54 protein-coding genes and 1 other RNA gene (2 of these 55 only partly in view) are annotated in these 56393 nt (G+C 58.9%); 37 read left to right on the top strand and 18 right to left on the bottom strand.

The window, feature by feature from the left end; genetic code table 11:
- The 3 genes from AC3ISI_RS27925 to AC3ISI_RS27915 form a co-directional block, all read left to right on the top strand.
- Positions 1-304: the end of a CDP-6-deoxy-delta-3,4-glucoseen reductase gene (locus tag AC3ISI_RS27925; RefSeq protein ID WP_489334698.1), read on the top strand. 665 nt of this gene lie to the left of the window's left edge; only the last 304 of its 969 coding nucleotides appear in the window; its start codon lies off the left edge, out of view; its stop codon occupies positions 302-304.
- Between the two features lie 232 nt (positions 305-536).
- Complete coding sequence (locus AC3ISI_RS27920) at positions 537-1208, top strand: gamma-glutamylcyclotransferase (RefSeq protein WP_489334697.1); 672 nt, start codon at positions 537-539, stop codon at positions 1206-1208.
- Positions 1209-1350: 142 nt separating this feature from the next.
- Positions 1351-1980, top strand: coding sequence for a flagellar basal body-associated protein FliL (locus AC3ISI_RS27915; protein ID WP_489337800.1), 630 nt, complete (start codon positions 1351-1353; stop codon positions 1978-1980).
- Between the two features lie 17 nt (positions 1981-1997).
- On the opposite strand, the gene AC3ISI_RS27910 is transcribed toward AC3ISI_RS27915, so the two are convergent.
- Positions 1998-2975 (bottom strand): NADPH:quinone oxidoreductase family protein, encoded by a 978-nt coding sequence (locus AC3ISI_RS27910; protein WP_489334696.1) that lies wholly within the window; start codon positions 2973-2975, stop codon positions 1998-2000.
- A gap of 150 nt (positions 2976-3125) precedes the next feature.
- Here AC3ISI_RS27910 and AC3ISI_RS27905 point away from each other — a divergent pair, with 150 nt between their 5' ends.
- Positions 3126-3533: a flagellar basal body-associated protein FliL gene (locus tag AC3ISI_RS27905; RefSeq protein ID WP_123434831.1), complete on the top strand. Its 408-nt coding sequence runs from the start codon at positions 3126-3128 to the stop codon at positions 3531-3533.
- A gap of 111 nt (positions 3534-3644) precedes the next feature.
- Here the strand turns inward: AC3ISI_RS27905 and AC3ISI_RS27900 are convergent, their stop codons facing one another.
- Positions 3645-4094 carry an EVE domain-containing protein gene (locus tag AC3ISI_RS27900; protein ID WP_489334695.1) on the bottom strand — a complete coding sequence of 150 codons (450 nt, stop codon included), beginning with the start codon at positions 4092-4094 and terminating at the stop codon, positions 3645-3647.
- A gap of 199 nt (positions 4095-4293) precedes the next feature.
- Here AC3ISI_RS27900 and AC3ISI_RS27895 point away from each other — a divergent pair, with 199 nt between their 5' ends.
- The gene (locus tag AC3ISI_RS27895; protein ID WP_489334694.1) at positions 4294-4446 is read left to right on the top strand and encodes a hypothetical protein; all 153 of its coding nucleotides are present in this window, start codon (positions 4294-4296) and stop codon (positions 4444-4446) included.
- 35 nt (positions 4447-4481) lie between these two features.
- On the opposite strand, the gene AC3ISI_RS27890 is transcribed toward AC3ISI_RS27895, so the two are convergent.
- From AC3ISI_RS27890 to AC3ISI_RS27875, 4 genes are all read right to left on the bottom strand, one after another.
- A complete protein-coding gene (locus AC3ISI_RS27890) occupies positions 4482-5087 on the bottom strand; it encodes a 5-formyltetrahydrofolate cyclo-ligase (RefSeq protein ID WP_489334693.1) in 606 nt (201 codons plus the stop codon).
- Between the two features lie 86 nt (positions 5088-5173).
- A non-coding RNA gene (ssrS, locus tag AC3ISI_RS27885) (6S RNA) lies at positions 5174-5352 on the bottom strand.
- 30 nt (positions 5353-5382) lie between these two features.
- Positions 5383-5700, bottom strand: coding sequence for a cell division protein ZapA (locus AC3ISI_RS27880; protein WP_007942435.1), 318 nt, complete (start codon positions 5698-5700; stop codon positions 5383-5385).
- Positions 5697-5906 (bottom strand): TIGR02449 family protein, encoded by a 210-nt coding sequence (locus tag AC3ISI_RS27875; protein ID WP_007942437.1) that lies wholly within the window; start codon positions 5904-5906, stop codon positions 5697-5699. Before AC3ISI_RS27875 ends, AC3ISI_RS27880 begins: the two co-directional genes overlap by 4 nt.
- A gap of 126 nt (positions 5907-6032) precedes the next feature.
- On the opposite strand from AC3ISI_RS27875, the gene AC3ISI_RS27870 reads away from it, so the two are divergent.
- From AC3ISI_RS27870 to gcvH, 9 genes are all read left to right on the top strand, one after another.
- Entirely contained in the window at positions 6033-6593 is a 561-nt protein-coding gene (locus tag AC3ISI_RS27870) for a YecA/YgfB family protein (protein WP_489334692.1), read from the top strand.
- 27 nt (positions 6594-6620) lie between these two features.
- A complete protein-coding gene (pepP, locus tag AC3ISI_RS27865; protein ID WP_489334691.1) occupies positions 6621-7955 on the top strand; it encodes a Xaa-Pro aminopeptidase in 1335 nt (444 codons plus the stop codon).
- Positions 7952-9139 (top strand): 2-octaprenyl-6-methoxyphenyl hydroxylase, encoded by a 1188-nt coding sequence (ubiH, locus tag AC3ISI_RS27860; protein ID WP_489334690.1) that lies wholly within the window; start codon positions 7952-7954, stop codon positions 9137-9139. Before pepP ends, ubiH begins: the two co-directional genes overlap by 4 nt.
- Entirely contained in the window at positions 9132-9617 is a 486-nt protein-coding gene (locus tag AC3ISI_RS27855) for a DUF4442 domain-containing protein (RefSeq protein ID WP_489334689.1), read from the top strand. Before ubiH ends, AC3ISI_RS27855 begins: the two co-directional genes overlap by 8 nt.
- 9 nt (positions 9618-9626) lie before the next feature.
- Positions 9627-10844 carry a 2-octaprenyl-3-methyl-6-methoxy-1,4-benzoquinol hydroxylase gene (locus AC3ISI_RS27850; RefSeq protein ID WP_489337799.1) on the top strand — a complete coding sequence of 406 codons (1218 nt, stop codon included), beginning with the start codon at positions 9627-9629 and terminating at the stop codon, positions 10842-10844.
- A gap of 231 nt (positions 10845-11075) precedes the next feature.
- On the top strand, positions 11076-12077 hold the full coding sequence (locus tag AC3ISI_RS27845; RefSeq protein WP_489334688.1) for an extracellular solute-binding protein: 1002 nt from the start codon (positions 11076-11078) through the stop codon (positions 12075-12077).
- A gap of 122 nt (positions 12078-12199) precedes the next feature.
- Positions 12200-13816, top strand: a complete 1617-nt coding sequence (locus tag AC3ISI_RS27840) for an ABC transporter permease (protein ID WP_489334687.1) — start codon at positions 12200-12202, stop codon at positions 13814-13816.
- Between the two features lie 156 nt (positions 13817-13972).
- Complete coding sequence (gcvT, locus tag AC3ISI_RS27835) at positions 13973-15055, top strand: glycine cleavage system aminomethyltransferase GcvT (protein ID WP_489334686.1); 1083 nt, start codon at positions 13973-13975, stop codon at positions 15053-15055.
- A 50-nt stretch (positions 15056-15105) separates the two neighbouring features.
- Complete coding sequence (gene gcvH / locus AC3ISI_RS27830; protein ID WP_452628583.1) at positions 15106-15489, top strand: glycine cleavage system protein GcvH; 384 nt, start codon at positions 15106-15108, stop codon at positions 15487-15489.
- 115 nt (positions 15490-15604) lie between these two features.
- On the opposite strand, the gene AC3ISI_RS27825 is transcribed toward gcvH, so the two are convergent.
- Complete coding sequence (locus AC3ISI_RS27825) at positions 15605-16744, bottom strand: DegT/DnrJ/EryC1/StrS family aminotransferase (RefSeq protein WP_489334685.1); 1140 nt, start codon at positions 16742-16744, stop codon at positions 15605-15607.
- Positions 16745-16897: 153 nt separating this feature from the next.
- On the opposite strand from AC3ISI_RS27825, the gene gcvP reads away from it, so the two are divergent.
- Positions 16898-19771: an aminomethyl-transferring glycine dehydrogenase gene (gene gcvP, locus AC3ISI_RS27820; RefSeq protein WP_489334684.1), complete on the top strand. Its 2874-nt coding sequence runs from the start codon at positions 16898-16900 to the stop codon at positions 19769-19771.
- Between the two features lie 152 nt (positions 19772-19923).
- Here gcvP and AC3ISI_RS27815 read toward each other — a convergent pair whose 3' ends face one another.
- The 3 genes from AC3ISI_RS27815 to AC3ISI_RS27805 all read right to left on the bottom strand — a co-directional run bounded on the left by AC3ISI_RS27815 (position 19924) and on the right by AC3ISI_RS27805 (position 22526).
- Positions 19924-20241 (bottom strand): DUF2388 domain-containing protein, encoded by a 318-nt coding sequence (locus AC3ISI_RS27815; protein ID WP_489334683.1) that lies wholly within the window; start codon positions 20239-20241, stop codon positions 19924-19926.
- A 72-nt stretch (positions 20242-20313) separates the two neighbouring features.
- On the bottom strand, positions 20314-22098 hold the full coding sequence (tfpB, locus tag AC3ISI_RS27810) for a type IV pilus assembly ATPase TfpB (RefSeq protein ID WP_489334682.1): 1785 nt from the start codon (positions 22096-22098) through the stop codon (positions 20314-20316).
- Between the two features lie 89 nt (positions 22099-22187).
- Positions 22188-22526, bottom strand: a complete 339-nt coding sequence (locus tag AC3ISI_RS27805; RefSeq protein WP_489334681.1) for a hypothetical protein — start codon at positions 22524-22526, stop codon at positions 22188-22190.
- 126 nt (positions 22527-22652) lie between these two features.
- Between AC3ISI_RS27805 and AC3ISI_RS27800 the strand changes: the two genes are divergently transcribed.
- Positions 22653-23117 carry an Lrp/AsnC family transcriptional regulator gene (locus AC3ISI_RS27800; protein ID WP_007942454.1) on the top strand — a complete coding sequence of 155 codons (465 nt, stop codon included), beginning with the start codon at positions 22653-22655 and terminating at the stop codon, positions 23115-23117.
- 98 nt (positions 23118-23215) lie between these two features.
- On the opposite strand, the gene AC3ISI_RS27795 is transcribed toward AC3ISI_RS27800, so the two are convergent.
- Positions 23216-24583, bottom strand: coding sequence for a CYTH domain-containing protein (locus AC3ISI_RS27795; RefSeq protein WP_489334680.1), 1368 nt, complete (start codon positions 24581-24583; stop codon positions 23216-23218).
- A 156-nt stretch (positions 24584-24739) separates the two neighbouring features.
- Here AC3ISI_RS27795 and argE point away from each other — a divergent pair, with 156 nt between their 5' ends.
- Complete coding sequence (argE, locus tag AC3ISI_RS27790) at positions 24740-25903, top strand: acetylornithine deacetylase (protein ID WP_489334679.1); 1164 nt, start codon at positions 24740-24742, stop codon at positions 25901-25903.
- A gap of 254 nt (positions 25904-26157) precedes the next feature.
- Complete coding sequence (gene argA, locus AC3ISI_RS27785; RefSeq protein WP_489334678.1) at positions 26158-27456, top strand: amino-acid N-acetyltransferase; 1299 nt, start codon at positions 26158-26160, stop codon at positions 27454-27456.
- A 125-nt stretch (positions 27457-27581) separates the two neighbouring features.
- On the opposite strand, the gene tauA is transcribed toward argA, so the two are convergent.
- A complete protein-coding gene (gene tauA / locus AC3ISI_RS27780) occupies positions 27582-28571 on the bottom strand; it encodes a taurine ABC transporter substrate-binding protein (RefSeq protein ID WP_489334677.1) in 990 nt (329 codons plus the stop codon).
- A 362-nt stretch (positions 28572-28933) separates the two neighbouring features.
- On the opposite strand from tauA, the gene AC3ISI_RS27775 reads away from it, so the two are divergent.
- From AC3ISI_RS27775 to AC3ISI_RS27735, 9 genes are all read left to right on the top strand, one after another.
- Positions 28934-30274, top strand: coding sequence for an OprD family outer membrane porin (locus tag AC3ISI_RS27775; RefSeq protein WP_489334676.1), 1341 nt, complete (start codon positions 28934-28936; stop codon positions 30272-30274).
- 409 nt (positions 30275-30683) lie between these two features.
- Complete coding sequence (locus AC3ISI_RS27770) at positions 30684-32024, top strand: OprD family porin (RefSeq protein WP_489334675.1); 1341 nt, start codon at positions 30684-30686, stop codon at positions 32022-32024.
- Positions 32025-32315: 291 nt separating this feature from the next.
- A complete protein-coding gene (locus AC3ISI_RS27765; RefSeq protein WP_489334674.1) occupies positions 32316-32954 on the top strand; it encodes a peroxiredoxin in 639 nt (212 codons plus the stop codon).
- A gap of 323 nt (positions 32955-33277) precedes the next feature.
- Positions 33278-33871 (top strand): NADPH-dependent FMN reductase, encoded by a 594-nt coding sequence (gene ssuE, locus AC3ISI_RS27760; protein ID WP_489334673.1) that lies wholly within the window; start codon positions 33278-33280, stop codon positions 33869-33871.
- Positions 33872-34002: 131 nt separating this feature from the next.
- Entirely contained in the window at positions 34003-34968 is a 966-nt protein-coding gene (locus AC3ISI_RS27755) for a sulfonate ABC transporter substrate-binding protein (RefSeq protein WP_489334672.1), read from the top strand.
- A 26-nt stretch (positions 34969-34994) separates the two neighbouring features.
- On the top strand, positions 34995-36143 hold the full coding sequence (gene ssuD, locus AC3ISI_RS27750) for an FMNH2-dependent alkanesulfonate monooxygenase (RefSeq protein ID WP_489334671.1): 1149 nt from the start codon (positions 34995-34997) through the stop codon (positions 36141-36143).
- An 8-nt stretch (positions 36144-36151) separates the two neighbouring features.
- The gene (gene ssuC / locus AC3ISI_RS27745; RefSeq protein WP_489334670.1) at positions 36152-36934 is read left to right on the top strand and encodes an aliphatic sulfonate ABC transporter permease SsuC; all 783 of its coding nucleotides are present in this window, start codon (positions 36152-36154) and stop codon (positions 36932-36934) included.
- On the top strand, positions 36931-37737 hold the full coding sequence (ssuB, locus tag AC3ISI_RS27740) for an aliphatic sulfonates ABC transporter ATP-binding protein (RefSeq protein WP_489334669.1): 807 nt from the start codon (positions 36931-36933) through the stop codon (positions 37735-37737). Before ssuC ends, ssuB begins: the two co-directional genes overlap by 4 nt.
- Positions 37738-37768: 31 nt before the next feature.
- Entirely contained in the window at positions 37769-37984 is a 216-nt protein-coding gene (locus AC3ISI_RS27735; RefSeq protein ID WP_007942473.1) for a TOBE domain-containing protein, read from the top strand.
- 166 nt (positions 37985-38150) lie between these two features.
- Here AC3ISI_RS27735 and AC3ISI_RS27730 read toward each other — a convergent pair whose 3' ends face one another.
- The 3 genes from AC3ISI_RS27730 to AC3ISI_RS27720 form a co-directional block, all read right to left on the bottom strand.
- The gene (locus tag AC3ISI_RS27730; protein ID WP_489334668.1) at positions 38151-38789 is read right to left on the bottom strand and encodes a TetR/AcrR family transcriptional regulator; all 639 of its coding nucleotides are present in this window, start codon (positions 38787-38789) and stop codon (positions 38151-38153) included.
- Positions 38790-38881: 92 nt separating this feature from the next.
- Positions 38882-39634 (bottom strand): carbonic anhydrase, encoded by a 753-nt coding sequence (locus tag AC3ISI_RS27725; protein ID WP_489334667.1) that lies wholly within the window; start codon positions 39632-39634, stop codon positions 38882-38884.
- A 191-nt stretch (positions 39635-39825) separates the two neighbouring features.
- Positions 39826-41202 carry a glutamine synthetase family protein gene (locus AC3ISI_RS27720; RefSeq protein WP_007897683.1) on the bottom strand — a complete coding sequence of 459 codons (1377 nt, stop codon included), beginning with the start codon at positions 41200-41202 and terminating at the stop codon, positions 39826-39828.
- Between the two features lie 278 nt (positions 41203-41480).
- Between AC3ISI_RS27720 and AC3ISI_RS27715 the strand changes: the two genes are divergently transcribed.
- The 8 genes from AC3ISI_RS27715 (at position 41481) to AC3ISI_RS27680 (ending at position 50297) form a co-directional block, all read left to right on the top strand.
- Complete coding sequence (locus tag AC3ISI_RS27715) at positions 41481-41831, top strand: gamma-glutamyl-gamma-aminobutyrate hydrolase family protein (protein ID WP_489334666.1); 351 nt, start codon at positions 41481-41483, stop codon at positions 41829-41831.
- A 40-nt stretch (positions 41832-41871) separates the two neighbouring features.
- Entirely contained in the window at positions 41872-43230 is a 1359-nt protein-coding gene (locus AC3ISI_RS27710; protein WP_027926485.1) for a glutamine synthetase family protein, read from the top strand.
- A 58-nt stretch (positions 43231-43288) separates the two neighbouring features.
- Complete coding sequence (locus tag AC3ISI_RS27705; protein ID WP_489334665.1) at positions 43289-44653, top strand: aspartate aminotransferase family protein; 1365 nt, start codon at positions 43289-43291, stop codon at positions 44651-44653.
- A 183-nt stretch (positions 44654-44836) separates the two neighbouring features.
- Positions 44837-45934 carry a polyamine ABC transporter substrate-binding protein gene (locus AC3ISI_RS27700; RefSeq protein ID WP_489337798.1) on the top strand — a complete coding sequence of 366 codons (1098 nt, stop codon included), beginning with the start codon at positions 44837-44839 and terminating at the stop codon, positions 45932-45934.
- Between the two features lie 245 nt (positions 45935-46179).
- Positions 46180-47277, top strand: a complete 1098-nt coding sequence (locus AC3ISI_RS27695; RefSeq protein WP_489334664.1) for a polyamine ABC transporter substrate-binding protein — start codon at positions 46180-46182, stop codon at positions 47275-47277.
- Positions 47278-47350: 73 nt separating this feature from the next.
- Positions 47351-48493 carry an ABC transporter ATP-binding protein gene (locus AC3ISI_RS27690; RefSeq protein ID WP_046032293.1) on the top strand — a complete coding sequence of 381 codons (1143 nt, stop codon included), beginning with the start codon at positions 47351-47353 and terminating at the stop codon, positions 48491-48493.
- Between the two features lie 35 nt (positions 48494-48528).
- On the top strand, positions 48529-49410 hold the full coding sequence (locus tag AC3ISI_RS27685) for an ABC transporter permease subunit (protein ID WP_489337797.1): 882 nt from the start codon (positions 48529-48531) through the stop codon (positions 49408-49410).
- Positions 49407-50297: an ABC transporter permease subunit gene (locus AC3ISI_RS27680; RefSeq protein ID WP_489334663.1), complete on the top strand. Its 891-nt coding sequence runs from the start codon at positions 49407-49409 to the stop codon at positions 50295-50297. Before AC3ISI_RS27685 ends, AC3ISI_RS27680 begins: the two co-directional genes overlap by 4 nt.
- 124 nt (positions 50298-50421) lie before the next feature.
- Here the strand turns inward: AC3ISI_RS27680 and AC3ISI_RS27675 are convergent, their stop codons facing one another.
- The gene (locus tag AC3ISI_RS27675; RefSeq protein WP_489334662.1) at positions 50422-51063 is read right to left on the bottom strand and encodes an HD domain-containing protein; all 642 of its coding nucleotides are present in this window, start codon (positions 51061-51063) and stop codon (positions 50422-50424) included.
- A 264-nt stretch (positions 51064-51327) separates the two neighbouring features.
- On the opposite strand from AC3ISI_RS27675, the gene AC3ISI_RS27670 reads away from it, so the two are divergent.
- The gene (locus tag AC3ISI_RS27670) at positions 51328-52293 is read left to right on the top strand and encodes a GlxA family transcriptional regulator (RefSeq protein ID WP_489334661.1); all 966 of its coding nucleotides are present in this window, start codon (positions 51328-51330) and stop codon (positions 52291-52293) included.
- A gap of 119 nt (positions 52294-52412) precedes the next feature.
- Here the strand turns inward: AC3ISI_RS27670 and AC3ISI_RS27665 are convergent, their stop codons facing one another.
- Both AC3ISI_RS27665 and AC3ISI_RS27660 read right to left on the bottom strand, forming a co-directional pair.
- Complete coding sequence (locus tag AC3ISI_RS27665; RefSeq protein WP_489334660.1) at positions 52413-54824, bottom strand: penicillin acylase family protein; 2412 nt, start codon at positions 54822-54824, stop codon at positions 52413-52415.
- 103 nt (positions 54825-54927) lie between these two features.
- Positions 54928-55506, bottom strand: coding sequence for a DUF6436 domain-containing protein (locus tag AC3ISI_RS27660; RefSeq protein ID WP_489334659.1), 579 nt, complete (start codon positions 55504-55506; stop codon positions 54928-54930).
- A 96-nt stretch (positions 55507-55602) separates the two neighbouring features.
- Between AC3ISI_RS27660 and bipL the strand changes: the two genes are divergently transcribed.
- On the top strand, positions 55603-56393 hold the 5' portion of the coding sequence (gene bipL / locus AC3ISI_RS27655; RefSeq protein ID WP_489334658.1) for a phospholipase BipL. The gene runs 157 nt beyond the window's last position; only the first 791 of its 948 coding nucleotides appear in the window; the start codon lies at positions 55603-55605; its stop codon lies off the right edge, out of view.

Genomic DNA, 56393 nt, shown 5'->3' with positions numbered 1-56393 from the left:
GGTTCACCTGTACTGGGGCGTGCGCCGTCCTTCAGACTTTTACCAGATTGAACATTGGGATGAATGGTTGAAGCTGCCCAATTTGTTCCTGCACAAAGTCGTCAGTGATCAGTGCGGTTGGGGAGGGCGGTGCGGGATGCTGCATGAAGCGGTGTGTGAGGATTTCCCGGACCTGAAATCCTTGCATGTCTATGCCAGCGGTTCTCCGGCCATGGTTTACGGAACGCTGGATGCGCTGGTTGAAGCCGGAATGGACGCTCATCAGATGCGTGCAGATGTGTTTGCGTACGCGCCTCGATCTTGATCCTCGATCTTGATCCGCGATCTTGATCCCCGTTTGATCGATATAATTCCTCATATAGCCGATCGGTATTTATAAATTTATATAAATGCCGGTAGGTTATATGTCCTCAAGGCAGTAATTTAATAACTGTGCCATGGCACCTAAATTGCCTTAAAACTTATGTGCCTTATTGTTACAGCGGTGCGTTCTATTAAGTAATTCATAACACGCGGGGAGCTGAACGCTATTCGCCATGAGCGCCATTGAATCTGCTTTTTTGAATCCGGCTTACCCTCCGCGGCTCGACTTGGGGCCGCAGCTTACGCACGAACAGTTGCTCGGCTCGATGCAGTCGACCATGGCGCGCCACAAGGGCGGGCCTGTCTGGTTGTTCGCTTACGGTTCATTGATCTGGCGTCCAGAGTGCACAGCGGTAGAGCGCGTTCGCGGTCGGGTGCATGGTTACCATCGCGGTTTGTACCTGTGGTCTCACGAGCATCGCGGCACGCCGGAAATGCCTGGCCTGGTATTTGGTCTGGATCGGGGCGGCTCTTGCAGCGGCTTCGCCTATCGCTTGCCCGAAGAACAACTTGAAGCCTCGCTTTACGCGCTGTGGCAGCGCGAAATGCCAGTCCCCTCCTATCGCCCACACTGGCTCAACTGCCGTCTCGAAGACGGAAACCAGGTTCAGGCATTGGGATTTGTCCTGGAGCGGCACCTTCCCAGCTATGCCGGCAACTTGCCTGATCATGTGCTGAGCCAAGTGTTCGAAAGCGCTAGCGGGCGGTACGGCAGCACGCGCGATTATGTCGAACAGACGGCGCATGCCCTGCGTAGCCACGCCATGCCAGACCGAAATCTGGAGGCGCGGCTCAAGCGCTGCAAAGCAAAGTCCGATCAGGCGATCGCTGTTTCGCGGGTCTGACTGGCTTTGGACAATATTGGAAGTTGCGCATTCCTTTACGAACCTGTCGCTCAGCTGTAAGGCCAAGGCGTTTTTGCGGCGGCCGAAGCGTTGTGTCTTAGACTCGGGAGCAGTCCAGTCAAATAATCAGCAGAGATGAATGATGGCGTTGAAGGTTCGCCGGTGGGTGCCGGGATTATGGGTGGCGGCAGCATTCACCGTTTCGGCTCTGGCATTGAGTCTTGCTCAAGGTTCTGTGGCACCGGGTTTACGCAATGTCACCGTGCTGATAGTTCGTCATGCAGAAAAACCTGACGTGGGGACAATGCTCAATGCGCGAGGAGAGCAGCGAGCCGCGGCCTATGCCGATTATTTCGACCCGCTGAAGCTGGATGGCCAGACACTGACACCTCAGCGGCTGATTGCTACCAGTGACAGTCCAATAAGTGTCCGGCCCCGTCAGACATTGACTCCACTGGCCCAGCGCCTGCACCTGCCGATAGAGCAACCCTATGCCAATGGCGAAGTCGACAAGCTGGTCAATCTGCTACGCAAGAACAATCAGGCGAAAACGCTATTGATCGCCTGGCACCATGGGCACATCAATAAACTGATCGCGGCTTTCGGGGGTGATGGGGCGGCACTGACGGGTCAGAAGAAATGGCCGGTGGATGTCTACGACTGGCTTATCGTTTTGCGCTTCGATGACGAGGGTCAACTCATCGAGTCTCATAGTCAGAAGGTTCAGGAGCACCTGTTACCGGGCGACATTGCGGGATCGCCCGGCAGTTGACGGTGGTTTCGCAGGCCTCAGCGAACCTGAACCACTACTTTCCCGACTGCCTTGCGCTGGCCAAGATCATTGATCGCCTGCGCCGCGTTGTTTAACGGATACACCTGCGACACCAGCGGCTTCAACTTGCCCTCGGCAAACCAGCCAAACAACTGCTGGAAATTCGCCGCGTTGTCTTGAGGCTGGCGTTGGGCAAAGGCACCCCAGAACACGCCGACCACCGCGGCACCTTTGAGCAGCGCCAGGTTCACCGGAAATTCCGGAATGCGACCGCTGGCGAAGCCAATCACCAGCAGACGGCCGTTCCAGGCGATGGCGCGCACGGCCTGGTCAAACAGGTCGCCTCCAACCGGGTCGTAGATCACGTCGGCGCCCTGGCCATCAGTCAGGCGTTTGATTTCGTCCTTAAGACTGGTTTCGCTGTAGTTGATCAGCTCATCGGCGCCGGCAGCCTTGGCCACCGCAAGTTTATCTGCACTGCTGGCGGCGGCGATCACGCGGGCGCCCATGGCTTTGCCGATTTCCACGGCGGCCAGACCTACACCGCCGGAAGCGCCGAGCACCAGCAGGGTTTCGCCGGGTTGCAGATTGCCGCGTTGCTTGAGCGCGTGCATCGAGGTGCCGTAGGTCATGCTGAAAGCGGCGGCGGTGTTGAAGTCCATCGATGGTGGGATCGGCAGTACGTTGTAGGCCGCCACGGCGACCTGTTCGGCAAAGCTGCCCCAGCCGGTCAGGGCCATGACCCGGTCACCGACCTTCAGATGGCTGACCTTTTCGCCCACGGCGCTGACCACGCCGGCCGCTTCACCCCCCGGTGAAAACGGGAAGGGCGGCTTGAACTGGTATTTGCCCTCGATGATCAGCGTATCCGGGAAATTGACCCCAGCAGCGTGCACGTCCAGCAGGATTTCATTCTTCTTGGCGACAGGACTGGCGACGTCTTCCAGCACCAGCGATTCGGCAGGGCCGAAGGCTTTGCACAGCACGGCTTTCATCAGGGCTATTCCTTTGGGAGTGATGGCCGATAAGTGTAGGTGTGTGAGTCGATGGGTCAACGAGCATGCCCGACCCTGATAGTCAGCCATAAGCTTGTGCTTGAGCGGCGGGTCGTTATGCTAGGCCGCAAACCGGATAAGGAGCGAATTGTGAAAGCGTGGATCATGTTGTTGCTGGCCCTGTCTCTGCCTGTGGCAGCGATGGCCGAAGAAGCCAAAGAAGGTGAAGCTCCGAAGGTCAATTACATCACCCTGAGCCCGCCGTTCGTGGGTAACTACGGGTTGGACGGTACGCCGAAGCTCAAGGTCTACAAGGCTGATGTCGCCTTGCGCGTGACCGGTGATGACGCCACCAAAGCGGTGAAGGCCAACGAGCCGCTGATTCGCAATCAGCTGGTGGCGTTGTTTGCTCAGCAGACGACCGAGACGATGAGCAATGTTGAAGCCAAGGAGAAGCTGCGTCAGGAAGCGTTGAAGCAGACTCAGCAGGTAATGAACGACGAAACCGGGAAGCCGGTGGTTGAGGATTTGTTGTTCAACAACCTCATCATCCAGTAATGCTGGATCCTGTAGGAGCTGGCTTGCCAGCGATAGCGATCTCAAGGACGCCATCGCCGGCAAGCCGTGCTCCTACAAAAGCGCGCCAGCAAGCAGCGGCCAAAAAAAACTTCAGCGCAGCGTTATAATCGCCGCCCACTGCTCAGCCGTAACCGGCATCACCGACAATCTTGAGCCCTTCTGCACCAGCGGCATTTCCGCCAACGCCGTCTGCTGCTTCAAATAGTCCAGCTTCAACACCCTGGCAAACGTCTCGACATGCGCCACATCGATCGCGCTCCAGGCATTTTTGTCTGCTGTTGCCTTGGGGTCATAGTAATGACTCTCCGGCTCCAGCGCCGTCGGGTCGGGATACGCCGATTCGACTATTTTTCCAATCCCGGCAATTCCCGGCTCCGGGCAGCTGGAGTGATAGAAGAAAAACTCGTCACCCACCGCCATGGACCGTAAAAAGTTACGCGCCTGATAGTTGCGAACCCCGTCCCAGCGCGCTTTGCCAAGTTTTTCCAGGCCCTTGATCGAGAGTTCGTCGGGCTCGGATTTCATCAGCCAATAGGCCATGGTTTTTGCTCCTTGCGAGATCAGTGGAGAGGTTGTCAGGCTACTTTGTGACAAACCGACAGTCGGTTGGCGCCAACGTTTGCGTGTCAGATCACGTTGTCGCAAAATGCCGGCCTTCTTAGCTTGACGCTGCTGCACGGCCTACACCTACAACGGAACCGCTGCTGTCATCGTGTTGATGTGCCTTGGGGGGCAATCGATGAAACGCAAACCGGATTTACTATGGAGTTTGGTTATTTTGTTCGGCCTGGGCGTCGTAACCACCGGTTATGCCCAAAGCCTGTGGAACAACAAGACTGACGCGCCGATCGAAATCGCTCAGCAACAACAGCCGTCGGCCTTCAAACGCTAAACCTGTCTTTTGGACGCCGCTGATTGCAGTGGCGTCTAGTCTGCGAAATACCACGCCTTGTCTGTCACCGTTCCTTGCAGCGGCACATCCCAGCTCGCCTGAGCCAATCGTTCGACCTTCTGACATTCATGGGCCAGCCCCAACAGTGTTGGCTTGCGCCAGGTTTTGCGGCGCGCCAGATAGGCCAGACTTCGATCGTAGAAACCACCGCCCATTCCAAGCCGCCCGCCGACATCGTCAAATCCCACTAATGGCAACAGCACCAGATCCAGCGTCCAAACCTTGCGTTGTCGGGCAAGGTTGGCTCGAGGTTCGAGAATGCGAAAGCGGTTGGGTTGGAGTTTTTCTCTCGGGCGAATGCGCTGGAACACCATTTTGGTTCGTGGCCAGGCACTGAGCACCGGTAAATACGTCGCCTTGCCCCGGCGTTGAGCGGCACGCATCAGGACGCGCGGGTCGATTTCACCGTCGGTCGGCAGGTACAGGGAGATGTGTTTGGCGCGTCGAAACAACGGATGTTGGGCCAATTGCTTGTACAGCCCGCGAGCAGCCTGGCGTTGCTGGCTGGGGGTCAGTGCGCGGCGGGACTTGCGCAGCATGCGTCGAAGTTGCGGGCGGGGAAGCAGCGCAGGTTCGGTCATGGATTCAGGCTTCAACAGGACGAATACGTAAAGCGTACCCGTAAAAAAGCCGATGCCGGTAATTAAACCGGCATCGGACTGGAATCAGGCTCCCCGGATGAACCGCTGCTGACTTAGCCCTTGAACCCGAAAGTTCAAGGTGGAAGATGCAGTAGGCTTTAAGGCTTTCCGTCTAGCGGACATGCACACCAGCCCAACGTGCAGCCTCCAGGGTAGTGCGAATCGGCTCAGGGACGTGGTCAACTGGCAAGCACCCCAGGGAGTGATGCGAGTATAACCCAAGCGGTTCGACGAATCAGCCCTTGGTGACGTCCGGATCGGTGGCGAGCACCAAATCGACGCGGTCCAGCAGGTCGCGAACCTGTTCGCGAGTCGAGCCGCTGGCTTGTACGTCCGGCCTTTCTTCCTTGTGCAGCAGGTCGTGCGTGATGTTCAGCGCGGCCATTACTGCAATGCGGTCGGCGCCGATGACTTTGCCGCTGCTGCGGATTTCGCGCATCTTGCCGTCCAGGTAACGGGCGGCGCTCACCAGGTTGCTGCGTTCTTCCTGGGGGCAAATGATCGAATATTCTTTGTCGAGGATCTGCACGGTGACGCTATTGCTTGAACTCATGAGTCTTGCTCCAGGGCCTTGAGGCGCGAAATCATCGATTCGACCTTACGCCGGGCGATTTCGTTTTTTTCAATGAGGTGCGCGCGTTCCTCGCGCCAGGTCTTTTCCTGAGCTAGTAAGAGTCCGTTTTGGCTCTTAAGTTGCTCGACTCGACTAATTAGCAGTTCGAGTCTGGCCATCAGCGCTTGCAGGTCGGTGTCTTCCATAGTGTCCACATAGTGAGTCTGATGGGTGGGAACTGGCGGACAGCCTTTAATAGTCTTGGCGAGTCTGTCGATGTAGGATACAAGGCCTTCATTCTAGACATAGCGCCGTCTGGCGCCTAGCTGCCCATGACCATTCAGAATTCCCCGTACCAAGCCTTCGCCACCCTGCTGACCTCCAGCGGTCATCACGTCTCGCCTGCCGAACTGCATGGCCTGTTGCTCGGCCGCAGTTGCGCCGGTGCCGGCTTCGATGCCGAAGGCTGGCTGGTCGATGCCGCCGAGCTGCTCGAAAACGAGCCGCAGGACAACGTCCGCAACGCCTTGATCGGCTTGCAGGCGATGGTCAAAGGCGAGCTCACCGGCGACGACGTGACCGTCGTTCTGCTGCTACCGACCGATGATGCACCGCTGACTGACCGCGCCGTCGCACTGGGCCAATGGTGCCAGGGCTTCCTCAGCGGTTTCGGCTTGAACTGCCGGGACAGCAGCATGCTCAGCACCGAGGCCACCGAAGTGTTGCAGGACCTGGCGGCGATTTCTCAGGTGCAAGATGCCCTGGAAGAGTCCGAAGACGGCGAAAGCGATTACATGGAAGTCATGGAGTATCTGCGCGTCGCTCCGCTGCTGCTGTTCTCCGAAACCAAAAAAGCCGACGTGCCACCAGCCGCCAAACCGTCTTTGCATTAATCGCGTGCCAGGAAAAGCCATCTGCCCATGATTCATATCCCGAAATCGGAATACAGCCGTCGCCGCAAGGCCTTGATGGCGCAGATGGAGCCCAACAGCATCGCGATCCTGCCCGCCGCCGCGGTAGCCATTCGCAACCGCGACGTCGAGCACGTCTATCGTCAAGACAGCGATTTCCAGTACCTCAGCGGTTTTCCCGAGCCTCAGGCCGTTCTCGTGTTGATGCCGGGGCGCGTGCATGGCGAATACATCCTGTTCTGCCGTGAGCGCAACGCCGAGCGAGAGTTATGGGACGGTTTGCGTGCCGGCCAGGAAGGCGCGATTCGCGACTTCGGTGCCGACGACGCCTTTCCCATCACTGACATCGACGACATCCTGCCGGGCCTGATTGAAGGGCGCGACCGGGTGTATTCGGCCATGGGCAGTAATCCCGAATTCGATCGGCACCTGATGGACTGGATCAACGTGATCCGCTCTAAAGCGCATCTCGGCGCCCAGCCGCCAAATGAATTTGTTGCCCTGGATCATCTGCTTCACGACATGCGCCTGTATAAATCGGCAGCCGAAGTGAAGGTGATGCGCGAAGCCGCACGGATTTCCGCCCAGGCGCACATTCGCGCGATGCAAGCCAGCCGGGTCGGGCTGCACGAGTTCAGCCTCGAAGCCGAGCTCGATTACGAGTTCCGCAAGGGCGGGGCGAAGATGCCAGCCTACGGTTCAATCGTCGCCGCGGGGCGCAACAGCTGCATCTTGCATTACCAGCAGAATGACGCGGTGCTCAAGGACGGTGATCTGGTGCTGATCGACGCCGGATGCGAGATCGATTGCTACGCCAGCGACATCACCCGCACCTGGCCGGTCAACGGCAAGTATTCACCGGAACAGAAAGCGATCTACGAGTTGGTGCTGGCCTCGCAAGAAGCCGCCTTCGCCGAAATCGCCCCGAACAAACACTGGAATCAGGCCCACGAAGCCACGGTTAAAGTCATAACAGCCGGGCTGATGAAGTTGGGGTTGTTGCAGGGCGACGTCGATGAATTGATCGCCAGCGAAGCCTATAAAGCCTTTTACATGCACCGCGCCGGGCACTGGCTGGGGATGGATGTGCATGACGTCGGTGAATATAAGGTCGGCGGCGAATGGCGGGTGCTGGAAGTCGGCATGGCGCTGACGGTGGAGCCGGGGATCTACATTTCCCCGGACAACCAGAACGTGGCGAAGAAATGGCGCGGCATTGGCGTGCGTATCGAGGACGACGTGGTGGTGACCAAAACCGGTTGTGAAATATTGACCCACGGTGTGCCGAAAACGGTCGCCGACATCGAGGCCTTGATGGCGCAAGCGCGGACGCAAGCAGCATGAGCCGGGTCAATCTGGCAATCATCGGTGGCGGCCTGGTCGGCGCCAGTCTCGCGTTGGCGTTGCAAGCCGGGGCCAAGGCTCGCGGCTGGAAGATTGTCCTGATCGAGCCATTCGCTCCGGGCAATACCTATCAGCCGAGCTACGACGCTCGCTCCTCGGCCCTGTCCTACGGCGCCAAGCAGATTTATCAACGGTTGGGCGTATGGCAGGAAATCTCCCGCCGCGCCGAACCGATCAAGCAGATTCATGTGTCCGACCGCGGCCGTTTTTCCACCGCCCGGTTATCGGCGATGGAAGAGGGCGTTCCGGCGCTGGGTTATGTGGTGGAAAACGCCTGGCTTGGCCAATGCCTCTGGCAAGGGCTGGACAAGGACGTGGTCACCTGGCGTTGCCCGGCGGAAGTCACGCGTATGGAACCGCTGACTGATGGCTATCGCCTGACCCTCAATGACGAAACCACCCTTGAATGCGATCTTGCAGTGCTTGCTGATGGCGGCCGTTCAGGCCTGCGCGAGCAACTGGGTATTGGAATCAAGAAGCGCCCGTATAACCAGAGCGCGCTGATCGCCAACATCACCCCGAGCGAAGCGCACAACGGCATGGCTTTCGAGCGGTTCACTGACGATGGCCCGATGGCGTTGTTGCCGCTGCCGGAAAACCGCTGCGCGTTGGTCTGGACCCGTCTGGGCATGGACGCACAACGGCTGGCGGCGCTCGATGAAAAGAGCTTCCTCAGCGAGTTGCAGGGTGTGTTCGGTTATCGCCTCGGCACCCTCAAACAGGTCGGCGCGCGGCATCTTTACCCGCTGACGCTGATCGAAGCCGAAGAGCAGGTGCGTCCGCATCTGGCGATCCTCGGCAACGCGGCTCACAGCCTGCACCCGATTGCCGGCCAGGGCTTCAATCTGTCGCTGCGCGATGCTCAGGCCTTGGCCGATGCGCTGCTGGCGAGCGAGACCGGGCCGGGCGATTTTGCCACCTTGCAGGCTTACCGCGAGCGCCAACGTTTGGATCAGAACCTGACCGTGGGCTTCTCCGATCAGGTTACCCGTTTGTTCGGCAGCACCCAGCCGCTGGTGTCGCTGGGGCGCAACCTCGGTTTGCTCGGCCTTGATCTGTTGCCGCCGGCCAAGCGCTGGTTCGCCCGTCAGGCCATGGGGTTGGGTACGCGTCCCGATGCTTAAGTGGCTAACGAACACATTCGGCAAAGCGCGGTTGATGCGATGGTTCATGTCCTTTTACCCGCCGTACCTGGGCGCCGGGGTTCGGGTGCGGCACATCAGCGATGACTTTCGGGACGTCACGGTGTCCATGGGTCTGAGCTGGTACAACCGCAATTACGTGGGCACCCAGTTTGGCGGCAGCCTGTATTCGATGGTCGATCCGTTCTACATGCTGATGCTGATGGAAAACCTCGGGTGCCATTACATCGTCTGGGACAAAGCCGCCGACATCGATTTCATTTCGCCCGGCAAAGGCCCGGTGTTCGCCAAATTCCGCATCGACGAGACCTTGCTCGACGAGATCCGTCGGCAAACGGCCGATGGCGAAAAATACCTGCCGCAATTGCAGGTCGATATTCACGACGGCGCCGGCACCTTGGTGGCGCGGGTCGAAAAAACCCTTTACGTGCGGCTCAAGCCGCAAGCGAGACAGGCTTAAAGCATGGACATGCGCGCAGATCTGCTGATTGTCGGGGCCGGAATGGTCGGCAGCGCCTTGGCGCTGGCGTTGCAGGACAGCGGGCTGGAAGTCCTGTTGCTGGACGGCAGCCCCCTGAGCGTCAAACCCTTTGACGGCCAGGCGCCGTTCGAACCGCGGGTGAGCGCCTTGTCGGCGGCCAGCCAGCGGATTCTCGAACGCCTGGGCGTGTGGGACGGCATCGTCAAGCGACGCAGCAGTCCTTATACCGACATGCACGTCTGGGACGGCAGCGGCACCGGGCAAATCCATTTCTCGGCGGCCAGCGTACATGCAGATGTGCTTGGGCACATCGTCGAGAACCGGGTGGTTCAGGACGCCTTGCTCGACCGCCTGTACGACTGCGACCTCGGAATGCTGGCCAATGCGCGTCTGGAACAGATGCGCCGCTCGGGCGATGACTGGCTGCTGACCCTGGCCGACGGCCGTACGCTGCGTGCACCGTTGGTGATTGCGGCGGACGGCGCCAACTCGGCCGTTCGGCGCCTGACCGGCATGGCGACGCGCGAGTGGGACTATATGCACCACGCCATTGTCACCAGCGTGCGCAGCTCCAAACCGCATCAGATGACGGCCTGGCAGCGCTTTACCGACAACGGTCCGTTGGCGTTTTTGCCGCTGGAGCGTGATGGTCAGCAGGATTGGTGTTCGATCGTCTGGTCAACCACGCCGAGTGAAGCCGAACGCCTGATGGCGCTGGACGACGACGGCTTTTGCCTTGAGCTGGAACGCGCCTTTGAAGGTCGACTCGGCACGGTGCTTGGCGCCGACCCGCGTCTGTGTGTGCCGCTTCGTCAGCGTCACGCCAAGCGTTATGTGGCTGAAGGCCTGGCGCTGATCGGCGACGCGGCACACACCATTCATCCGCTGGCCGGGCAGGGTGTGAATCTTGGTTTTCTCGATGCCGCCGTTTTGGCTGAAGTGCTGCTGCAAGCAGCTGAGCGTGGCGAGCGATTGGCAGATGTCAAAGTGCTGAGCCGTTACGAACGCCGGCGCATGCCTCACAACCTCGCGCTGATGGCGGCGATGGAAGGGTTTGAGCGGTTGTTCCAGGCCGATCCGCTGCCGATGCGCTGGTTGCGTAATGCCGGGTTGAAGATGGTTGAGCAGATGCCTGAGGCCAAGGCGTTGTTTGTGCGTGAGGCGCTGGGGTTGACCGGGGATTTGCCGGCTTTGGCCAAGGCCTGACATTTTCGTTGCGGGTGATGGCCCTATCGCGAGCAGGCTCGCTCCCACAGGGGTTTTGTGAACACTGAAAATCCCCTGTGGGAGCGGGCTTGCCCGCGATGGGGCCGGAACATTCACTGCCAATCTTTGGCGGTGCAACATCTGGTAACTCCTCTGCAAACTGATCGATTGAGATGCTAAATGTGATTCCTTATCATTTGCCCTCACTTTTTCAATCGAGAGATCGCTCCCATGTTACCGAAGCGTCTACTGACCGCACTCGCCCTGACCCTGATTGGCAGCACTGTCGCCCAGGCCGCTGACGAGGTGGTGGTTTACTCCTCGCGTATCGACGAGCTGATCAAGCCGGTCTTCGACGCCTACACTGCCAAAACCGGGGTGAAGGTGAAGTTCATCACCGACAAGGAAGCGCCGCTGATGCAGCGCATCAAGGCCGAGGGCGAGAATGCCACCGCCGACCTGCTGTTGACGGTCGATGCCGGTAACCTCTGGCAGGCCGAGCAAATGGGCATCCTGCAGCCGTTCACTTCCAAAGTGATCGACGCCAACATTCCGCTGCAATACCGTGCTTCCTCTCACGCCTGGACCGGCCTGAGCCTGCGGGCGCGGACCATCGCTTATTCCACGGATCGAGTGAAACCGGGCGAGCTGACCACTTATGAAGCACTGGCCGACAAGAATTGGGAAGGGCGCCTGTGCCTGCGCACGGCGAAGAAGGTCTACAACCAGTCCCTGACGGCCACCATGATCGAAGTCCACGGCGCCGAAAAAACCGAGAAGATCCTCAAGGGCTGGGTGAGGAACCTGTCCACCGACGTGTTCTCGGATGACGTCGCTGTACTGGAAGCGATCAATGCGGGTCAATGCGATGTGGGCATCGTCAACACGTACTACTACGGACGTTTGCACAAGCAAAAGCCGGACCTGGGCGTGAAGCTGTTCTGGCCGAACCAGGCTGACCGCGGTGTGCACGTCAACCTGTCGGGTATTGGCCTGACCAAACACGCTCCTCACCCGGAAGCGGCCAAGGCGCTGGTGGAGTGGATGACCACCCCTGAAGCGCAGAAAATCTTCGCCGACGTGAATCAGGAATTCCCGGCCAACCCGGTGGTAGCGCCTTCTGAAGAAGTCGCGGCCTGGGGCAAGTTCGTTGCCGATACCCTACCGGTGGAAGTGGCCGGCCAGCGCCAGGCTGAAGCAATCCGCATGATGGATCGCGCTGGCTGGAACTGACACCACTGCTGATCGTTCCCACGCTCTGCGTGGGAATGCCTCCCCCCGACGCTCCGCGTCGAAGCGTCACAAGATGTGTGCCCACGCAGAGCGTGGGCACAATTATTTAACGAGAGTTTTCCTTGGCTTACCCTGCCCAACGCCGCTGGTATCCCCTGGTCTTCGCCATCGCAGCGCTGGTCCTGTTGCCCCTCAGTGTTTTACTGCTGTCATGGCAATCCATCGATCAACAGATCTGGTCGCACCTCTGGGACACCCAGATGCCGCGCCTTTTGGGCAATACGCTGACCCTGATACTCGGCGTCGGTGTTGGCGTCACCCTGTTGGGCGTCAGTCTTGCCTGGCTCACCAGCCTCTGTGAGTTTCCTGGTCGGCGCTGGCTGGACTGGGCGCTGATGCTGCCGTTTGCGATTCCAGCCTACGTGCTGGCGTTTGTGTTCGTTGGTCTGCTGGATTTCGCCGGCCCCGTGCAAACCCTGATGCGCGAATGGTTTGGCAGCGGCCTGAGGCTGCCGCGCGTACGCTCCACCGGCGGTGTCATCCTCGTGCTGGTGCTGGTTTTCTATCCCTACGTGTATCTTCTGGCCCGCACCGCGTTCCTCGCTCAGGGCAAAGGCCTGATGGAAGCGGCCCGGGTACTAGGTCAATCTCCGTGGCAAGCGTTCTGGCGAGTGGCCTTGCCAATGGCTCGCCCGGCCATTGGCGCGGGGGTAGCGTTGGCGTTGATGGAAACCCTGGCCGATTTCGGTGCGGTGTCGGTGTTCAACTTCGACACGTTCACCACCGCCATCTACAAAACCTGGTACGGATTTTTCAGCCTTTCCACAGCAGCACAACTGGCCAGCCTGTTGCTGTTGGTGGTGATGGTGGTGCTGTACGGCGAGCGTCGTGCTCGCGGGGCCAACCGCGCGAGCAACGAGCGGCCGCGGGTCAAGGCGCTGTATCACCTGCGTGGGGTCAAGGCACTGGCGGCGATGAGCTGGTGCGGCCTGGTGTTCGCCTGTGCGTTCGTCATTCCGGTGCTGCAACTGGGGGTGTGGTTCTGGCAGCGTGGGCGTTTCGACCTGGATGAGCGTTACTCCGGGCTGATCCTTCATACCTTGTACCTGGGCGGCATGGCGGCATTGATCACGGTCAGCGTTGCTTTGGTGCTGGCCTTTGCCCGACGCCTGGCACCCACCCGAGCGATCCGCTCCGGCATTGGCCTGGCGAATCTCGGCTACGCTTTACCGGGATCGGTGTTGGCGGTCTCGATCATGTTGGCGTTCAGTTACCTGGATCGCGAGCTGGTCATCCCGTTGTCCGGCTGGCTTGGTGGCGCCGGCAAACCCTTGCTGCTGGGCAGTCTGTCGGCGTTGTTGCTGGCCTATCTGGTGCGGTTTATCGCGGTGGCTTATGGGCCACTGGAAAGCAGCCTGGCGCGTATACGGCCATCTTTGCCCGAAGCAGCACGTAGCCTTGGCGTCAGTGGGCCACGGCTTTTTTTCAAGGTGTATCTGCCATTGTTGTTGCCGGGTACGTTGAGCGCGGCGTTGCTGGTGTTTGTCGATGTGCTCAAGGAAATGCCCGCGACCCTGCTGATGCGCCCGTTTGGCTGGGACACGCTGGCTGTTCGGATCTTTGAAATGACCAGTGAAGGTGAGTGGGCCAGGGCGTCTTTGCCAGCGCTGACCCTGGTGTTGGTCGGGCTGTTGCCGGTTATCGGATTGATTCGACGATCGGCATATCGAAACAGCTAGGTGCCAGTCCTACACCTTGCGGCTACAATGCGCGGCATTCGGTGCGGTCCGTCTGATAGACCCGGTGGCTGAAATCGGCTGGAAGCCTTCTATTGCAAGGTTTTCACCCCGTGCAGCACCTGTCCGCACCTTCGCCACGCCCGGAAGGAGAAACCCATGGGACAGCGTACGCCTCTGTATGACCTTCATCTCGCCCTCGGCGCGAAGATGGTCGATTTTGGCGGTTGGGATATGCCTCTGCATTACGGCTCGCAGGTCGAGGAGCACCATCAGGTGCGCCGTGATTGCGGGGTTTTCGATGTATCCCACATGACCGTGATCGATATCAGCGGCCCTCAGGCCAAAGCCTGGCTCCAGCACTTGCTGGCCAATGACGTCGAACGCCTGCACGGCCCCGGCCGTGCCTTGTACAGCACCATGCTCAATGAGCGCGGCGGCATCGTCGACGACATGATCGTCTATCGCCTCGACGACGGTTATCGTTTGGTGGTCAACGCCTCGACCCGCAATCAAGACCTCGCCTGGATGCAGGCTCACGTTGATGGTTTCGATGTGCAGCTCAACGAGCGTGCAGAGTTGGCGATGTTGGCCATTCAAGGCCCTCAGGCCCGACAAAAAGTCTGCGAACTGGTGTCCCAGGCCCGCAGCAACCTGATCCAGCTACTCAAGCCGTTCGAAGGCCAGCCAGAAGGTGACTGGTTTATCGCACGTACGGGTTACACCGGCGAAGACGGTCTGGAAATCGTCATGCCGGCCAATCAGGCCCCAGGTTTTTTCAACGATCTGGTCGGCGCGGGTATTTCTCCCATCGGCCTGGGCGCACGGGATACCTTGCGGGTCGAAGCCGGCATGAACCTGTACGGCCAGGATATTCATCAAGATGTATCGCCGCTGGCCTCTAATATGGCCTGGAGCATTGCCTGGGAACCGGCCACTCGCCAGTTCATCGGGCGTACAGCCCTGGAAGCCGAACGGGCCGGTGGCGTGCAGCACAAACTGGTGGGGCTGGTGCTTGAGGAGCGTGGGGTTTTGCGCGCTCATCAAGTAGTCCGCATCGCCAATGTTGGCGAAGGGGAGATCACCAGTGGTAGTTTCTCTCCTACGCTAAGCAAGTCGATAGCACTGGCGCGCGTGCCGATGGCAACTGCCGACCGCGCAGAAGTGGAAATCCGTGGCAAGTGGTACCCGGTCCGAGTGGTCAAGCCGACCTTCGTGCGCCACGGTAAAACCTTGATCTAACCTTTTCTGGCGGACTAAAACCGCTGACATTTTTCTTGAGGACACAGAACATGAGCGATATTCCTGCCGACCTGCGTTTTGCCGAAAGTCACGAATGGGCCCGCCTGGAAGCCGACGGCACCGTCACCGTGGGCATTAGCGATCACGCGCAGGAAGCGCTGGGTGATGTGGTGTTCGTGGAGCTGACTGAAGTTGGCAATGTGTTTGCTGCCGAAGATCAAGCCGGTGTGGTGGAGTCGGTTAAAGCCGCCTCCGATATCTACTCTCCGGTTGCCGGTGAAGTGATTGCGGTGAACGAAGAGTTGAGCGCTAACCCGGAACTGCTCAACACCGACCCTTACGGCGCGTGGATCTTCAAGCTCAAGCCAAGCAACACGGCTGACCTGGAAAAGCTGCTCGACGCCGCCGGTTACAAGGCTGCCATCGGCGAGTAATCCTCGCTCCTGGGAAATCCATGTGGGAGCGAGCCTGCTCGCGAAGTGGGAGTGTCAGTTGGCCTAACTGTTTGCTGACACACCGCTATCGCGAGCAGGCTCGCTCCCACAGGTTTTAGGGCTTCAGAACAGCCTTGACCGCCGCGACCGAACGCTCGACATCCGCTTTGCTCATGGCCGTGAACATCGGCAACGAGACAATCAGGCGGCCGACCCGCTCGGCGACCGGGAACATGCCTTCCTTGAAACCGCGCTCGCGGTAAAGGCTCAGCAGGTGAATCGGCGGGTAGTGATAGCCGATACCGACGCCCAATGCCTGCATCTGCTCCATGAACGTCGCCCGTGCCGGCAGGCCATCCCCGCGCTCCGGCAATACCAGCTGGAACAAATGCCAGTTGCTGTTCTCGAAATCCGCCGGGGGCAGTTGAGCCCCGTACTGCGCCTCGAAATCCTCACCAAAACACGCGAAATAGTGCCGGGCCAATTCACGGCGATGAGCAGTGATCGCTTCGATGTGAGCAAACTGCCCGAGGCCAATGGCCGCTGCGACATCAGTCATGTTGAACTTGCCGCCCAGCACATCGACATCCAGACCATCGAAACCGCTGCGGGTCACACCCTGCAAACGGTACTTCTGCGCCAGTCGAACTTCCTCATCGTTGTTCAACACCAGGCAGCCGCCCTCTGACGAGGTGACGTTTTTGTTGGCCTGGAAACTGAAAGACACGAAATCGCCGGTCGAGCCGATACGCTGGCCGTTCCAGTTGGAGCCCAGCGCCTGGGCCGCATCTTCCAGCACCCGCAGGTTGTACTTCTTCGCCAGTGCGTACAGATGCGTCATGTCCACCGGCAGCCCGGCGAGGAACACCGGCAGGATGGCTTTGGTGCGCGGGGTGATGGCGGCTTCCAGCTGTGCCAGGTCGATGTTGCGGGTGATCGGGTCGATGTCGGCAAACACCGGCGTGGCGCCGACTTCCAGAATGACGTTGGCCGTGGCCACCCAGGAAATCGGCGTGGTAATCACTTCATCGCCCTGCCCGATCCCGGCAACGCGCAAGGCGATTTCCATGGTGCAGGTGCCGGAATTGAAGGTGAGTACGGGGCGCCCGCCAAAATACGCCGAGAGTTGTTGCTCGAAGGCCTGAACCTTCGGGCCGCTGGTAATCCAGCCCGAGCGCAACACGTCGCCGACGGCGGCAATCGTCGCTTCATCGATGGTGGGTTTGGAGAACGGCAGGAAAGGTAGTTGGCTCATAAATACAGGCACCTGATCAGCGGACATTAGGCAGATGCCGAGCATGATGTCCGCAATGGTCGTCGCCGCCAAGCCATCCGCTCGGATATCGACTGCTATGCTGGTTTGACCGTGTTGCATCGACGCTGAGCGCCAGACAAGAGAGAGCCCGTCATGTCCCAGTTGCCGTCCTTGAGTCAGTTACGCGATCCCAATGCCTTCCTGCGCCGCCATCTCGGGCCTGATGCCGCCGAGCAGCAGGCGATGCTCGACAGCCTCGGCCTCGGCAGCCGGGTTGAACTGATCGAGCAGACGGTGCCGCCGGGAATCCGCCTGAACCGGGCGCTCGATCTGCCGCCCGCCCTCGATGAACAAGCCGCGCTGGCCAAACTGCGCGGCTATGCCGAGCAAAACCAGGTCTGGACCAGCCTTATCGGCATGGGCTACCACGGCACCCTCACGCCGACCGTCATTGTGCGCAACGTACTGGAAAACCCCGGTTGGTACACGGCGTACACGCCTTATCAGCCAGAGATTGCTCAAGGGCGGCTCGAAGCGCTGCTCAACTTCCAGCAACTGACCATCGACCTCACCGGCCTGGAACTGGCCAACGCCTCACTGCTGGATGAAGCCACGGCAGCGGCGGAAGCCATGGCGCTGGCCAAGCGTGTCGCCAAGTCAAAAAGCAATCTGTTCTTCATCGATGAGCATTGTCATCCGCAGACTATTTCCGTGGTGCAGACCCGGGCCGAAGGGTTCGGTTTCGAGCTGATCATCGACTCAGTGGATAACTTGAAACAGCACCAAGTGTTCGGTGCCCTGCTGCAATACCCCGACACCCACGGTGAGATTTGCAATCTGCGGCCGTTGATCGATCACCTGCACGCACAGCAAGCCCTGGCGTGTGTCGCCACTGACCTGTTGAGCCTGTTGTTGTTGACGCCGCCGGGGGAGTTGGGCGCCGACGTGGTCTTTGGCTCATCCCAGCGTTTCGGCGTGCCCATGGGCTACGGCGGACCGCACGCGGCGTTTTTTGCCAGCCGCGATGAGTACAAACGGGCAATTCCGGGGCGGATCATCGGCGTGTCAAAAGATGCTCGCGGCAATGTTGCCTTGCGCATGGCCCTGCAAACCCGCGAGCAACACATTCGACGGGAGAAGGCCAACTCGAACATTTGCACCGCTCAGGTGTTGCTGGCCAACATCGCCAGTTTCTACGCGGTCTACCACGGACCTGAAGGGCTCAAGCGCATTGCCCAGCGTGTGCATCGCTTGACTTGCATCCTCGCCGCCGGCCTAGAGCGGCATGGCGTCAGCCGCCTCAACAAGCATTTTTTCGACACCCTGACCCTGGACGTCGGCGGCACCCAGACCGCGATCATCGAAAGCGCTCAAGCAGCGCAGATCAATTTGCGGATTTTGGGACGTGGGCAGTTGGGGTTGAGTCTCGATGAAACCTCTGACGAAACCACCGTCGCCAAGTTGTTCGATGTGTTCCTCGGTGCCGATCATGGCCTGAATGTCGACGAGATGGACGCCGAAACGCTGGAGTCCGGCATTCCTGACGGCCTGCTGCGCACCTCACCTTATCTGCGTCACCCGGTGTTCAATGCGCACCACAGTGAAACGGAGATGCTGCGCTACCTCAAGCAACTGGAGAACAAGGACCTTGCCCTCAACCAATCGATGATCCCGCTGGGCTCCTGCACCATGAAGCTCAATGCCACCAGCGAGATGATCCCCATCACCTGGCCGCAGTTCGCCAACCTGCACCCGTTCGTGCCGAAGGATCAGGCCGTGGGTTATTCGCTGATGATCGAAGAACTGGAACGCTGGCTCTGCGCGATCACCGGTTTCGATGCGATTTGCATGCAACCCAACTCCGGCGCCCAAGGCGAATACGCAGGGTTGCTGGCGATCCGCAAATATCACGAAAGCCGTCATCAAGGGGCGCGGGACATTTGCCTGATTCCGTCCTCGGCCCACGGCACCAACCCGGCCTCGGCACAGATGGCCGGGATGCGCGTGGTCATTGTCGAGTGCGACGACGCAGGCAACGTTGATCTGGATGACCTCAAGCAAAAAGCCTCGGAAGCGGGGGACAAACTCGCCTGTCTGATGGCGACGTATCCGTCGACCCACGGTGTCTACGAGGAAGGCATCAGCGAGATCTGTGAAGTTATCCACAGCCACGGTGGTCAGGTGTACATGGATGGCGCCAACCTCAACGCCCAGGTCGGACTGGCACGTCCGGCGGACATTGGCGCCGACGTGTCGCACATGAACCTGCACAAAACGTTTTGCATCCCGCATGGCGGCGGCGGGCCGGGCATGGGACCGATTGGTGTGCGGGCGCACCTCGCGCCGTTCGTGGCCAATCACCCGGTGGTGCCCATCGACGGGCCGTTGCCGCAGAACGGCGCAGTGAGCGCGGCGCCCTGGGGCAGCGCAAGCATTCTGCCGATCAGCTGGATGTACATCGCGATGATGGGGCCGCAACTGGCGGACGCCAGCGAAGTGGCGATCCTTGCCGCGAATTACCTGGTGCAGCATTTATCCGGGGCATTCCCGGTGCTCTACACCGGGCGCAATGAGCGGGTGGCTCACGAATGCATCCTGGACCTGCGGCCACTGAAGGCGCTGACCGGCATCAGTGAAGAAGACGTTGCCAAGCGCCTGATGGATTACGGTTTCCATGCGCCCACCATGTCGTTTCCAGTGCCGGGGACCTTGATGGTCGAGCCGACCGAAAGTGAATCGAAGGCAGAGCTGGACCGGTTTATCGGAGCGATGCTGAGCATCCGTGCGGAAATCAGCGAGGTGGAAAACGGTAACTGGCCGGCCGAGGACAACCCGCTGAAGCGTTCGCCACACACCTTGGCGGACGTTACCGGGGTATGGGAGCGGTCGTACAGCATCGAGCAGGCGGTGACGCCGGATGCGCATACCAAGCTGCACAAATATTGGCCGGTGGTGAACCGGGTCGATAACGTCTATGGCGACCGGAATCTTTTCTGCGCGTGTGTTCCGGTGGATGACTACCGCTGAATTCCGCCGCACACCTAACCCCTGTGGAAGCACGGCTTGCCGGCGATGGCGATCTTAAGGACGCCATCGCCGGCAAGCCGTGCTCCTACAGGGGATTTGTGTTCAGAATTAAAAATGCCGCTCAGGTGAGCGGCATTTTGGTATCTGCGAGCTTACTGCGAAGCGACGGCATTCTTCGCCAGAATCGCATTTGCCAGTTCCATGTCCGTGGCCTGTAAGCCCGGGTTGTCGGCGCGGACTTTCTGCATCGCCGCTTCCAGGTAAGGCCCGCGAATGCCGCCATCACTGGCAACAAAGCTGCTGGCATCGTCCTGCGCGGCGACGACCATTTTTCGGTCCCTGGACGTCAGGTAGGTCGAGCCGGTGGTTGCACCTGAGGTGAGGACATTTTGCCAAAAGCTATCAGCCATCGCGCAACCGACGGGAAGAGACAGCAGCGCGATGGTGGCGACAGCAAGTTTGAAACGCATGATGGGTGACTCCACTGGGTTGACTGCGGCCTTGGATAGCCAACCCCCAATCGAGTTCCACGGCGAGTGCGTTTACTTTTGCTCGCTCTGCGGCGTCACTCGCAGCACCTCTTCAATCGTGGTCAAACCTGCCGCCACTTTCTGTGCCCCGGATAGCCGCAAGCTGCGCATGCCTTCCTTGAACGCCTGGCGCCGGATCGCCAGCAAGTCGGTGTCCGGATTGATCAGCGCTTTGACGCCGTCACTCAGCTGCATGATTTCGTAAACTCCGGCGCGGCCGTGATAGCCGGTGTCGCGACATTCCAGGCAGCCGATGGCACGTTGGGCATTGGTGGGCAGGGGGGCTTGCCAGGGTTTGGTCAGGGTTTGCCAATCCTCTTCACCCAGTGTCAGCGGTGCCTTGCAATGGGGGCACAAGGTGCGCACCAGGCGCTGGGCCATGACGCCGAGCACGGTGGCTTTGATCAGGTAGTGCGGCACGCCGAGCTCCAGCAGGCGACTGATCGCGCTCGGCGCGTCGTTGGTGTGCAACGTCGAGAGCACCAAATGGCCGGTGAGCGCAGCCTGAATCGCCATTTCGGCGGTTTCGAGGTCGCGTATCTCGCCGATCATGATGATGTCCGGGTCTTGTCGCATAAGCGCGCGTACGCCGGCGGCGAAGGTCAGGTCGATGTTGTGCTGAACCTGCATCTGGTTAAACGCGGGCTCGACCATTTCAATCGGGTCTTCGATGGTGCAGAGGTTGACCTCTGGCGTCGCCAGCTTCTTGAGCGTGGTGTACAGCGTGGTGGTTTTACCCGAACCGGTCGGCCCGGTGACCAGAATGATGCCGTTGGGCTGACGGGTCATGTCCTGCCAGCGGCGCAGGTCTTCGGCGCAGAACCCCAGCTGGTCGAAATCCTTTAGCAGGACTTCCGGATCGAAGATCCGCATGACCATTTTTTCGCCGAATGCCGTCGGTAATGTCGACAGCCGCAACTCGACTTCACCGCCTTGCGGCGTCTTGGTTTTCACCCGGCCGTCCTGGGGTTTGCGCTTTTCCGCAACGTTCATCCGCCCCAGGCTCTTCAGGCGACTGACGATGGCCATGGTCACCTGTGGCGGGAATTGATAGACGTTGTGCAACACGCCGTCGATGCGAAAGCGCACCGTGCCTTGCTCGCGTCGGGGTTCGATGTGGATATCGCTGGCGCGCTGCTGGAAGGCGTACTGAAACAGCCAGTCAACGATGTTGACGATGTGCGCGTCATTGGCGTCCGGCTCCTGATCGCTGGCGCCGAGGTTGAGCAGTTGTTCGAAGTTGCCCAGGGTGCTGGTCTGCTGATCGGTGCTGGTCGCGCCGCTGACCGATTTGGCCAATCGGAAAAACTCGACGCTAAAACGCTGGATGTCGACAGGGTTGGCCACCACCCGTTTGATCGGCAGCTTCAACACGTGGGTCAGGTCGGCTTCCCAGCCTTTGACGTATGGCTGGGCGCTGGCCACGGTCACTGCGTCGCGGTCAATGGACACCGCGAGTATCTTGTGGCGCTGGGCAAAGGCGTAGGACATCAGCGGCGTAATGGCCGCCACGTTGATCTTCAGCGGATCGATGCGCAAGTAAGGCTGGCCGGCCTGTTGCGACAGCCACAGGGTCAGGCCTTCCAGGTCCAGGTATTTGCCGGGACGGTTAAGATCGTCGAGGTGTTGGCTGGCAATGAATTCCAGCGGGTGCAGTTGGCCATTGGCGGCGTGTCGGCGCCGAGCATTGAGCGCGTGCTCGGCCGAGTCATGGCTGATAAAGCCTTGGGCGACCAGTTCGCGCAGCAAATCATTGAGATCCAGCCAGCGGTCCTGAATGGCAAATTGAACGGACATGCGGGCTCCTCATGAACACAGTCCGCAAAGGATAGTCGCGGACTTGTCGACCGCTGGGCCACTACCGGACAAAGCCGTGTCGAGGTTTTTCAGCCCGCTGCCTGGACCGGCTCATCCCACGCCGCATCAGCCGCTTGCAGCTCGACCGAGCAGACGCTGATCAAGTTACGAAGTTTTTCTGCAATCACTTGGGCGCGGTGCCAGCTGAGACCGTCCATGACAATGTCGATCGACAGCAAGTCATCCTGCCGCTGCACGTTGACCAGTTGTGGCGTCAGACACTGCAAGGCGAACAGATTGAGCGCCCGGCACAGCAGGTCCGGTTCCGCTTCGGCGAGCAATTGATAGTGAACGCGGCAGTGCGCATTGCTGACGTTCCAGACGTCGGCGCGGGTGGGAAGGGTATGGACAGCGTCTAAATGCGGCATGGTCGGTCTCCAAAATCACTGGAGGAATTTTTACATTCGGTGTCGGGCATTTCTTATCTATGATTGAGCGCATTGGCGATTTGTCGAATCGTTTAATTCAAAAAGATAAGGGTTTAAGGTTTTTCTATGCAAAGCGAGCTGGATGGCTACGACCGCAAGATTCTCGCGCTGCTGCAAGAGGACGCTTCGCTCTCCAGCGCGCAGATCGCCGAACAGGTGGGGCTCTCGCAATCGCCGTGCTGGCGGCGGATTCAGCGGATGAAGGAAGAGGGGATCATTCGCGCGCAGGTGACGCTGCTTGATCGCAAGAAGATCGGGCTGAACACGCAGATTTTTGCCGAGATCAAACTCAACGCGCACGGGCGTTCGAACTTCACTGAGTTCACCGAGGCGATTCGCGGGTTTCCCGAAGTGCTGGAGTGTTATGTGCTGATGGGGTCGGTGGATTTCTTGCTGCGGATTGTCACGGCGGACATCGAGGCGTATGAGCGGTTTTTCTTTGAAAAACTGTCGATGGTGCCGGGGATACAGGAAGTGAACTCGATTGTGGCGTTGTCGGAGATCAAGTCCACCACGAGTTTGCCGGTCTGAAGATTCGTGGTGAATGTGCTGGCCCCTTCGCGGGCAAGCCCGCTCCTACATTTGGAATGCATTCCACTGTGGGAGCGAGCCTGCTCGCGAAGGCGGTATTACATACGCAGCAGCATTTTCCAGGCACGATTCTGATAAACCGCAATCGCCTGCTGCTTGCGCGCATCCAGCGATTCATCGGTGATCGGCTCGTTGGCCAGTTGCGCCAGCTGTTTCAGTTCACCGTACAAGCGATCCATTTCCGGGATGTCCAGCACGTGACGGGCATGGTGCAGCCACGTCTGGATACGCTCGATCCGCGGCAGTTGCTCGGCCAGGTCTTCCGGCTGTTGCTGATAACGCTGCAATTGCAGGGAGGTTGCTTCTTCACCCAGCAGGCGTGGTAACCAGCTACCGAGTTGCGCCGCGCCCTGGCGATTGCCACGGACGTTGCGATCGGCCGCCCAAGTGCGGGCCAGCAACCAACGCGAAGTGTTCAGCGAGAACAGGCCCCAGCGCGGGTCTTCCAGTTCTTCGAGGAACTGCTCCGGCGCGGCTTTGCGCACGTCTTCGTCGTCGATACCGGCCTGAACCAGCGGACGCCAGTCTTCCAGCAACGCGTCCAGCGCAAGGCGCAGGTCGTGCGTCGACTGGCGTGGCGCGGCTTGGCCCAGGCTGCTGAGCAGTGCGCGCAATTCAGCGAGGTTTTCGACCCAGTCCTGCAACAGGCGCCAGTGGCCGTTGAAGCGATATTGCTCGGCCAGACGCTGGCTGCTGCCCAGCAAATGCCAGCTCAGCGCGGCGAAGGCGTCGTCCAGCGGCGTTTCGGCGGTGATTTGCGGCGCCGGCAGGCTCAGCGAATAGCTGTTGGCGTCGTACAAACGATAACCGCGCTCGGCCTTGCTGATGTCACACGGCATCAGGGCGAGGGTCGCGGCCAGTTCGGCGGCCAGTTCCAGCAGGGCAGCCGGCTCGCCTTCGCGCAATTCCAGTTCCAGTTCGCATATTTCTTCTTTCTGCTTACCGACGATCACGTGGCCCAGGTCCAGCGCGGCTTCGATGACTACTTTGGTCTTGCCACGGCCCCAGGCGATTTCAGCGCGTTCGCGAACGAAGTCGGTGGTGAAAATTGGCTTGAGGGTTTTCTTGTCAAGCGTGGCCAGCTCTTCGGGCCAGCATTCGCCGTCGAGTTTCTTCACGTCGAGCTTGGCTTTGGGCAGGTTCCAGTCGTATTCGTTACGCTCGGACAGGCCGGCGACGCTCTGGCCACGGGTCTTGAGGGTCTGAATCACTTCTTCGCCATCGCGGCGCAGGCGCAGGGCAACCTTGGCACGGGCCAGGTCGCGCTCAGGCGTGTCGAAGTACTGATTCATCAACTCACGGCGTTCCCAGCCACTTTTGTTGCGTTTTTTCAGGAGCGGATGCTCGCGCAGGGCGGCGAGGGTTTCGCGGCTGACGCGGAGCTTGATTTCGGTTTCTTTCTGCATGGCCGGAAAATCCAGGATCGGGAGCGCAGCCGGGGGAATGTGTGGCTGCCAAGGTCGTGCAGTGTACAGGACTCGCAAGTCCTACGCGCCGCGACGGTTTATTCCTGTCGCCGGATGGTTCTATGATGGACTTCAATTCGGGAGTTGGAGTCAGCGATGCCTTTGCCGTCCATGAAAGATCAGTTCGCTGCGCTGATCGCGGTGCCGTCGGTCAGCTGCACCCAGCCCAGTCTCGATCAGTCCAATCGCCCCGTTATCGATTTGCTGGCAACGTGGCTGGGGGATCTGGGTTTTGCCTGTGATATCCAGCAAGTCAGCCCCGGTAAGTTCAACCTGCTGGCCAGTTATGGTTCCGGCCCTGGTGGCTTGGTGCTCGCCGGTCACAGCGACACGGTGCCGTTCGACGGCGCGTTGTGGCAGACCGATCCGCTGAAACTCACCGAAGTTGATGGCCGTTGGGTTGGCCTGGGCAGTTGCGACATGAAAGGCTTTTTCGCCCTGGCCATCGAAGCGGTGATCCCGCTGCTCGATCAGCCGTTCAAGCAGCCGCTGCTGATCCTTGCCACCTGCGATGAAGAAAGCTCCATGTCCGGTGCTCGCGCCCTGGCCAAAGCCGGGCGTCCCTTGGGCCGCGCGGCGGTCATTGGCGAGCCGACCGGGCTGAAGCCGATCCGCATGCACAAAGGCATCATGATGGAGCGCATCGACATTCTCGGTCAGAGCGGCCACTCCTCGGACCCAAGACTGGGCCATAGCGCCCTTGAGGCCATGCACGATGCCATCGGCGAATTACGCGGCCTGCGCCTGTTGTGGCAGCGCGAATTTCACAACCCGCAGTTTGGCGTGCCGACGCCGACCATGAACTTTGGCTGCATCCATGGTGGCGATAACCCCAACCGTATTTGCGGCCAGTGCTCACTGGAGTTTGACCTGCGGCCATTGCCGGGTATGGACCCCAAAGCCTTGCGTGCGGAGATTCTGCAGCGACTCAAACCGGTTGCCGAACGGCATCAGGTGAAAATCGATTACGCGCCGCTGTTCCCCGAGGTGCCGCCTTTCGAGCAGGCCGAAGACGCGGAATTGGTACGGGTTGTGGAAAAGCTTACCGGCCATCGCGCCGAAGCAGTGGCGTTCGGCACAGAAGCGCCTTATCTTCAGCAACTTGGCTGCGAGACGCTGGTGCTTGGCCCGGGTGATATTGCCTGCGCCCACCAACCGGGGGAATACCTGGAAATGTCACGTTTGCAGCCTACGGTGCATCTATTACGTCAGCTGATCGAACATTACTGCCTGGCACCGGCCGTCACACAATCCTTGTAGGAGCCGAGCTTGCTCGCGAAAGCGGTGTGTCAGACAACATTGATATTGACTGACAGGGCCTCTTCGCGAGCAAGCTCGCTCCTACAGGGTTTTGTGTTTTGGCGGATTAACCGTATAAATTGCCGATGTTCAAACCCGTATCCATGAGGAGAGCGCGCGTGTCGCCAAGCCTGTTCCGACGATAACCATCAGCCCGCTGTGCGTTTTCAGTTTCGCCCATTTTTTGGCTGCTATTTATTTACAGGCCCAGGTTCATGCCCGAATACGTTAATTGGCTTCGTCACGCTTCGCCTTACATCAACGCCCACCGCGATTGCACCTTTGTCGTCATGCTCCCCGGCGATGGTGTGGAACACCCGAATTTCGGCAATATCGTCCACGACCTGGTGCTGTTGCACAGCCTGGGCGTGCGGTTGGTGCTGGTGCACGGTTCCCGTCCGCAAATTGAAACTCGCCTCGCCTCGCGTGGCTTGACCCCGCATTACCACCACGGCATGCGCATCACCGATGCCGCGACGCTGGAGTGTGTGATCGATGCAGTCGGTCAACTGCGTATCGCCATCGAAGCGCGCCTGTCCATGGACATGGCCTCGTCGCCGATGCAGGGCTCGCGCCTGCGGGTGGCCAGCGGCAATCTGGTTACAGCGCGGCCGATTGGTGTGCTCGAAGGCGTGGACTATCACCACACTGGCGAAGTACGTCGAGTCGATCGAAAAGGCATCAATCGTCTGTTGGATGAGCGCTCCATCGTGCTGCTGTCGCCGCTGGGTTATTCGCCGACCGGTGAGATTTTCAACCTCGCCTGTGAAGACGTCGCCACACGTGCGGCCATCGACCTGAGCGCGGACAAATTGCTGCTGTTCGGCGCCGATTTGGGCTTGATCGATGAAAACGGTCGTCTGGTGCGTGAATTGCGTCCGCAACAAGTGCCGGCGCATTTGCAGCGACTGGGCAGCAATTACCAGGCTGAGCTGTTGGATGCGGCGGCTGAAGCGTGCCGGGGTGGCGTGGCGCGCAGCCATATCGTCAGTTATGCCGAAAACGGTGCACTGCTGACCGAACTGTTCACCCGTGACGGTGGCGGTACGCTGGTGGCGCAGGAACAATTCGAAGTGGTGCGTGAAGCCGCGATTGAAGACGTCGGTGGTTTGCTGGATTTGATCAGTCCGCTGGAAGAGCAGGGGATTCTGGTACGTCGTTCCCGTGAAGTGCTGGAACGTGAGATCGAGCAATTCAGCGTGGTCGAACGCGAAGGCATGATCATCGCCTGTGCGGCGCTGTATCAGATTGCCGATTCGGACGCCGGGGAGCTGGCATGCCTGGCAGTAAACCCGGAATACCGCCATGGCGGGCGCGGTGATGAACTGTTGGAACGCATCGAAATCCGTGCTCGGGCCCAGGGTTTGAAAACCCTGTTCGTGCTGACGACCCGTACCGCACACTGGTTCCGCGAACGCGGGTTTGAGCCGAGTAGCGTTGAGCGCCTGCCGTCGGCGCGGGCTTCGCTGTACAACTATCAGCGTAATTCGAAGATCTTCGAAAAGACCTTATAACCGCAGCGCTCCCATCGCGAGCCGGCTCGCTCCCACAGGAAATCTCCAGTGAATGCAGATCCAGTGTGGGAGCGAGCCGGCTCCGGGCGGCGTTCCGACGATGGCTGCGCAGCAGCCTTCAAAAACTACTCAGCCACAAATTTCGCACTGACATACGCCGAATAATCCGGCAGCACCGTCTCTACTTTCCCTTGCTCCTTCAAGAACTTCGCCGTCTCGCCAATCGCCTTGGCCGTGCCGCCATCCAATAGCGCCGTGGTCTGCTGGGCCTTGGCATCCGGGAATGCAGAACCGGCCAACAATTCCGGTACATCGGCCGCATTGGCACCGGTCAGTTTGGCGATTTTCTGCACGGGCACCGAATCGGCGGTCCAGCTGTCTTTGTGCGCGGCGTAGTCGGCGAACGAGTCCAGGGTGACCTTGGCAAATTTGGCCACCACGTCAGGGTGTTTCTCGGCGTAATCCTTACGCGCGACCCATACTTCGAACGTCGGTGCCCCCCACTGACCGACCTGCGCGGCATCCGTCAACGTCTTGCCTGTCTTGCGAATTTCCCCCAGCGCCGGCGACCAGACAAACGCACCATCAATATCACCACGCTTCCACGCGGCAGCGATTTCCGCCGGTTGCAAATTCACCACTTTGACTTTCGAGGCGTCCAGGCCCCAGTGCTTCAGTGCGCCGAGCAAACTGTAGTGAGAGGTTGAAACGAAAGGGGTGGCGATGGTCTTGCCGATCAGATCTTCCGGTTTGTCGATGCCACTGCCGTTGCGCACCACGAGGGCTTCGGCCGCATTGATCTGGGCAGACACGATGAACGCGACGATCGGCAGATTGCGCGAGGCGGCCGCGGCCAAAGGACTGGAACCGAGGTTGCCAATCTGCACATCACCGGAAGCGATGGCGGTCACCACTTCAGGGCCGCTGTTGAATCGGCGCCAGTCAATTTTCTGGCCGATGGTTTGCTCGTACAGACCATCCGCCTGGGGGACTTTGCTGGGGTCGATGCCAGTTTGATAACCCACAGTCAGGTTGGCCGCTTGAGCGGAATGAGAAAATATCAGGGATACACAAACTGTAACAATTAGGCTGGATAGTTCGCGTCTGGTCGTCATGGCGTCGCCTTTCGGTGGGGGTTTGTTTCCGAATTGCTTCAAACGCTAAACGATCTAAAAAAAGTCTAATAAATACCATTTGGGAATTAGCTTATGAGCTCGGGGCTCTATTCCGGGACTGCGCGTGGTGCAGCGCTAAATGCCTAAAGGGAATGAGAATCGAATCAAACGGTTTGTTTCAGGTTCATGACGAAATAATGACCTGAACGGACCAAAAAACGCGGGCTTAGACTATGGTCGTAGACACATATAGTTACGATTGACTTGTGGGTCACGCTCTGGCGCTAATCGCGCATCTTAGGATCTTCGGGCATCGAACCGAGGCCAGGAACACAAGAATTAGAAACGAGAGGAGTTAAACAATGAACAAGTCCACCTTGGCTGTGGCCGTGGCCGTAGGGGTTTTGGCGCAGCAGGCAGGCGCCGCAGGTTTCTTGGAAGACAGCAAGGCTTCCCTCAGTTCCCGCACCATGTATTACGACGCCGATATGCGTGAAGGGGCCAGTACGCCTGCCAACAGACAGCGCGAAACCGCTGAGGGGCTCAAGTTCGATTACCTGTCTGGTTTCACCCAAGGCCCAGTTGGCTTCGGTATCGATGCCCAGACGCTGGTCGGTATCCATCTGGACGGCGGCAAGGGGCATCATCCAACCGGTAACAGCAACTCATTCTTCCCTAGCGATGGCGACGAGGCGGCGAGCGAGTGGAGCCGTTTAGATGGCAACGTCAAGGCTCGTTACTCCAAGACCGAGGCCCACTTGGGTGGCGCTCTGGCACCTCAGCTGCCGATCCTGCTAGCGAACGACACCCGTTTGCTGCCACAAACCTTTGAAGGTGGCACCCTCACCTCGAAAGAAATCGACAACGTGACCTTCAACCTGGGTCAGCTGGAGCACGCGTCGGGCCGCGCCTCTTCGAACTCCACCGGCCTCGCAGTGGCTGGTGGTACTCAAGCCAGCAATAGTTTCTTTTACGGCGGTGCTGACTGGAAGGTCACCAAAGACCTCCTGCTGCAGTACTACTATGCGAACCTGGAAGACTACTACAAGCAGAACTTCCTCGGCCTGGTGCACGTCTACCAGATCGATGCCAAACAGTCGTTCAAGACGGACATTCGCTACTTCGACAGTAGCTCTGTTGGCAAGAACGGTGACGCCGGATTCCGTTTCAACAACAACAACGGTTTCGCCAAGACCCCGGGCGTGGTCGACAACACGACCTGGAGCGGCATGTTCACCTATACCCTGGGTGGCAACGCGTTCTTGCTCGGACATCAGCGTGTCAGCGATGACGGCGGCTTCGTTTTCTTGAACCAAGGCAACCTGATCGATGGCAACGGTAATCCGCAAGGAGCCGGCGGCGCGAGCTTCTACTCGTTTACCGATGCCACGGTTGGCAGCTTTATCCGTGCGGGTGAAAACACCACGTTCGGTCAGTACTCCTATGACTTCGCCTCACTGGGCGTGCCAGGTTTGAAAGCTTCGCTTGCTTACTTGAATGGTCAGGACATCAAGGCTACCAACGGTATTGGCAAAGACCTGAGTGAGCACGAGACCGACGCCAGGGTGGACTACGTAATTCAAACGGGTCTACTTAAAGGTTTTGGTACAACTCTGCGTCACGGTACCTATCGCGGCAACACCAGCACCCTTGATCAAGACCAGACCCGTCTGATCTTCAACTACACCTACAGCTTCTTGTAATAAGCCGTCCGAAAGAGCCTCGCCTGCTGGCGAGGCTTTTTTTTTTTGACTGCCTATATTCCAATTACAGCTGACGTGAGCATTTTTTATTCTTTTTGGTTTTTTTCGCAAACACCTAAAGTAAGCCCCGCCCGGTACTCAATTTGAGGCTCGGCTTTAGCACTTTGATTCCCGACAGTAGAGCAGGTCACGGAATGGGCGTTTTGCCGATACCTCGAATCTTTGCTGCTTAGGCATATTCCTAAACGGAATTAAAAAGAAATACAAAATTCTTTTTAGCTTTATAGAAATGTATCCTGCATCGCCAAAACGACCAAGCCAGACGGCTCGGCAAAAATTGCGCGTCTTAGGATCCAGGGCGTTAGACCCAGGACCAGGACCACAAGCATTAGAAATGAGGAGCGAAACAATGAACAAATCCACCTTGGCCATGGCAGTGACCGTTGGGGTTCTGGCGCAGCAAGCAAGCGCCGCCGGTTTTATCGAAGACAGCAAGGCCACCTTGGGGCTGCGTAACTTCTACATCAACACCGATTACCGTGATGGGACGGGCCCGAACAAAAACGAAGAATGGGGCCAAGGCTTCGATCTGCGTTTCATCTCCGGTTATACCCAAGGCCCTGTCGGTTTCGGTATTGATGCAATCGGGCTGTTGGGCGTGAAACTGGATTCGGGCGGCGGCACCAATGGCGCCACTGCAACTTCTTACGGTGGCACTGTTTTCCCAACTAACTCCAAAGGCGAAGCGGTTGATGACTTCTCCAGCCTGGGCCTGACTGCCAAAGCCAAGATTTCCCAGACCGAATTGAAGCTGGGTACCCTGCAACCCAAACTGCCGGTCATCGTGACCAACGATGGTCGACTGCTACCGCAAACCTGGCAGGGTGGCCAGCTCTCTTCCGGTGACATCAAGGACCTGACGCTGATCGGTGGTCAGATCGAAGCCGTTAAGGGGCGTAACTCCAGCAACAACGAACAGATGTCCATTTCGGGTGCGAACACTCGTGGTCCCAAATTCCGCGATAGCAACAAGTTCAACTTTGCCGGCGGTGACTACAAAATCACCAAGGACCTGACGGCCCAGTATTACTACGGCAACCTGGAAGAGTTCTACAAGCAACACTTCCTGGGGTTGGTTCACAACTGGGCAATCGGCCCGGGCGTGTTGAAGTCGGATTTGCGTTATTTCAACAGCTCTGATGATGGTGCCAACGGTCACGACCCGCTGTACTTCAGCACTGGCAACTACAATGCGCCGAGCGGTAAAGGTAAGGTCGACAACAACCTGTACAGCGGCCTGTTCATGTACTCCGTTGCCGGGCATACCTTCGGTGGCGGTTACCAGGTCAGCAACGGCAGCAGCGACTTCCCTTACTTGAACCAGGGTGATGGAGCGTCGGCCTACATCATCACCGACTCGCAAATCCAGAAGTTCGCCCGTGCCGGCGAACACACCTGGCAGGCGCGCTACTTGTATGACTTTGCCACGGTCGGCGTACCTGGCCTGACGGCAGGTATGGTTTACCTGCACGGTGATGACATCGACACCGTTAATGCTAGCGGTAGAGAGGCGGCCAACGGCGCTTCCGAGTGGGAACGCGATCTGACCGTTGCTTACGTTCTTCAGCAGGGCCCGCTGAAGAACCTCGGCGTTACCTGGAAAAATGCGACCTGGCGTACAGACCTGCCGAACACTCGCACCCAGGATGAAAACCGTCTTATCGTCAGCTACTCGATCCCGCTGTTGTAATAGCGCTCGCGTAACAGAGACAAAAAAGCCCCGCCCGGCATCACGCCCGGCGGGGCTTTTGCGTTTCAAGGCGGGATCACCCCCGTAAACCCTCCTCGAAATTCCCCTCTTTTGCAGCACTCAAGGCCTTCTCGAACCTTGTGGGCGATGTTCTTCTCGTTGCCCGATCACGTCCAGTGAACAGATCTTTAATATTCGTTTATGATCTAAATAAATCGATATTTATTCTTTTTAATTATTCGCAAATACAGGCACAGTCGAGCTCAACAAGCACTCATCAGGAGCAGCACCATGAGCCTCAGACTGGGCGATATCGCCCCCGACTTTGAACAGGATTCCAGCGCCGGCACCCTTCGTTTTCACGAGTGGTTGGGCGATAGCTGGGGCGTGCTGTTTTCCCATCCGGCCGACTTCACCCCGGTGTGCACCACCGAACTGGGCTTCACCGCCAGGCTCAAGGATGAGTTTGCCAGTCGTGGGGTGAAAGCCATCGCCCTGTCGGTTGACCCGGTGGACTCGCACCACAAGTGGATCGAGGACATCAACGAAACCCAGAACACCCTCGTCAACTTCCCGATCCTCGCCGACGCCGACCGCAAGGTGTCGGACCTTTACGACCTGATCCATCCCAATGCAAACGACACCCTGACTGTGCGTTCGCTGTTCGTGATCGATCCGAACAAAAAGATTCGACTGACCATCACGTACCCGGCGAGTACCGGTCGCAACTTCCACGAAATTCTGCGGGTGATCGACTCGCTGCAACTCACCGACCACTACAAAGTGGCCACCCCGGCCAACTGGCAGGACGGTGATGAAGTGGTGATCGTGCCGTCGCTCAAGGATGAAGATGAAATCAAGCAGCGGTTTCCCAAGGGGTATCGCGCGGTGAAACCGTATTTGCGCCTCACACCGCAGCCGAACAGGTAAACCCGGCATTTTCGGTGTGGCTTGAATCGTCATCGCGAGCAGGCTCACTCCCACATTGAATCGAGGTTTACCTGTGGGAGCGAGTCTGCTCGCGATGGCGATGTAACAGGCATCATCGGAATCAGATTCATACAGCAGGGAGTTTTGGGCCGTTTCTACGGCCTGTTTTTTTGTCCTGGAAAAAGTTGTTTTGTATAGATCTGTAATGCATAACCAAATGAATAAATATGATTTATAGATATAACAATCACCTGTTAAGGTCACTCCCATCACAGCGAGATCGCAAACCGCGAATCGCCAACACCGTTCAAGGAATCATCTGAATGTTGGTCGTCTCACTCGGTGGCAGTCCCAGCCAACGCTCCCGTTCCGGGGTGTTGCTGGAACGCTCCCAACGCTGGTTACAGGAGCAAGGGGTGGAAGTGGTGAGTTACCAGGTTCGGGACTTCCCGGCAGAAGACTTGCTGCACGCACGCTTCGACAGCCCCAAGGTCATCGACCTGCTGCAACAGATTGAAAACGCCGACGGCCTGCTGATTGCCACACCGGTTTACAAGGCGTCGTTCTCGGGTGCACTGAAAACCGTGCTGGACTTGCTGCCCGAGCGCGCACTGAGCCACAAGGTCGTATTGCCGATGGCCACTGGCGGCAGCATCGCCCACATGCTGGCGGTGGATTACGCGCTCAAGCCAGTACTGTCAGCGCTGAAAGCCCAGGAAATGCTTCACGGTATTTTTGCTGAAGACAGCCAGATTGCTTATGGCGAAGGCAGCGCCCAGGCGCGATTGGCGCCGGAGCTGGAACAACGATTGAACGAGTCGCTGGAACTGTTTTTCAGCGCCATGGCGAGACGGCCCAAGCCGCTTGATCCGAACCTGTTGAATGAACGTTTGTTGAGTGCTCGCTGGAGCATTTAAAGCTTTTTTATTTTTTAGTTTGAAAAGTCGCCGAGCGAAGCTCAGGCACTTTTTGAACAAAAAATCACCTTACTCAGCCGCTAACGGCTTAGCAGGTGCAGCCAAAACCTCACTGCAAAAAGGAGAGCGCTATGCGCACTGTCATTTTGCGTCGTGGTCTGGTCGCTCTGTTTGTTGCGGCTGTGTCCTTCGGCGCCATTACTCAAGCTCAAGCCGAGACGTTGCGAATCGGTTATCAAAAGTACGGCACCCTGGTGCTGCTCAAAGCCAAAGGCACACTGGAAAAACGCCTCGCCGCCCAGGGCGTGGACGTGCAATGGACTGAATTCCCCGGTGGCCCGCAACTGCTCGAAGGCCTGAACGTCGGCTCCATCGACTTCGGTGTGACGGGCGAAACCCCACCGGTATTCGCCCAGGCTGCTGGCGCCGATTTGCTCTACGTTGCCTACGAACCCCCTGCACCGCACGCCGAAGCGATCCTGGTGCCGAAGGACTCGCCGATCAAATCGGTGAAGGATCTCAAGGGCAAGAAAGTCGCGCTCAACAAAGGCTCCAACGTTCACTACCTGTTGGTACGTGCGCTGGAGGACGCCGGCCTCAAATACACCGATATCCAGACCGTGTTCCTGCCGCCGGCCGATGCCCGCGCCGCGTTCGAGCGTGGCAGCGTCGACGCCTGGGTCATCTGGGACCCGTACCAGGCCGCCGCTGAGAAACAACTGCAAGCGCACACCCTGCGCGATGGCCAGGGCATCGTCGACAACCATCAGTTCTACCTCGCAAGCAAACCTTACGCGCAGAAAAATCCCGAGGTGATCAAGACCCTCGTCGAAGAAGTGCGCGCAGTCGGTGAATGGTCCAAGGCCAATCCGGAAGACGTCACCCAGCAGGTTTCGCCACTGCTCGGTTTGCCGGCGGACATCACCCTGACCTCGATGAAACGTCAGGGCTTCGGTGCGTTGTTCCTCACGCCTGAAGTGGTCGCCGCGCAACAGAAAATCGCCGATAGCTTCTACGACCTCAAGCTGATTCCGAAGCAGTTGAGCATCAAAGACGTGATCTGGACGCCACCGGCAGCCGTTGCCAAAGCGCAGTAATTCGATTCCCTGAAGGAGACCACTCCATGAGCCTCAATATTTTCTGGTTCCTGCCTACCCACGGCGACGGCCATTACCTTGGCACCGCCGAAGGCGCTCGAGCCGTTGACCACGGTTATTTGCAACAAGTCGCGCAAGCGGCGGATCGTCTGGGTTTCGGCGGGGTGCTGATTCCGACCGGGCGCTCCTGCGAAGACTCGTGGCTGGTGGCGGCGTCACTGATCCCGGTGACCCAGCGTTTGAAATTTCTTGTCGCACTGCGCCCCGGGATCATTTCTCCGACGGTGGCTGCGCGTCAGGCGGCGACGCTGGATCGTCTGTCCGGCGGTCGTGCATTGTTCAACCTGGTCACCGGTGGTGATCCGGAAGAGTTGGCCGGTGATGGCTTGTTCCTCAGCCACGAAGAGCGCTATCAGGCCTCGGTGGAATTCACCCGCATCTGGCGTCGTGTGCTGGAAGGCGAAACCGTTGATTACGACGGTCAGCACATCAGCGTGAAAGGGGCGAAGTTGCTCTATCCGCCGATCCAGCAGCCGCGTCCGCCGCTGTACTTCGGCGGCTCGTCGGAGGCGGCGCAAGACCTTGCGGCAGAGCAGGTTGAAATGGTCCTGACCTGGGGCGAACCACCGGCCGCCGTGGCCGAGAAAATCGAGCAAGTGCGCGCCAAAGCCGCGAAGCTGGGTCGTACCGTGCGTTTCGGTATCCGTCTGCATGTAATCGTTCGCGAGACCAATGCCGAGGCGTGGCAAGCGGCTGACAAACTGATCTCGCATCTGGACGACGACACCATCGCCCGCGCCCAGGCCTCTCTGGCGCGCTTCGATTCCGTCGGCCAGCAGCGCATGGCCGCACTGCATGGCGGCAGCCGCGACAACCTTGAAGTCAGCCCCAACCTGTGGGCTGGCGTGGGTCTGGTGCGTGGCGGTGCCGGTACTGCACTGGTTGGCGACGGTCCGACCGTGGCGGCTCGCGTGAAGGAATACGCGGATTTGGGCATCGACACGTTCATCTTCTCCGGTTATCCACACCTTGAAGAGTCGTACCGCGTGGCCGAATTGCTCTTCCCGCATCTGGACATTCAACGTCCGGAATTGCCGAAGGGCGCCAACTACGTCAGCCCGTTCGGCGAGATGGTCGCCAACGATATCCTTCCCAAAGCCGCGTCTCAGAGCTGAGGCGCGCCATGAAGAAAGTCATCCACAACCTCGCGCCCTGGGCGTTGCCGGTGTTGTTGCTGGCGGTGTGGCAGTTGTCGGTGTCGGCGGGCTGGTTGTCGACTCGGATTCTGCCGGCACCCATCGCAGTGATCGAGGCCGGTGTCAGTCTGGTGCGCAGCGGCGAAATCTGGACGCACCTGGCAATCAGCGGTTGGCGCGCTGCGCTGGGTTTCACGATCGGCGGCGGCATTGGTTTGGCGCTGGGCTTCATCACCGGCCTGTCGAAATGGGGTGAGCGCCTGCTCGACAGTTCGGTGCAGATGATCCGCAACGTGCCGCACCTGGCGCTGATTCCACTGGTGATTTTGTGGTTCGGGATCGACGAGTCGGCGAAGATTTTTCTGGTGGCGCTGGGCACGTTGTTCCCGATCTACCTCAACACCTATCACGGCATCCGCAACGTCGATCCGGCACTTGTAGAGATGGCGCGCAGTTATGGCTTGTCCGGTTTCAGCCTGTTTCGCCAAGTGATCCTGCCGGGCGCGTTGCCTTCGATTCTGGTCGGTGTGCGCTTCGCATTGGGCTTCATGTGGCTGACGCTGATCGTCGCGGAAACCATCTCCGCCAGTTCCGGCATCGGTTATCTGGCGATGAACGCCCGGGAGTTTTTGCAGACCGACGTAGTGGTGCTGGCGATTCTTCTGTACGCGGTACTCGGCAAACTGGCCGACCTCGCGGCCCGTGGACTTGAGCGTGTGTGGCTGCGCTGGCACCCGGCTTATCAGGTTGCCAAAGGAGGTGCGGCATGACGGCTCAACAACCTCCACGCCTGCTGCGCGGGATTCCGCTGGTGGTGCGCAAACTGCAAAAAACCTTTGGCTCGCGGCAAGTGCTGCGCGAGATCGACCTGCACGTACCGGCGGGGCAGTTTGTCGCCGTGGTGGGTCGTAGCGGATGCGGCAAAAGTACCTTGCTGCGCTTGCTGGCCGGTCTCGATCAACCCACGGGCGGTGTATTGCTTGCCGGTGCCGCGCCGCTGAGTGATGCGCGAGAAGACACGCGCTTGATGTTTCAGGAAGCGCGTTTGCTGCCCTGGAAAAAGGTCATCGATAACGTCGGCCTCGGGCTCAAGGGCAACTGGCGGCCGCAAGCACTGGAAGCGCTGGAGTCCGTTGGCTTGGCCGACCGCGCCAATGAATGGCCTGCTGCCTTGTCCGGTGGACAGAAACAGCGGGTCGCCCTGGCTCGAGCGCTGATCCATCAACCGCGCTTGCTGTTGCTCGACGAGCCGCTGGGTGCACTGGACGCCCTGACCCGAATTGAAATGCAGCAACTGATCGAACGGCTTTGGCGCAAGCATGGCTTCACCGTGTTGCTGGTGACTCACGACGTCAGTGAAGCGGTGGCGATTGCCGATCGGGTGATCCTGATCGAAGAGGGCGAAGTCGGCCTCGACCTGCTCGTGGAACTGCCGCGCCCTCGGGTTCGCGGCTCGCATCGGCTGGCGGCGCTGGAAACTCAAGTGCTCAATCGTGTGCTCGAACTGCCTGGCGAACCGCCGGAACCGGAACCCGTTTCACCCTTGCCTACGCAATTGCGTTGGGCTCATTAACCAGACTTTTTCAATGACAGGAATCAACATCATGACGATCAAAGCCATCAACGTTCGCAACCAATTCAAAGGCGCCATCAAGGAAATCGTACTGGGTGACGTGCTGTCGGAAATCGACGTGCAAACGGCGTCCGGCATTGTCACTTCGGTGATCACCACGCGCTCGGTCAAAGAGCTGGAACTGGTGGTTGGCAGCGAAGTGATCGCGTTTGTGAAATCCACCGAAGTGTCGATCGCCAAGTTGTAAGCGTGTGGGCAGTCAGTGAGATCGGCGGAGCGGCCATCGTCGGAACGCCGCCCGGAGCCGGCTCACTCCTACAGGGATTTTTGTCGTACACAAATCCTGTGTTCGCTGAAGATCAACTGTAGGAGCGAGCCTGTTCGCGATGAGGCCAGTGCAGGCTCTGCAGGAATCAGGCTGAAATAGCACGCTTGGATAGGTACGGCGGCAAGTACAACCCAAGATAAGCATCAAACACCCGCATCCCTTCCTCAGCCATGCGCGGAGTAATCTGCCCATGCTGCTGCACCGAGCGTGCGTAAACGCGGTCGCCAAGTTCCATGGCCAGTGCAAACACATCAACGTCCGTAGGCAGCTTGGGCAATTCGAAATGGTGATCAAAGAGTTTGTGCATGAGGTCGCCCAGTTCGATGTCGTGCTGGCGGTCGGCCTGGGTGACTTCGGTCAGCCCATGCTGGGCGAGGATCAATTGGCGGGCGGCGGCGTCTTCGCTGTAGATCGCGAGCATGCGCTGTTCCACCAGACGTGACAGATCACGCCAGCCGCTGAGGGCGCCGTGATCGATGGGCGCTTGCAGGCAGGCGCGGAACCCGGCGTGGACGTCGGCCGTCAAGGCTTCAAGCAGTGCCGGGACACTGGCGAAGAAGTGGTAGACGGAGGAGGGCGGGATCTCCGCGCGTTCGGCGACGCTGTAGATCGACAGACTGCCCACGCCCTCGGCGGCCAGCAGCGTGCGGGCGGCATCGAGTATCGAATCGATCCGCGCCTGGCTGCGGGCGCGGGGTTTGCGTGGGGTGGCGAGTCGGGTCATCGAAGTCTCCTGCGGGGGCAGCGGGCATTGTACGAGGCGACTGGCACCTTGTCTGTATGGCCACCGCTGCCCGACCGACGGGAGAGCGAGGGTCAGCCGCCGACGTTCACGGCTCGATCATTCAAGGGTTGAACAGGGCGAGCGTTCATCGGGTACAGCGCCTTAAAAGCCTCCAGCTGGGCATGGGACACTTGCACCGGTTCGGTCAGGATGTTCCAACGCACCCCTTCGCTGCAGGGCGGAGTGGTTAGCGACCCCATATAGGAATAGTAGTGATGGTTGGCCGGCAGCAAGTCTGCGATGTTTTGCATGTCCAGCGTCGTCTGGCCGCCCACTTTTTTGGGCATGGCGGCAAGAATGGGTTCCAGTGCCGGGTTGTGGGCGCCTTCTTCAAACAGCACTGCGACCACAGCTAGTTCGCCAGTAGCGTTGCGGTGGACAAAATGCGCATCCATCGGATAGGCGCGCCCCTGGATTTTCTCCTCGCTGGGCGTATGAAAGTGAAACTGCACGAGCGAGTAATCGCCGGTAGGCAAGGTAATACCGCCCGCGTCCGTTGGCGAAACCTGAATGGTGTGGCCATTGTTCAGGATAGTGGCCGGGCTTGCCCGGTAGTTAAATGTCAGGGGCGCCAGGCTGGCCTTGACCGCGCTACTGATATCGATTGGCGACTGCGCCTTGCCGGTTGAGCAAAGCTTGTAGTCACTCTTGAGATCGCCCCAGTGTTCCGGGCCGGAGTGGTCGCTGTAGGTCCATGTGGAAGTGTGATCGTCCCCGGCAACAGCAGGAATGGACACGCTAGCGCTGATCAGTGAAAGAGCTGCGCCCATCAGGAGTTTTTTCATGGTCATAGGGCCTCAAAATTCGGTGTGTGCCGAGTACCGCCCGGCATGCCAAAGTCTGAGATTCAAATGCTAGCGAGTCTATGGGTCACTTCTTGAAGATGGTCGGATTTTTCCTGTGCGTAGCGCTCGAAGGGGGACAAAAAAACGCCGCAGGCTGTGAAGCTGGCGGCGTTGTTTTTTACTGCAACCACTTAAACGGTATGCAGGTACCAGTTGTACTCAAGGTCGGAGATGGAGTGTTCAAACTCCTCCAGCTCGCTTTCCTTACAGGCCACGAAGATATCGATGTATTTAGGATCGATGTACTTGGCCATGACTTCGCTGTCGTCCAGCTCACGCAATGCATCACGCAGGTTGTTCGGCAGGCTTTGCTCGTTCTGCTCGTAGGAGTTGCCTTCTACGGGGGCGCCCGGCTCGATCTTGTTGGTCAGACCGTGATGCACGCCTGCCAGGACCGAAGCCATCAGCAGGTACGGGTTGGCATCGGCGCCGGCAACACGGTGTTCGATGCGCACGGCATCGGAAGAACCGGTCGGAACGCGGATCGCCACGGTGCGGTTATCCAGGCCCCAGCATGGCGAGTTCGGCACGTAAAACTGTGCGCCGAAACGACGGTAGGAGTTGACGTTCGGGCAGAGGAAAGCCATCTGCGCCGGTAGGGTCTCGAGCACACCGCCGATCGCGTGACGCAGTGCGGCGTTCTGCTCGGGATCCTCGCTGGCAAAAATATTTTTGCCATCTTTATCAAGAATCGAGATGTGGACATGCAGACCGTTGCCCGCCTGGCCCGGGTAAGGCTTGGCCATGAAGGTGGTGTCCATTTCATGGTCGTAGGCGATGTTTTTGATCAGACGCTTGAGCAGGACCGCGTAGTCGCAGGCCTTGATCGGGTCGGCCACGTGGTGCAGGTTGACTTCGAATTGCGCCGGGGCGCTTTCCTTGACGATCGCGTCGGCAGGGATACCTTGCTCTTTCGCACCTTCCAGAATGTCCTGGAGGCAGTCGACGTATTCGTCGAGGTCGTCGATCAGGTAGACCTGAGTCGAGTGCGGGCGTTTACCGGAAATTGGCGAGCGCGGCGGTTGTGGGCGGCCGTTCACGTTCTCTTGGTCGATCAGGTAGAACTCCAGTTCGAACGCGGCACAGATGGTCAGACCCATCTCGTCGAACTTGGCGACCACTTGACGCAGAACTTCACGGGGATCCGCGAAGAAAGGGTCACCTTCGAGTTCGTGCATGGTCATCAACAGTTGCGCGGTAGGGCGCTTCTGCCAAGGCTCGTTGCACAGGGTGTCAGGGATTGGATAGCAGATTCGGTCAGCATCACCGATGTCCAGGCCCAGGCCGGTGCTTTCCACCGTCGAGCCATTGATATCCAGAGCAAATAGAGAGGCCGGCAGGTTGATGCCTTTCTCGTAAACCTTGTGGAGGCTGGTGCGTTCAATGCGCTTGCCGCGCACCACACCATTCATATCCGCAATCAGAAGGTCAACGTACAGAACCTCAGGATGTTCCTTAAGGAACGCGTTCGCTTCGTTAAGCTGAACGGCACGCGGGGGTACCGACATGATGCAACACCTTTGTTGTTAAAAATATCAATCATTGATCTCTTCGGATTCCAGTCAACCCGAACGGCATGCCGAAGTCAAGCGAGGCCTTTTTTGCCCTAAAAAAGCGCCCGTAAGGCTTTTTTGAGGCACTTTGGGGCGTTTTTATGCCTTTGAACGCTTTGGCTACCGCGGGCTTGAGCGGGGCGTGTTGTATTTTTTACGGGGGTGTTGTGTAAAAAAATGAACAAGGCTAAGCTCGATTCAAACCCATAACACCAATAATACCGGGGTGCTTCATGTATCGCCTGCCGATAATCGGCGTCACCGACTGCTCTAAGCAGATCGGTCTGCATGCTTTTCACATCAGTGGCGACACCCACGTCCGCGCAGTGGCCTCAGCGCCTGCGGACCTGACGGTAATCTTGTCCTCCATGACGGATAGACTGTCTCCGTCCGATATTCTGGACAGCCTTGATGGCACCCCCATTACGGTTACTTCATTCAATATAGAACCGATTCACAATAGCGGCCCGACTATCGCTTGTGATCCTGCACGCCTGGCGTTTGCCACACCGTGCGGAAAAATCACGATAGCCTGTCGAAGACACCCGTTTCAACGCGACGCCGATGCGTCAACCATTGCCTGACGCAAGCAAGCGGCAGGAAACTCAAAGCCTAGAGGCATTTATGAGTAACAACCTCGACCAGCTCACCGATTGGTTGAAAGACCACAAGATCACAGAAGTCGAATGCATGATCGCCGACTTGACCGGGATTACCCGTGGCAAGATTTCGCCGACCAACAAGTTCATCGCTGAAAAAGGCATGCGCCTGCCCGAAAGCGTTCTGTTGCAGACCGTGACCGGCGACTATGTCGAAGACGACATCTATTACGAACTGCTCGACCCGGCCGACATCGACATGATCTGCCGCCCCGACCAGAACGCCGTATTCCTCGTGCCGTGGGCCATCGAGCCGACCGCTCAGGTGATCCACGACACCTACGACAAGCAAGGCAACCCGATCGAGCTGTCGCCACGCAACGTGCTCAAGAAGGTCCTCAAACTCTATTCCGACCGCGGCTGGCAACCCATCGTGGCGCCGGAAATGGAGTTCTACCTGACCAAGCGCAGTGACGACCCTGACTACCCGCTGCAACCGCCGATTGGCCGTTCCGGGCGCCCGGAAATCGGTCGTCAGTCGTTCTCTATTGAAGCGGCGAACGAATTCGACCCGCTGTTCGAAGATGTCTACGACTGGTGCGAATTGCAGGAGCTGGACCTCGATACCTTGATTCACGAGGACGGCACGGCGCAGATGGAAATCAACTTCCGTCACGGCGATGCCTTGTCCCTGGCCGACCAGATCCTGGTGTTCAAACGCACCATGCGCGAAGCCGCGCTCAAGCATGACGTGGCGGCGACTTTCATGGCCAAGCCCATGACCGGCGAGCCGGGCAGTGCGATGCACTTGCACCAGAGCATCATCGACATCGAAACCGGCAAAAACATCTTCTCCAATGAAGACGGGACCATGAGCCAACTGTTCCTGCACCACATCGGTGGCTTGCAGAAACTGATCCCTGAGTTGTTGCCGCTGTTCGCACCGAACGTGAATTCGTTCCGCCGCTTCCTGCCGGACACTTCGGCGCCGGTGAACGTGGAGTGGGGCGAAGAAAACCGCACCGTGGGCCTGCGAGTTCCGGATGCCGGGCCGCAAAACCGTCGGGTGGAAAACCGCCTGCCGGGTGCCGACGCCAATCCCTATCTGGCGATTGCCGCGAGCCTGCTCTGTGGCTACATCGGCATGGTCGAAGGCTTGAACCCGAGTGCGCCGGTGGTGGGCCGTGGCTATGAGCGCCGCAACCTGCGCCTGCCACTGACGATTGAAGACGCGCTGGAACGCATGGAAAACAGCACGACCATCGAGAAATATCTGGGCAAAAATTTCATCACTGGCTACGTCGCGGTCAAGCGGGCCGAGCATGAAAACTTCAAGCGCGTCATCAGTTCGTGGGAGCGCGAGTTCCTGCTCTTCGCCGTCTGATACGCCGGGCGCCGTTGTTGTCGGGCGGCGCTTTCACCTGATTTTTTAGGAGATTTGTATGACCAGCAACAATCCGCAAACCCGTGAATGGCAAACCCTGAGCAATGATCACCACTTGGCCCCGTTCAGCGACTTCAAGCAGCTGAAAGAGAAAGGCCCGCGAATCATCACGAACGCCAAGGGCGTTTACCTGTGGGACAGCGAAGGTAACAAGATCCTCGACGGCATGGCCGGCCTGTGGTGCGTAGCGATCGGTTACGGCCGTGATGAACTGGCCGATGCCGCCAGCAAACAAATGCGTGAACTGCCTTACTACAACCTGTTCTTCCAGACCGCTCACCCGCCGGTACTGGAACTGGCCAAGGCCATCGCCGACATCGCGCCAGAAGGCATGAACCACGTGTTTTTCACCGGTTCGGGTTCGGAAGGCAACGACACCATGCTGCGTATGGTTCGTCACTACTGGGCGATCAAGGGCCAGCCAAAGAAAAAAGTCATCATCAGCCGCAAGAACGGCTATCACGGTTCCACCGTGGCCGGCGCGAGCCTGGGTGGCATGACGTACATGCACGAGCAAGGCGACTTGCCGATTCCGGGCATCGTCCACATTGCACAGCCGTACTGGTTCACCGAAGGCGGTGACATGACGCCTGAAGAGTTCGGCGTCTGGGCGGCCAATCAGCTGGAAGAGAAAATTCTGGAAGTCGGCGTGGACAACGTCGGTGCCTTTATTGCCGAGCCAATTCAGGGGGCCGGTGGCGTGATCATTCCGCCAGACACCTACTGGCCGCGCATCAAGGAAATCCTCGCCAAGTACGACATCCTGTTCGTGGCGGACGAAGTGATTTGTGGTTTTGGCCGCACCGGTGAGTGGTTCGGTACCGATTACTACGACCTCAAGCCCGACATGATGACCATCGCCAAAGGCCTGACCTCCGGCTACATCCCCATGGGTGGCCTGATCGTGCGTGACGAAGTGGTCGAGGTGCTGAACGAAGGCGGCGATTTCAACCACGGTTTCACGTACTCCGGTCACCCGGTGGCCGCTGCGGTGGCGCTGGAAAACATCCGCATCCTGCGCGAAGAAAAAATTATCGAACGCGTACATGCAGAAACGGCACCCTATTTGCAAAAGCGTCTACGGGAACTGAACGATCATCCGTTGGTGGGGGAAGTGCGCGGGGTCGGTTTGTTGGGGGCCATTGAACTGGTTCAAGACAAAGCCACTCGCAAGCGTTACGAAGGCAAGGGCGTCGGCATGATCTGCCGCCAGTTCTGCTTCGACAACGGCCTGATCATGCGCGCTGTGGGCGACACCATGATCATTGCTCCGCCACTGGTGATTACACCGGCTGAAATCGACGAGTTGGTGGCCAAGGCACGCAAGTGTCTGGACCTGACGCTGAGTGCGTTGCAGGGCTAAGTGCTAGGCTCTGAGCGGGGTGCGCAGCTGGTACTTCGCTCATTGCAAATTAAGGATGGGGCTTTCCTTGAAAGCCTGCCTCGGAACTTGCCAGACTACCGGTTGTTCGGATGCCCAAAAAAAGGCCGCTGAGCACGTGGTTAAAAAGAAAAAATTGGAGCATTACTGATGAAGGCATTAGGTATGAAGATAGCTGGCAAGACCCTTCTCGCCATGTCCCTGTTGGGCGCGATGGCGGGTGCAGTTCAGGCGGACGACAAGGTGTTGCACGTCTATAACTGGTCCGATTACATCGCTCCGGACACTATCGCGAACTTCGAGAAAGAGTCCGGGATCAAGGTGGTGTACGACGTTTTTGACAGCAACGAAACCCTGGAAGCCAAGTTGCTGGCCGGTAAGTCCGGTTACGACATCGTCGTACCGTCGAACAACTTCCTGGCCAAGCAAATCAAGGCCGGCGTTTACCAGAAGCTGGACAAGTCCAAGCTGCCTAACTGGAAAAACCTGAACCCTGACCTGCTCAAAGCGGTATCGGTGAGTGACCCGGGCAACGAGCACGCCTTCCCTTACATGTGGGGTTCGATCGGTATCGGCTTCAACGCCGAGAAGGTCAAGGCTGCACTGGGTGCCGACGCACCGACCGATTCCTGGGACCTGATCTTCAAACCTGAAAACGCTGCCAAATTGAAGGCGTGCGGTATCAGCCTGCTCGATTCGCCAACCGAGATGATCCCGGTGGCGCTGCACTACCTGGGCCTGCCGACCGACAGCCAGAAGAAAGAGGACATCAAGAAAGCGGAAGATCTGCTGCTCAAGGTTCGTCCTTCGATCACTTACTTCCACTCCTCGAAGTACATCTCCGACCTGGCCAACGGCAACATCTGCGTCGCCGTGGGTTACTCGGGTGACGTGTACCAGGCCAAGTCCCGCGCGGCCGAAGCCGGTGACAAGGTGAAAGTCAGCTACAACATTCCGAAAGAAGGTGCGGGCAGCTTCTACGACATGGTCGCCATCCCTAAAGATGCCGAAAACGTTGAAGGCGCCTACAAGTTCATGACCTACCTGCAGAAGCCGGAAGTCATGGCGGCCATCACCAACGCCGTGCGTTTCCCGAACGGTAACGCGGCTGCCACGCCACTGGTGGATAAAGACATCACCAGCGACCCGGGCATCTACCCGCCAGCGGACGTGCTGGTCAAGCTGTACGCGATTGCCGACCTGCCGGCCGCGACCCAGCGTGAGTTGACCCGTAGCTGGACCAAGATCAAATCCGGTAAATAAGACGTAAAACCCTGTAGCAGCTGCCGCAGGCTGCGTCCAACTGCGAAGCAGTTGTGCTGTTGAAAGTGCGGGAAGGTCCTTCGGACCTTAACGCGGCCTTCGGCAGCTGCTACAGGTATCTGCATAAAAGTTTTGCTGGAACGGTTTTTCGAGGGTAAGTTGCGCGCCGGTTTTGTTGCCGGGCAGCCATGGCTGTCATGTAACGTGGGGCAACTTGGGCCCAACTCATTTTAGAGGACCTCCACTTGCCTGTTTTTTCTTTGTTTCGCAATGCCATGCTGGTGAGTGCCGGGCTGACGCTTGCCGTCAGTGTCCAGGCCGCCGGCACTGTGCATATTTATAACTGGTCGGATTACATCGGTCCGACCACCCTGGCGGACTTCCAGAAAGAGACCGGCATCAAGCCGGTTTATGACGTCTTCGATTCCAACGAAACCCTGGAAGGCAAGTTGCTGGCCGGGCGTACCGGTTACGACGTGGTCGTGCCGTCCAACCACTTCCTCGGCAAGCAAATCAAGGCGGGCGCTTTCCAGAAGCTCGACAAGTCGAAGCTGACTAATTATTCCAACCTTGATCCGGTGCTGCTCAAGCGTCTGGAGCAGAACGATCCGGGTAACCAGTACGCTGTGCCCTATCTGTGGGGTACTAACGGCATCGGTTACAACGTCGAAAAAATCAAGGCGGTACTGGGTGTCGACAAGATCGATTCCTGGAGTGCGGTGTTTGAACCGGAGAACATCAAGAAGCTTCATAGCTGCGGCGTAGCGTTCCTCGACTCCGCCGATGAAATGATGCCCACCGTTCTCAACTACATGGGCCTCAACGCCAACAGCACCAACCCCGACGATTACAAAAAGGCCGAAGCCAAGTTGCTGGCGGTGCGGCCTTACGTGACGTACTTCCACTCGTCCAAGTACATTTCGGACTTGGCCAACGGCGACATCTGCATCGCGATCGGTTTCTCTGGTGACATGTTCCAGGCCAAGGCCCGGGCGGCCGAGGCCGGCAAAGGCGTAAACGTTGCCTACACCATTCCCAAGGAGGGTGGCGCGCTGTGGTTCGACATGCTGGCGATTCCCAAGGATTCGGCCAACGTCAAAGAGGCCCACGCCTTTATCAACTATTTGTTGAAACCCGAGGTGATCGCACAGGTCAGCGATTCTGTTGGCTATGCGAACCCCAACCCCGGCTCGGACAAACTGATGGAACAGTCCATCCGCACCGACGAGTCGGTTTATCCACCGCAAGCAGTCCTCGACAAGACCTATGTGTCGGTCGAGTTACCACCAAACATACAACGTTTGATGACCCGCAGCTGGACCAAGGTCAAGTCGGGCAAATAGCTTCAGGGCTCAAACTATCCAAGGTTGGCTCACCTTGAGCGAACTGCACTCTTTTTTTCTGGGAGTTTCGTAAATGGCAGTTGCCTCCGGCGCCTATAAGAAAGCCCTCGAGGGCGACCAGTCACCTAAACAGGTGCTGGTCAAAATCGACCGGGTCACGAAGAAGTTCGACGAGACGATTGCCGTGGACGATGTGTCCCTGGAAATCAAGAAAGGCGAGATTTTCGCCTTGCTCGGCGGCTCGGGATCGGGCAAATCCACGTTGCTGCGTATGCTCGCCGGCTTCGAACGACCGACCGAAGGGCGAATTTTCCTCGACGGCGTCGACATCACCGACATGCCGCCGTACGAGCGTCCGATCAACATGATGTTCCAGTCGTACGCCTTGTTCCCGCACATGACCGTAGCGCAGAACATCGCCTTCGGCCTCAAGCAGGACAAGCTGCCCGCGGCTGAAGTCGATGCGCGCGTGGCCGACATGCTAAAGCTGGTACAGATGAGCCAGTACGCCAAGCGCAAACCGCATCAGTTGTCCGGTGGTCAGCGTCAGCGGGTGGCCCTGGCGCGTTCGCTGGCCAAGCGCCCGAAGCTGTTGCTGCTCGACGAACCGATGGGCGCACTGGACAAAAAGCTGCGCTCGCAGATGCAGCTTGAGCTGGTCGAGATCATTGAGCGCGTCGGCGTAACCTGCGTCATGGTGACCCACGACCAGGAAGAGGCCATGACCATGGCCGAGCGCATTGCGATCATGCACCTGGGCTGGATCGCGCAAATCGGCAGCCCGATCGACATCTACGAAACCCCGACCAGCCGTCTGGTCTGCGAGTTCATCGGCAACGTCAACATCTTCGACGGTGAAGTGATCGACGACGCCGAAGGTCACGCGACCATCACCTGCAAGGACCTGGACCGTCAGATCTATGTGGGCCACGGCATCAGCACCTCGGTGCAGGACAAATCCGTGACCTACGCGATCCGTCCGGAAAAACTTCTGGTGACGCCGACGCAGCCGACCTGCGAGTACAACTGGTCCAGCGGCAAGGTGCATGACATCGCCTACCTCGGCGGTCACTCGGTGTTCTACGTTGAATTGCCAAGCGGCAAGATCGTCCAGTCGTTCGTCGCCAACGCCGAGCGCCGTGGTCAGCGCCCAACCTGGGGTGACCAGGTTTACGTGTACTGGGAAGACGACAGCGGCGTGGTACTTCGCTCATGAACATGCGCAAATTCAAACGCCGCCTCAATCGAATAATTCCCGGTGGCCGCCAGGTGGTCATCGGGGTTCCGTTCATCTGGCTGTTCATGTTCTTCATGTTGCCGTTCTTCATCGTCTTGAAGATCAGCTTCGCCGAAGCCGACGTCGCCATTCCGCCCTACACCGAGATTTACAGCTTCATCGACCAGAAGCTGCAGGTGCTGCTCAACCTCGGCAACTACGCCATGTTGGCTGGCGACGAGCTGTACATTGCCGCTTACCTCGGCTCATTGAAGATGGCGCTGATCAGCACTGTCCTTTGCCTGCTGATCGGTTACCCAATGGCCTACGCCATCGCCAGTGCCCGTAAAGAGCTGCAAACGGTGTTGGTGCTGCTGATCATGATGCCGACCTGGACCGCGATCCTGATCCGCGTCTATGCGTGGATGGGCATCCTCAGTAACAACGGTTTGCTCAACGGTTTCCTGATGAGCATGGGCTGGATCAACGAACCGCTGCAGATCCTCAACACCAACCTCGCGGTCTACATTGGTGTCGTTTACTCCTATCTGCCGTTCATGATCCTGCCGCTCTACGCCAACCTGGTGAAGCACGACCACAGTCTGCTGGAAGCCGCCTCGGACCTCGGTTCGAGCACCTTCAACAGCTTCTGGAAGATCACCATTCCCTTGTCCAAGAACGGGATCGTCGCTGGTTGCATGCTGGTGTTCATTCCGGTGGTGGGTGAGTTCGTGATCCCGGAACTGCTCGGCGGTCCGGAAACCCTGATGATCGGTAAAGTGCTGTGGCAAGAGTTCTTCAATAACCGCGACTGGCCGGTGGCGTCTGCCCTGGCGGTGGTGATGCTGGCGATCCTGATTGTGCCGATCATCTTGTTCAACCGTAGTCAGGCCAAAGAAATGGAGGGCAAAGAATGAAGCGCTTCAGATTCTCCAGCCTGATGCTGGTATGCGGTTTGCTGTTTATCTATGCACCGATGCTGATCCTGGTGATCTACTCGTTCAACGCCTCGAAACTGGTGACGGTGTGGGGTGGCTGGTCGATCAAGTGGTACGTCGGCCTGCTCGATAACACCCAACTGATGGGCTCGGTGGTGCGCTCGCTGGAAATCGCCTGCTACACGGCGGTGGCAGCGGTCGCACTCGGTACGCTGGCGGCGTTTGTGCTGACCCGCATCACACGCTTCAAGGGTCGCACGCTGTTTGGCGGCCTCGTTACCGCGCCGTTGGTGATGCCCGAAGTGATCACCGGTCTGTCGTTGTTGCTGCTGTTCGTGGCGATGGCGCAGATGATTGGTTGGCCACAGGAACGCGGCATCATCACCATCTGGATCGCGCACACCACGTTCTGTGCCGCGTATGTGGCGGTGGTCGTTTCCGCTCGCTTGCGTGAGCTGGACCTGTCCATCGAAGAAGCGGCCATGGACCTCGGGGCCAAGCCATTCAAGGTGTTTTTCCTGATCACCATCCCGATGATTGCGCCATCGCTGGCGGCGGGCGGCATGATGTCGTTCGCCCTGTCGCTGGATGACCTGGTGCTGGCGAGCTTCGTGTCGGGGCCGGGGTCGACGACCTTGCCGATGGAAGTGTTCTCGGCGGTGCGCCTGGGCGTGAAGCCTGAGATCAACGCCGTGGCCAGCCTGATTCTGCTGGCGGTGTCGATCGTGACCTTCCTGGTCTGGTTCTTCAGCCGCCGCGCCGAAGAAAGTCGCAAGCGTGCGATCCAGCAAGCCATCGAAGAAGGTGCTGCCGACTCCTGGAAACAACCGGACGTACGCCGCGCGCAGGCGCCGGAAGCGGCTTGATCCACGGATGATCATTCCCACGCTCTGCGTGGGAATGCCTCAACGGACGCTCCGCGTTCGGCTCTTGATGGGACGCGGAGCGTCCCGGGCTGCATTCCCACGCGGAGCGTGGGAACGATCAAGATCAGGAAACCCAAGGGGATTTGCGGATGATCTCGACGAAGTTCATCGGCTTGAACCCCGCCTCGCTGTCGACCAGCACATCCGCATTCACCGTGCCGAACGTAGTGTCCGGCTTATGCTTGAAGCCGTTGGCGAACGCACACAGGATGCACTCCTTGAACCCTTCACCCCGTGGATGCGAATGCACCACTGCCTCACGCTGCACGGTGGAAAACGCCGCGTAGTCGATGCCCAGCACATCCATTTCAACGCCAGCAGTCACCAGCGCCACATTGGGACGCAAGTGTTGCGGCACGCCCGGCGTGGTGTGCAGCGCAATCGACAACCAGACCTGTTCGACATCGTCGTCACTCAGCCCGTAAGGCTTGAGGAACGCTTTGGCGGCGTTGGCGCTGTCGACTTCAAAACGTTCGTCATCGCTGCGATGACCTTCCACCAGACCGAGGTCGTGGAACATCGCGCCGACGTACAACAGCTCCGGGTTATAGGCCAGTTGCTTGCGCTCTCCACTCAAGGCACCGAACAAAAACACCCGGCGCGAGTGGTGATACAACAGGTCGGATTCGACGTCACGGATGTATTCGGTGGTGGCCTTGGCCAATGCGCTGTCGGGAATTTTGATACCGGCGATGATGCTGCTCATGGTGCGGTCCTCGTGGGAAACGCCGTGGCGGCGCTGATGGGTGAAGTCTGTGCTGACCTCCAAAACCGGACAATCGATCCATGGCTGCGATCCTTGCCAATGAACAGGCATATCGCGCCAACCTCGCTTGTTGCGCGTGGATTGGCTAAGTTTGATGACGTCGCAGGTTGTGCACGGTCCATGTGGGAGCCGGGCAAGCCCGGCTCCCACAGGTTTTGTGTTTGCCCAAACTGCGACTTCAACCCATAGAGAGCGTTTCCCGCCATGAGTAAAACCATCGCCATCGTGGTCTTCTCCGGCGTTCAGTCCCTGGACGTCACCGGTCCCATGGATGTGTTTTCTGAAGCCAATCGTTTCCTCGAGCCGCAAGACCACTATCGGCTGGAGGTGATCGGCGTCGGGCACGGAGCAATGCCGTGCTCCAACGGTTTGTCGATCAGCGCCCACACGCATTTCAGTGAGGCGCAAGAGGCGTACGACTTGCTGCTGGTGGCCGGTGGACCGCAGTTGCCGTTCATGGATTTTGGCGGCGCGTTTGATGCCTGGCTGCGGGGTGCCTGCGCGCGGGCGCAGCGCTTTGGCTCAATCTGCAACGGCGCTTTCATACTCGCCCGGGCCGGATTGCTGGATGGACGAACCGTGACGACCCATTGGGGCGACGCGGCCGCGCTGGCACAGTTATGCCCGTCGACCCGGGTCGAGGCGGATCGCTTGTACGTGCAGGATGGCGAGCTCTATACCTCGGCTGGTGTCACCGCCGGAATCGACTTGTCGTTGTATTTACTGGCCAGGGACCACGGGCCGGACGTTGCGTTGAATGTGGCCAAGCGTCTGGTGGTGTTCACTCAGCGTTCGGGGGGGCAATCGCAATTCAGCCCGTTTCTGATGCCTCACGCCGAACCCACTTCTGTCGTGGCGATGGTTCAGCTCTACGTGCTGGCCAACCTCACAGGCGATCTGACCCTTGCGGACCTGGCGATTGCGGCCAACATGAGCTCGCGCAACTTTTCCCGGGTGTTCGCCAAGGAGGCAAAAATCACCCCGGCGGAGTTCGTCGAGCGGGCGAGGGTGGACGCGGCGCGGGTCCTGCTGGAGAGCACGCACTCGCCGCTCAAGACCGTGGCCTACCAATGTGGATTTCGCGATGCCCAGCATATGCGCAGCGTGTTCAACCGCAGACTGGGGGTGACGCCATGGCAGTTCAGGCGGAATTTTGCGGCGATGGTTTGATCCGGAGTTTCTGCTGGTAGGGAGGGCCCTATCGCGAGCGGGCTCACTCCCACAGTTGAAATGCATTCCAATGTGGGAGTGAGCCTGCACGCAATGGCGTCAGCCCAGACACCAAAGATCTATGGCACTGCCCGCGCCGGCAAAAACTTCAACGTACTGCGCGTATTGGCCGTGACTTCTTCGTCATTGAAATGCGCTTCGTAGTAAACCCCTTCGACATACGCCTCGGCCTGGTCATCGTAGTGGCTGTCAAACGGTACTCCGCTCTGGCCGACCGGGTTGATGGTCAGGGCGTGAGCCGGGTCGGCAAAGTCGACCAGACGCCGCGTCGACGGGCCGTAAGTCACCGGCCAGGGCGCCGGGCCGATTTTGGCCGAGAGGTTGTTCGGCACTTCATGCGAACCGGGTGCGGCGAACGGCCCGACGTTGAAGGCCAGGTCCAGCGGCTTCTGCATGCCCAGTGGATGGCCATGCGTCAGGGTATGCGCCTTGCCCCACTGCCATTGCGTCGGATCCGCACCCAAGGCGGTCTTGAGATGGGCGATGCTCGCTTTCCACGCAACCTTGACCGTGTCGGCCCGGGTTTCCTTGTCGAGGGTGTGGCGATTGTCCCACCACGGTGATTCAGGCATGGCAGCCAGTCGTGGCAGTGCGGCGTCGATCACCCGGGTCGAGAGCAAGGTCTCGAAGAAATCATTCCCCAGCTCGTCGTGCATCGTTGCGTCGGCCAGGTTGAACAGGAACTGGTTGAACAGCGTGGCGCTGGTGGAGTCCAGCGGGTAGTCACCTTTCCACTGCGCCAGTTGTTCCACCAGCTTGAGTTCGGCGGGATCGCTCACCACCTCACGCAGCACCGGCAACAATGGCGCCAACAGACGGGGGCCGTAGGCCGTGGTGGTGCCCAGTTGCAGCTTCTTGCTGGCGTCGATGTCCCATTTCACGTTTTTGTCGCTGAGCTGGTGATGGAGTTGCTGACCGCGATCGGCCAGGTTGTAGTAACCGGGAATTTCCATGCCGGTTGGCGACAGCGGCTGGAAGTTGGCCGAGACGATGTAGCCGCGTGCCGGGTTTTCTTCCTGCGGGTTGGCGCTGAACGGGTAGAAACCGTCCTTGTCCGGCTGATTGGTGCTGCCGTCGAGGATGAAACCAGGCTTCACCCCGACCGCGCGTTTAGGCAATAGGGCCGAGGCCCACCAGCCGATGTCACCCTTGGCGTTGGCGTAGACAATGTTCAACCCCGGCGCCTGAACCTTGGCGGCTGCGGCGCGCGCCTTGGCCAGCGTGTCAGCACGGTTGAGCTGATAGAAACCCTCGAGAATCGGGTTCGGTGTTTCAAGGAACGCCCACCACATGGCCACCGGCGTCTTGCCGGCCGCCGTGCCGAGTGCGTCGTTGATAATTGGCCCGTGGGGCGATTGACGCAGCGTCAGCTTGACCGCTTCCTGCCCCTTCACTGCGATCTGTTGCTCGGTGTTGACCATGTCCACCCAGTTGCCGCGATACCAGACCTGATTGGGGTTGTCCGGGTTGGTCCTCTCGGCGATCAGGTCCAGATCGTCGTTCTGGAACATGGTCAGGCTCCAGCCGAAATCCTGGTTGTGGCCCAGAAACGCAAACGGCACCAGCGCCTGATGGTGGCCGTACAGCTCAAAGCCTGGCGCCGAGAGTTGCGCCTCGTACCAGACCGCCGGCACCGAGAAGCGGATATGCGGGTCGCCGGCCAGCAGTGGTTTACCGCTTTTGGTGCGGTTACCGGAAATCACCCAGGCGTTACTGCCCTCAAATTGTGGCAGGCCATTGTCGGCCAGCGCCTGTTCGCTCAGGCGGGCAAGGGCGTTCAGGTCTTTCCAGTCACTGGTGGACAGTGCCGGCACCGATGTGGAATGCCCCTTGGCCAACACGCCCTTGGGCTGCCAGTCGAGGTCGAAGATGTTCAGGTAGTCGGCGCCCAGTTGGTCGCGCACGAACGTCAGCAAGGGTTCGGTGCGAAACGCTGCGGCAAAACTGTAAGCCATGTAGCCGGCCACGCTGATGCTGTCTTCAGCCGTGAACGGGCGTTTGTGAATACCCAGCACGTCGAACTCGGCGGGCGCTGCGTGGCTGTCCTGATATTGATTGATCCCGTCCAGATAGGCTTCCAGGGCCTTCCATGCGGGCGACTGCCGATCCAGCGCAGCCACGTAGCTCGCGGCACGTTCACGGATGCGCAGGCTGCGGAACAGTTTGTCGGTGTCGATCAGTTTCGGGCCGAAAATTTCCGCCAGTTCACCACGGGCCAGACGCCGCATGGCTTCCATCTGGAACAAGCGGTCCTGGGCTTGCACATAGCCGAGGGTACGGTAGAGATCGGTTTCGTTTTCCGCGTGGATATGCGGTACACCGCGCTCGTCGTAGCGCACGGTCACCGAACCTTGCAGGTGTTGTAACTCCACCTGGCCCTGGCGCGTCGGCTGCTTGCTGTACACATAACCGCCGGCCCCGATGGCGAGCACGACAATCAGCAAGGCAAGTACGGTCAGGACGCGTTTCATGGTGACTCCTTGTTCTTATAGGATTGCCGCCCGTGTGGGCTGCAAACATGTAACACAGACCTTCCGTGTCGGGCATTGCGGTCCTGCAAAAGTCAGGAATGCCTTACTTCACGCCCACTGGCCAAGGGCAATAACAACCGATGGCCAGCGTATGAGTTGCGCTCACCGCGCGCCCTTCGCTCAGCGCTTGCAGAATCGGTTCGATAAAGCTGTTGTTTGAATTGCAGGTCAGGCCTTCGCTGTATGGACCGAAATAGGCCAGTTTGCCGCTGCGGTCCCAGATCGCCACGGCCGGGCTGGCGGGGATCTGTTCGGCGCCCGGAAGCACATTGATGGTTTTCAGGCTGCTCAGCGTGGTGGGTAGCTGGCCGTGACTGCCGGGTTTTTGCACGGCATAAAACTCGACACCCTGCGGCACATAGCGCTCAACCAGTTCGCTCAGGTGTTGTTGATTGCCGACGTTGCACGGGCAGGCCGGGTCCCAGAAGTGCACGAGGCGGATAGCGCCAGGGCCGGCGAGGTCGTCGGGCAGGCGCAACGGGTCGCCGGAAAATACTGCGGTGTGTTCGCTGAACGCGCGCAAGTATCGCCCTTGAAACCAGTCATACGCGGCCCACAAAACGCCCGCACACACGAGGGCGAGCAGGCTGGCAAGCAGTGTGGTGCGATGAGCCGGACGCATGGGTTTGAATCCTCGAAGGTCGGCTAGCTTGCCATGCTTGCTGCGACAGATGAATATCGCAGGCCTATAAAGTCTGTTTAACCTCTGGAATCCTTCATGTCCGCCACTTTTGCCCCCGATCACTTGCGCGCCAGCCTGCGGCCATTGGCCGAAGGGCTGGCGCTGTCGACCGAGGCCATGGCGTATCAGCGTTTTTACGGGCTGGACTTTCCGGGTCGTACGCTGCGCGGGGGGCTGGGACGTTTCGAGATCGATGGCTATGAGTTGGTCAGCCAGTTCTGGTGGCCGGAGCGGGCGAAAGCGACGTTGTTTATGTTCCACGGGTTCTATGATCACACCGGGCTCTACCGCCATGTGATCGAGTGGGCGCTGGATCAGGGGTTCGCCGTGATCGCCTGCGACCTGCCGGGGCATGGTCTGTCTAGCGGTGAGCGGGCGAGCATCAAGGAATTCGCCGAGTATCAGGACACGCTTGAAGGGTTGTTCGCCGAGGCGTTGTCCATCGATCTGCCGCAGCCGTGGCACCTGTGCGGGCAGAGCACGGGCGGGGCGATTGTGATCGATCATGTACTCAATCAAGGCGCGAACAGCCCCGCGCAAGGCCAGGTCATCCTGCTGTCACCCTTGGTCAGGCCCCGTGCCTGGGGTTGGTCAAAGCTCAGCTATTACCTGCTCAAACCTTTCGTCAAAGCCATCGCCCGGCGCTTTAGCGAGAACTCCAACGACCCTGATTTCTTGCCGTTTCTGCAGGCCGATCCTTTGCAGCCACAGCGTCTGCCAACGGCGTGGGTCGGGGCGTTGGCGCGCTGGATCAAGCGAATCGAAGCCGCACCCAACAGCCCGCGGCGGCCGCTGATCGTGCAGGGGCAGGCGGACATGACGGTGGA

It is taken from the genome of Pseudomonas sp. GL_139_B (genome assembly GCF_057834475.1).
The sequence above is the reverse complement of the archived record's forward strand: the minus strand, read 5'-3'. Positions and strand labels throughout refer to the sequence as shown.

Bases quoted from the DNA above. Each gene is read 5' to 3' on its own strand.
- AC3ISI_RS27920 (WP_489334697.1), top strand. From the start codon at position 537: ATGAGCGCCATTGAATCTGCTTTTTTGAATCCGGCTTACCCTCCGCGG.
- AC3ISI_RS27915 (WP_489337800.1), top strand. From the start codon at position 1,351: ATGGCGTTGAAGGTTCGCCGGTGGGTGCCGGGATTATGGGTGGCGGCA.
- AC3ISI_RS27910 (WP_489334696.1), bottom strand. From the start codon at position 2,975: ATGAAAGCCGTGCTGTGCAAAGCCTTCGGCCCTGCCGAATCGCTGGTG.
- AC3ISI_RS27900 (WP_489334695.1), bottom strand. From the start codon at position 4,094: ATGGCCTATTGGCTGATGAAATCCGAGCCCGACGAACTCTCGATCAAG.
- AC3ISI_RS27895 (WP_489334694.1), top strand. From the start codon at position 4,294: ATGAAACGCAAACCGGATTTACTATGGAGTTTGGTTATTTTGTTCGGC.
- AC3ISI_RS27890 (WP_489334693.1), bottom strand. From the start codon at position 5,087: ATGACCGAACCTGCGCTGCTTCCCCGCCCGCAACTTCGACGCATGCTG.
- AC3ISI_RS27880 (WP_007942435.1), bottom strand. From the start codon at position 5,700: ATGAGTTCAAGCAATAGCGTCACCGTGCAGATCCTCGACAAAGAATAT.
- AC3ISI_RS27875 (WP_007942437.1), bottom strand. From the start codon at position 5,906: ATGGAAGACACCGACCTGCAAGCGCTGATGGCCAGACTCGAACTGCTA.
- AC3ISI_RS27870 (WP_489334692.1), top strand. From the start codon at position 6,033: ATGACCATTCAGAATTCCCCGTACCAAGCCTTCGCCACCCTGCTGACC.
- pepP (WP_489334691.1), top strand. From the start codon at position 6,621: ATGATTCATATCCCGAAATCGGAATACAGCCGTCGCCGCAAGGCCTTG.
- ubiH (WP_489334690.1), top strand. From the start codon at position 7,952: ATGAGCCGGGTCAATCTGGCAATCATCGGTGGCGGCCTGGTCGGCGCC.
- AC3ISI_RS27855 (WP_489334689.1), top strand. From the start codon at position 9,132: ATGCTTAAGTGGCTAACGAACACATTCGGCAAAGCGCGGTTGATGCGA.
- AC3ISI_RS27850 (WP_489337799.1), top strand. From the start codon at position 9,627: ATGCGCGCAGATCTGCTGATTGTCGGGGCCGGAATGGTCGGCAGCGCC.
- AC3ISI_RS27845 (WP_489334688.1), top strand. From the start codon at position 11,076: ATGTTACCGAAGCGTCTACTGACCGCACTCGCCCTGACCCTGATTGGC.
- gcvT (WP_489334686.1), top strand. From the start codon at position 13,973: ATGGGACAGCGTACGCCTCTGTATGACCTTCATCTCGCCCTCGGCGCG.
- gcvH (WP_452628583.1), top strand. From the start codon at position 15,106: ATGAGCGATATTCCTGCCGACCTGCGTTTTGCCGAAAGTCACGAATGG.
- AC3ISI_RS27825 (WP_489334685.1), bottom strand. From the start codon at position 16,744: ATGAGCCAACTACCTTTCCTGCCGTTCTCCAAACCCACCATCGATGAA.
- gcvP (WP_489334684.1), top strand. From the start codon at position 16,898: ATGTCCCAGTTGCCGTCCTTGAGTCAGTTACGCGATCCCAATGCCTTC.
- AC3ISI_RS27815 (WP_489334683.1), bottom strand. From the start codon at position 20,241: ATGCGTTTCAAACTTGCTGTCGCCACCATCGCGCTGCTGTCTCTTCCC.
- tfpB (WP_489334682.1), bottom strand. From the start codon at position 22,098: ATGTCCGTTCAATTTGCCATTCAGGACCGCTGGCTGGATCTCAATGAT.
- AC3ISI_RS27805 (WP_489334681.1), bottom strand. From the start codon at position 22,526: ATGCCGCATTTAGACGCTGTCCATACCCTTCCCACCCGCGCCGACGTC.
- AC3ISI_RS27800 (WP_007942454.1), top strand. From the start codon at position 22,653: ATGCAAAGCGAGCTGGATGGCTACGACCGCAAGATTCTCGCGCTGCTG.
- AC3ISI_RS27795 (WP_489334680.1), bottom strand. From the start codon at position 24,583: ATGCAGAAAGAAACCGAAATCAAGCTCCGCGTCAGCCGCGAAACCCTC.
- argE (WP_489334679.1), top strand. From the start codon at position 24,740: ATGCCTTTGCCGTCCATGAAAGATCAGTTCGCTGCGCTGATCGCGGTG.
- argA (WP_489334678.1), top strand. From the start codon at position 26,158: ATGCCCGAATACGTTAATTGGCTTCGTCACGCTTCGCCTTACATCAAC.
- tauA (WP_489334677.1), bottom strand. From the start codon at position 28,571: ATGACGACCAGACGCGAACTATCCAGCCTAATTGTTACAGTTTGTGTA.
- AC3ISI_RS27775 (WP_489334676.1), top strand. From the start codon at position 28,934: ATGAACAAGTCCACCTTGGCTGTGGCCGTGGCCGTAGGGGTTTTGGCG.
- AC3ISI_RS27770 (WP_489334675.1), top strand. From the start codon at position 30,684: ATGAACAAATCCACCTTGGCCATGGCAGTGACCGTTGGGGTTCTGGCG.
- AC3ISI_RS27765 (WP_489334674.1), top strand. From the start codon at position 32,316: ATGAGCCTCAGACTGGGCGATATCGCCCCCGACTTTGAACAGGATTCC.
- ssuE (WP_489334673.1), top strand. From the start codon at position 33,278: ATGTTGGTCGTCTCACTCGGTGGCAGTCCCAGCCAACGCTCCCGTTCC.
- AC3ISI_RS27755 (WP_489334672.1), top strand. From the start codon at position 34,003: ATGCGCACTGTCATTTTGCGTCGTGGTCTGGTCGCTCTGTTTGTTGCG.
- ssuD (WP_489334671.1), top strand. From the start codon at position 34,995: ATGAGCCTCAATATTTTCTGGTTCCTGCCTACCCACGGCGACGGCCAT.
- ssuC (WP_489334670.1), top strand. From the start codon at position 36,152: ATGAAGAAAGTCATCCACAACCTCGCGCCCTGGGCGTTGCCGGTGTTG.
- ssuB (WP_489334669.1), top strand. From the start codon at position 36,931: ATGACGGCTCAACAACCTCCACGCCTGCTGCGCGGGATTCCGCTGGTG.
- AC3ISI_RS27735 (WP_007942473.1), top strand. From the start codon at position 37,769: ATGACGATCAAAGCCATCAACGTTCGCAACCAATTCAAAGGCGCCATC.
- AC3ISI_RS27730 (WP_489334668.1), bottom strand. From the start codon at position 38,789: ATGACCCGACTCGCCACCCCACGCAAACCCCGCGCCCGCAGCCAGGCG.
- AC3ISI_RS27725 (WP_489334667.1), bottom strand. From the start codon at position 39,634: ATGAAAAAACTCCTGATGGGCGCAGCTCTTTCACTGATCAGCGCTAGC.
- AC3ISI_RS27720 (WP_007897683.1), bottom strand. From the start codon at position 41,202: ATGTCGGTACCCCCGCGTGCCGTTCAGCTTAACGAAGCGAACGCGTTC.
- AC3ISI_RS27715 (WP_489334666.1), top strand. From the start codon at position 41,481: ATGTATCGCCTGCCGATAATCGGCGTCACCGACTGCTCTAAGCAGATC.
- AC3ISI_RS27710 (WP_027926485.1), top strand. From the start codon at position 41,872: ATGAGTAACAACCTCGACCAGCTCACCGATTGGTTGAAAGACCACAAG.
- AC3ISI_RS27705 (WP_489334665.1), top strand. From the start codon at position 43,289: ATGACCAGCAACAATCCGCAAACCCGTGAATGGCAAACCCTGAGCAAT.
- AC3ISI_RS27700 (WP_489337798.1), top strand. From the start codon at position 44,837: ATGAAGATAGCTGGCAAGACCCTTCTCGCCATGTCCCTGTTGGGCGCG.
- AC3ISI_RS27690 (WP_046032293.1), top strand. From the start codon at position 47,351: ATGGCAGTTGCCTCCGGCGCCTATAAGAAAGCCCTCGAGGGCGACCAG.
- AC3ISI_RS27680 (WP_489334663.1), top strand. From the start codon at position 49,407: ATGAAGCGCTTCAGATTCTCCAGCCTGATGCTGGTATGCGGTTTGCTG.
- AC3ISI_RS27675 (WP_489334662.1), bottom strand. From the start codon at position 51,063: ATGAGCAGCATCATCGCCGGTATCAAAATTCCCGACAGCGCATTGGCC.
- AC3ISI_RS27670 (WP_489334661.1), top strand. From the start codon at position 51,328: ATGAGTAAAACCATCGCCATCGTGGTCTTCTCCGGCGTTCAGTCCCTG.
- AC3ISI_RS27665 (WP_489334660.1), bottom strand. From the start codon at position 54,824: ATGAAACGCGTCCTGACCGTACTTGCCTTGCTGATTGTCGTGCTCGCC.
- AC3ISI_RS27660 (WP_489334659.1), bottom strand. From the start codon at position 55,506: ATGCGTCCGGCTCATCGCACCACACTGCTTGCCAGCCTGCTCGCCCTC.